Raw genomic sequence first — 55,071 nt, forward strand, 5'->3', positions numbered from 1 at the left:
CAGCGGGCAGGCGGGGGCTGATCGCGAAGACTTCCACTCTGAGGCAAACAGGCGACCTCCCGTATAAAGCTGGGTGCTACTCGGTCCTTGGCTGCGAAGTCCAATTGACCGAATGCCGTCCAGGCCGCTGCGGAAGGATAGCCACGAGCAAGACAATTGCAGCGAGAATGACTACGGAAGCAAAAGGACGACTTAGGGCGAGCCCGCCATGGCTGATTGGCTTGTCCAGAAAATCTCCAACAGTGGCCCCCAGAGGACGCGTGAGAATGAAGGCTGCCCAGAACAGAAACACCCGCGATACCTTGCTCCAGTAATACAGCGCCGCAAGCACCACAAGTCCCGCACTAAACAGTAGAGCGCCTCCATCGTATCCCAGTCCGGTGTCGTCGGCGATCCAGTCCCCGAGAGCAGTACCCAAGGTTTGCGAAAACGTAATCGTGATCCAATAGAATAGTTCGGTGTTTGGGGACGTTACCGTCTCCACACTCACTGAGCCCAAAGTCGCGTACCACGCAGCAAGGGAGCAAAGCACACAGGCCAGCAAGATGGATGAGCCTCCCACATAACCGATCCCCAAGGAGCGATCAAAAAAATCCGCCAGCGCGGTGCCGACGGTCGTGGAAGCAACAATGGCGAGCCAGTAGACCCAAGGATTGAACTTCGTCGTTGAAATCTGAGCAATGACTGCGGCAACGAAAATGGCCAGAAAGATTGCAATTCCGATCAGATATCCGCCGTTCTGGGCATTCTGATCTGCGTGGAGCCAGCTCATGGTCACCGCGTCACCACCAGTCTCACCCAGAGTGGTGGCAAGGATTTTGATCACCCAGAAGCCGAGCGTGACGGCAGGTACTTTGCTGAGAATGTCATTGGCGCTCTGAATGTCTTGTGCGCCCTGAAACCTCATTTAACGTACTCCTGCATACCCGTGTCGCCGGCCCCGGACGGCCAGCAAACGGAACGCTGCAAGTCCCTGAAAAGTTGCCGCGCAAAAGCCAAGCCGCTGGAGCGGCCGCTAAGGGTCAACAGGGCCCGGTCACGCTCAAACTCGGAGCTTCCGCTGTGCATCGGTAAGCCGACGTTTACATCCTAGTCGAGGCCCGCGCCGCGAGGTAGGTGCCTCGCATCCAAGTGCACCTGATCGACACATCGTTGCACCGGCCTCGGGTAGACTTCCTCTATCCAAGGCTCGTCGGCGAAGCAAACGTCCTCGATGTTCGACAACCGAAGGCAGATCCAGCTGGCTTTGACCGGACGCTTCGTGCTCGAACTTACCTCCACAAGGAGAATGCGCGCTCCTCACCGGCGGCGTGGCCCAGAGTGTACGGGCAGACGGTCTGGCGCTTGCCGCCATGGCTCACGTGAACCGGCCGGCGTGGATCGCTTGTCTGAGCGCCATGAAGACCTGGCTGTGGCCTTCGCTCAGGATCTGGAACGGTCGCGTGCGACCGCGGCGGGGTCGGTACGCGGCGAAGCCCGGGTTGAAGGTCGCTGCCTTGGGTGATTCCGATGCGCTCCATCATCGCAAAACTCGTCCGGTCGACGAAGGAAAAACCGTGAAGACTAAGGCGCTAGACCGCTAATCATGATCGACGGGACGGAGCTGGTGTTAATCGCCGCACGCTTAGCCCGTGGCGAGGCGCCAATGTAAGCCAGCCTCATGATGTTGGCCTAGGCGGGTCGCGCTGGCGGCCACCTCTCACCCGGTCTCCCGACCCGGCGATGCGTGCCGGTGCTCGCTCGCGATAACCCTCGCAGCCTTGTGCCACCGTTTGCAGATCCGATGGCGTCTCCTCGCAAGCTTCGAGGGCTCCCCATCGGCCCGGTGCTGAACGCAATTACTCGGAGTGTCTAGCTGCGGCGGGCGCGGTAAAGTTGGGACTGTCTCGACTGGGCTACTCACGACGCCACGGGATCCGGGCTCACTTACAATGGCTCTTCGTGCTGTGGTTCGCGCGCGCCGAACGAGTAGCCCCACGTAGCCCGAAAGCGCGTTTTCTGCAGAATGAAGCGGATTCACAGGGCTACAAAATCAAGCTAGGGTGCTGATTTGATTGGTGCCGGCTGAGGGGATTGAACCCCCGACCTTCGGTTTACAAAACCGCTGCTCTACCGCTGAGCTAAGCCGGCGACGCCTGGAGAAGCGGGGCAGGGCCGGCGTTTGCCGGGGCTGTCCGCCCGTGCGCGCCGCAATACCAGACTTGACCGGAAAGTGCCAGAACCCGCGATCCCCCGATCCAGACATGAATCAGGCGGCCCGAAGGCCGCCTGATCTATCGCGTTCGGTTCAAAGCGCCTTACTGGCAGATGTGGCGACGGCCGTCTTGGCCCTTGAACCAGGTGCCGGGCGTGCAGACGAAGCCGTTGCGCTGGGCGTAGGTGCGGGTGTCCCAGCCGCGGTTGTCCCAAGAATTATTCCACGAATTATCCCAGCCATTGTCGTAGGCGTAGGCGTCGTTCGTGGCACGGAACGGGGCGGTTGCGATCGCGCCCGCAGTCCCGATGGCCGCGCCGGCCACGCCAGCGGCTGCTCCGACCGCGCCGGCGGCGACGTCGGTCGGCCAGAAGCCGGTGCGGCTCCTGTTCCAGTCGTTATTCCAATCGCCGTTGTTGGTCTGGCGATAGGACACGCGACGATGCCGATAGCCGCTATCTGTGTACGGATTTCCCGGTCCGACGTTCTGGCAGTTGGCGTTGGGGAATTGCGCCGCGCAGCGGCCGGGATTGGTGATCACGGCCTGCGCCATGGCAGAGCCCGTCACCAGGGTCGCCGCAATCGCCGTGGCTCCGAGAAGTTTGATATTCATGATTGTTGGCTCCCATTTTGTTGACGGGGGCTAAACGCCGAAGACGCCGGACGTTCCGCTGAAACCGGCGGATTTTTGTCAGCCACAGTCAAACGGAAGTGAGCACGCCCCATGGTTCCGGACTGCTGGGTCCGGCGGCGTTAATGCTTCGCTAGTTCGCCTTGCAGCATTTGAGCGGCGCGTAATCCTTACACATTAGGCTTACCAGCAATTGGTGAGAGGGCCTTAACCCTCTCTGCGTCGCCATCGGGTAGGTTTGTCGCCGGATAAATGGGATTTCTTCATGCGCGTTGTAGCGCTTGCTGCCTTTCTGATCGGACTGCCCGCGACGGCGTTTGCCGGCGGCGGCTTCGATATCGTCGTTCCCGGTCGGCCGGGCGTGCCCATCATCATCAACAACATCGACGCGTCCTATGCCGTGGTCGAGGGGACCTGGGGCTTGGGGAAGAACGTCCAGGTGCAGCCCACCATCTATGGCGGGCGCTATGTCGCCGAGCGCCAGCCCACGGACGTCGGCCACTACTACCCGACGCTGGGCCTGCGGCCCGGCTACGGCCGGCTCGAGGTCGAGCCACCCGCGAACCGCAAATTGCCCAAGCCGCCCGAGAGCTATCACCAGAGCTGGGGCGCCCAATCGGCGCCGCTGCCGCCGCAGATGGACGTGCCCGTCAATCCGCCGCCGGTGATCCTCGCGCCTGAGATCAACGACTATCCGCGGCGTCCTCGGCCGCGGCCGCGTGCAGAGATACCCGGCAGGCCGCCGGGTTAAGAAACGAAAACAACAAACGAAAATCAACAGGAGAGAGTAATGCGTCAGATGATTTCGGGACTGGTCGCGGCGGCTGCCGTGATGTTCGCTGCCACCGCGCCCGCCGCGGCCTGCGGCTTCAATCCGTGCCAGCCGGTCGCGCCGGTCTATTCCGGCTGCAACACCGGTTGCGGCGGTTACGGGGCCGGCTACGGCTACGGCTACGGCTACGGCTACGGCTATGGCGCCTATGAGCGTCTCGCCGAGCCCACCACGCAATATTATCACGTCAATCAGGGCCCGACCTACACCGGCCCGGGCGCCTTCGCGCCGTATCCGACCTACCGTGAGGACGCGGTGGTTGCGCCCGCCAATTACGGCTACGGCCGTGGCTATGGCTATGGGCACGGCTATGGCTATCGCGCCGCCGCGGTCGAAGCGCCCGCCGCCTATCCCTACCGCCGCCCGTATTACCGTCCGTATCGCTACGGCTACGGCCCGCGCGCCGGCTATCTGCCGCGCACGCATTACGGCTACGGTCCGCGCTACGGCTACGCCCCGCGCCATGCGCCGTACTATGGCGGCCACCGCGTGCTGCGCCGCTATTACTGATCGCTTGATCGGTTGAGCCAACGAAACGCCCGTCCGCGATGCGGACGGGCGTTTTGTTTTGTTACCGCTTCATCAGCCCGAGCCGGCTGGCGCCGACATAGAGCGAGAGCACGGCGGCATTCGAGACGTTGAGGCTCTTGATCTCGCCGGGCATGTCGAGCCGCGCCACGACGCTGCAGGTTTCGCGTGTCAATTGCCGCAGGCCCTTGCCTTCCGCGCCCAGCACCAGCGCGAGCGGCTCGCGCAGGGTGACCTCGGAAAGATCGGCGCTGCCTTCACTGTCCAGCCCGACGGTCTGGAAGCCGAGCTCGTTCAGCGTGGTCAGTGCGCGGGCGAGGTTTTGCACCGTCACCATCGGGACCAGCTCCAGCGCGCCGGAGGCGGCCTTGGCCAGCACGCCGGTCGCTTCCGGACTGTGGCGCGCGGTGGTGACGATCGCCTTCACCGCAAACGCCGCCGCCGAGCGCAGGATCGCGCCGACATTGTGCGGGTCGGTGATCTGGTCGAGCACCAGCACGATGCCGTCCTGCTCCAAATCCTCGATGTCGGGCGAGGGCAGGGGGTCGGCCTCGGCGAGCAGGCCCTGGTGCACCGCGTCCGGCGACAGCAGCCGGTCGATCTCCTGGGGCCGGACGATCTCGGGCGTGACCGGGATCGCGATGTTCTCGTCCGCCAGACGCCTTGCGGCGTTCTCGGTCAGCGTCAGCTTGCGGATCTGCCGCTGGGGGTTGGCGAGCGCCATGGAGACGGTGTGCCAGCCATAGAGGATGACAGGACCGTCGGTGTCCGAATCGCGATCGCGCCGGGCCGGGCGCCCGGCGGATTTTCCGGGCCTGTTGAAGGGCTTAGACCCGCCGCGGGGGCCCCTCGGGTTGAATTTTCGATCCTTCATGGGCTCGCTTGTGTCACGGGTCCCGGAATATGGCAATTTGGGTGGCTTCGAGGTCGATTTTAGCTGTTCGCCTCGGTTGACTTTACCCCATCGCTTCGCCGATAACCGCGCCCGGTCGCGCCCCCATCCGGGCTGTCGCGGCCTTCACGTTCCATGGCCGTCTTCGGTCGCCGGCAAGGTCCGGCCCGATTGTGCTGCCATCGAGCGGGGGAGTGTCCCGAGTGGCAAAGGGAGCTGACTGTAAATCAGCCGCCTTATGGCTTCGCAGGTTCGAGTCCTGCCTCCCCCACCAGCCTTCGCTCGCTTCGCGAGCTACGGCTCGGCAAGCCGGCACCGATGGTCATGGCGCGAAGTGAGCGAAGGCTGTCGCGCCGTAGCCCGGAGGGCGCAGGCGGACTGGCGCAGCGCGCAAGTCACCTCATCATCTCCCGCACCATCGGCACCACCTTCCGCCCGTAGAGCTCAATGCTCTTCATCAGCTTGCCATGCGGCAGCGGGCCCGCCGAATATTTCAGCTGAAACCGCGATATGCCGAGTGTCTTTGCCGTCTTGGCGATCTTGCGCGCGACCGTCTCCGGCGAGCCGACATAGAGCGAGCCGTGCTCGGCCTCGTTCACGAACTCGTCGCGGCCCATCGGTGGCCAGCCGCGTTCCTTGCCGATGCGGTCGCGCATTGCCTTGTAGTCGGGCCACAGCTCCTCGCGCGCCTGTTCGTCGGTCTCGGCGACATAGCCTGGCGAGTGCACGCCGATCGGCTGTGCCGGGCGGCCGAACTCCCTGAACGCGCGATGGTAGAGATCGACGAAGGGCCCGAAGCGCGCGGGATCGCCGCCGATGATCGCGAGCATCAAGGGCAGGTCGTAATGCGCCGCGCGCACCACCGATTGCGGGCTGCCGCCGACACCGATCCAGGTCTTGAGCGTGCCGTTCTCGACCGGGGGATAGACCAGTTGATCCTTCAGCGGCGGACGCAGCTTGCCTTCCCAGGTCACCGGCTTCTGCGACAGCAGTGCCGCGAACAGGTCGAGCTTCTCCTCGAACAGCTCTTCGTACTTGCGCAAATCAAAGCCAAACAGCGGGAAGGATTCCGTGAACGAGCCGCGGCCGAGGATTACCTCGGCCCGCCCGTTCGAGAGTGCATCGAGCGTGGCAAAGCGCTGGAAGACGCGAATCGGATCGTCCGAGCTCAGCACCGTCACGGCCGAGCCGAGATGGATGCGGCTGGTCCGCGACGCGATGGCGGCCAGCACGGTCTCAGGGGAGGAGATCGCGAAGTCGGCGCGGTGATGTTCGCCGAGGCCGATGAAGTCGAGGCCGAGCTCGTCGGCGAGCACCGCCTCGTCGACGACGTTGCGGATCGCTTGCGCGTGCGGAACCATCGCGCCGGCGGCGTCCCTGGTGACGTCGCCAAAGGTGTCCAGTCCGAATTCGAGCGGTGCGGTCATTGATGCGGTCTCTGCGGGCGCGGCTTGCGCGCCTGTCACTGGGGGAGGGGATTGCTTTGGTTGGAGCTAAGCAGCGGGGACTGGTGCACAATGCTGCTTCGAGAAACCCATTGTTTCTCTTTTTTCATGGTGTCGGGGGCCCACCGCCCGCGGCTCAGTCGGACCTGGCGAACATCTCGACCAGGGTGTCGCGCAGCCAGCGCTGCGCCGGTACGGTGTCGTTGCGCTGGTGCCAGAACAGACTGACGATGCGTGGCGGCGCCTTGAGCGGAAGCGGCATGGCGTGCAGGAACGGCGCGTGCCGGGATTGCGAGCGCAAATCGCTCGGCAGCACGGCGATCAGGTCGGACTGGCGCACGATTTCGTAGGCGGCGCTGTAGTGATTGACGGTCGCGACCAGGTTGCGCGACAGCCCGCGCGAGGCGAGGAAGAGGTCGTAGGACGGCAATGTCTTGCCGGCGAGGCTCACATCGACATGCCCCGCGTTGAGGAAGCTGCGCGTGCTCAGCCGCTTCATCGCCGCGAGCGGATGGCCGCGCCGCATGAAGCAGGCGTAGTCGACGGTCCACAGCGAGCGCGAGCGGATGGCGGCCGGCTGCTGTGCTTCGTTGACATAGACGCTCAACACACAATCAACGCGATTGTCTTCGAGCTGGTCGGCGATCTCCACGACGGTGTTGGGGACGGTATGGATCCGCGCCTTCGGCGCGACCTTGCCGAAATGGTTCAGCAGGTTCGGCATCACCAGCGAGGCGACATAGTCCGACATCGACAGGCTGAACTCGGTCTGCGCACGGCGCGGATCGAACACCTGCTCGTCGAGCGCGCCCCGGACGGTTTCGAGCGCTTCGCCGATCGGCTCCCACAACACCACGGCGCGCTGGGTCGGACGGATGCCGGTGCCGGACCTGACGAACAGGGGATCGCCGAGCGCGTCCCGCAGTCGTGCGAGCGCGTTGCTGACCGCCGGCTGCGTCATCAGAAGCGCGTTAGCAGCGCGCGTGACGCTGCCCTCGGTCATCAGGGCCTCGAAGACTTTCAGCAGGTTGAGGTCGAGCGTTCGAAAGGACAGAACATTCACCACAGTGATGTACTAGATCATGATTATAAATTATGACGATAATATCTCCTTGTCTATGGTTCCCCCAGGGAATGAGCGGAGTGCCGGGCCGCCAGACAGAGGGGACTTTCATGTCGATGATCTCGGCGCGCATCGAGCGCCTTCCATTTGCGCGCTTCCACGGCATCTGCTGCTGATGGGCGGGCTCGGCTACATGTTCGACGCGATGGACGCAGCCGTGCTGGCGTTCATCCTGCCGGTGCTGCGCACGACCTGGAATCTGTCGAGCGTGCAGATCGGCGTGCTCGGCAGCAGCACCTATATCGGCTTCCTGTTCGGCGCGCTGCTGGCGGGCACGCTGGGTGACCTGATCGGCCGTCGCGCGGTGATGATGTCGGCGCTGGCGCTCTATTGCGTCGCCTCCATCGTCAGCGCGGCGGTGAACGACTGGTCGTCCTTCTTCGCCGCCCGCGTGGTCGCGGGCATGGGCACCGGCGCGGAGAGCGCAATCATTGCGCCCTATCTGGCGGAATTCGTCGCACGGCGTTACCGCGGCAGCTTTACCGGCGCGCTCGCCGGCTTCTTCTCCTTCGGTTTCGTCGCGGCGGCCTTGCTCGGCTATTTCATCGTGCCCGCCTATGAGAACGGCTGGCGCATCGTTCTGGTGATCACCGCCGTGCCGGTCGTCATGCTGTTGTGGTGGCGCAGGGCGTTGCCGGAATCGCCGCGCTGGCTGGAAAGCCAGGGCCGGGAGAAGGAAGCCGCAGCCGTGCTGGACAGGATCGAGGCCGGATTTGTGAGCCAAGGCCACATCCTGCCGCAACCGGTCGTCGAAATCACGGCGCCTGCCGTGACGGGTGGGACGCTGTTTGCCAATTTCGCCGCGCTCCTCGCCGGCCGCCAGGCGCGCATCACCATCATGACCTGGATCATGTGGCTTACGATCACGTTCAGCTATTATTCCTTCTTCGTCTGGATCCCCGGCCTTCTGGTCCAGAACGGCATGAGCATCACCAAGAGCTTCGCCTATTCGATCGCGATCTATTGCGCGCAGATTCCCGGCTATTTCAGCGCCGCGTACTTCAACGAGCGCATCGGCCGGCAGGCGACGATCGCCTCCTACATGGTGCTCGGCGGCGCCAGCGCGCTCGGACTTGCATTCGCGCAGAGCGACCAGCACATCATGGTCGCCGGAATTCTACTGTCCTTCTTCATGAACGGCACCTATGCCGGCGTCTATGCCTATACCGCCGAGGTCTTTCCGACGGCGGTGAGAACCACCGGCGCCGGGCTCGCCTCCGCGATCGGCCGCATCGGTGCGATCGTCTCGCCGATCCTGGTCGGCTACCTCTATCCCAACTTCGGCTTTGCCGGCGTGTTCGGCCTCACCACGAGCGTGCTGCTGTTAGGCGCGCTCACCGTGGTGCTGATGGGGGTGCCGACGCGCGGCCGTTCGCTGGAAGAGATCGCGGCGGGCGAAGTCGCATGAGGGAGACGAAACACCGATCCGATCCGCTGCTCTGCGCCGTGGCGGCCGCGCAGGGCAGGGCGGATCAGCCGGATGCCCTGTACTCGGCGCTGGACGACGCCTTGAAATCGGCGATCGGGCACAAGCTGTTCACGATCCTGACCTATGACGACGACACAAGGGAAGCAGCGCGGGTGTATTCCAATCTTCCCGGACCTTACCCGGCGGGCGGACGCAAACGCCTGGCGCCGGGGCCGTGGACCGAGGCCGTGCTCGACCGCGGCGAGGCGTATATCGGCCGGACCCGGGACGATCTGCGCGAGGTGTTCTCCGATCACGAGCTGATCGCTTCGCTCGGCTGCGAAAGCGTGCTCAACATGCCCGTGCGCTGGCGCGGGCGCACGCTCGGCTCGCTCAATCTGCTCCATGAGGCAGGCTGGTACGTCGAGGACGATAGCGCCGCGTGTCTTCCATTCGCCCAGCTCGCCTTGCCCGCGCTGCTCATCCAGTCCTGATAAGACAGGAAGTCGTCATGTCCCGTGTGCTCTTCAAGAATGCCGCTCTGCTCGATCCGCTTCAGCCGGACCTCCTGGAGGGACATCACGTGCTGGTCGAGGACAATCTGATCAAGGAGGTCTCCGATCGGCCGCTCCAGGTGGAAGCCGACCGCACCGTCGATCTGAAGGGCAAGACGCTGATGCCCGGCCTGATCGACCTGCATGTGCATGCGATCGCCGTGGAGCTCAATTTGGCGCAGCAGGGGCACATGTCCAACGTGCTGGTGACGCTACGTTCGACGCTGCTGCTGCGCGGCATGCTGCGGCGGGGCTTCACCACGGTGCGCGACGCCGGAGGCGCCGGCCATGCGCTGAAGCAGGCGATCGAGACCGGGCTCACCGACGGTCCGCGCCTGTTCGTCTCGGGGCGTGCGCTCAGCCAGACCGGCGGCCACGGCGACATGCGGGCCCGCTCGGACTACCTCGCCAGCGACGCACCGTGCCCCTGCTGCGTGCGTGTCGGCGCGCTGGCGCGCGTTGCCGATGGTGTCGACGGCGTGCGCAGGGCGGCGCGCGAAGAGCTCCAGATGGGCGCCGACCAGATCAAGATCATGGCCTCCGGCGGCGTCGCCTCACCGACCGACCCGGTTGGTGCCTTCGGCTACTCCGAGGACGAGATCCGCGCCATCGTCGAGGAGGCACGCGGGCGTCAGACCTATGTGCTCGCCCACGCCTACACCGCTGCCGCGATCGAACGCGCGGTGCGCTGCGGCGTGCGTACCATCGAGCACGGCAATCTGGTCGATGTTCCGACCGCGCAGCTGATGGCCGAGAAGGGCGCCTATGTGGTGCCGACGCTGGTCACCTACGAGGCGCTGGCCAACGAGGGCGCCCAGTATGGCCTGCCGCCCGAAAGCGTTGCCAAGATCGCCGATGTCCGCGACGCCGGGCTGCGTTCGCTCACGATCTATCGCGATGCCGGCGTGAAGATGGGGTTCGGCAGCGACCTGCTTGGGCCGTCGCAGCGTCTGCAGAGCGACGAATTCCGCATCCGCGCCGAAATTCTCGGGCCGCGCGCCGTCATTGCCAGCGCGACATTGGTCGGCGCCGAGGTGCTCGGCATGGAGGGTAAGCTCGGCCGCATCATGCCCGAAGCCATCGCGGACCTGCTGGTGGTCGACGGCAACCCGCTGCGCGACGTGGCCTGCCTGCTCGGCCAGGGCGAGCACATTCCGCTGGTGATCAAGGCAGGCAAGGTCCAGTTCGATCGGCTGGGCGCCTAGCGCCACATCCCGCGCATCCGCGCGCCGATGTCGACCTTTGGCCCTTGCGCGGTAGTGCGCGCTGAGCTTGCGCCGGCCTTCGGCCAGGCGGTCCGCTCGAACAGGTAGACGAGCTGCTCGGGGATGAAGCGGGTGCGCGAGGCGTAGACGTGGCGGTCGCCCTTGGCGGCCTGGCCGTGGGTGAAGAAGCGCTGCGGTACCACGAGGTGCAGATCGTCCTTGGCGCGCGTCATCGCGACATAAAGCAGGCGGCGTTCCTCCTCGAGCTCGGCGCTGGTGCCGGCGCCGAGATCCGACGGCATGCAGCCGTCGACGACGTTGAGCACGAATACCGATGTCCACTCCTGGCCCTTGGCGGAGTGGATGGTGGAGAGGATCAGATAATCCTCGTCGCGCAAGGGTGGCCCGGATTTGTCGCTGGTCGCATCCGGCGGGTCGAGCGTGAGCTCGGTCAGGAATTTCTCGCGCGAGGCATAGCCGCTCGCGATTTGCTCGAGCTGCATCAGATCGGCGCGACGGGTCTCGCAATCCTCGTGGAGGCGATCGAGATGCGGTTCGTACCACAGCCGCACGCGTTCGAGATCGGCCGGCCATTCCGAATAGCGCAAATTTTCGATCGTGCGGACGAAGTCGGTCCAGTCCGCGCCGGTGCGCGGGGGCACCGGGAGCCGGCCAAGCGCGGCGAGCGGATCGGTGCTCTCGGCCATCTGGTCGAGCACACGCTGCGCCGTCGCGGGTCCAATGCCCGGCAACAGATGCAAGATGCGGAAGCCGGCGACGCGGTCGCGCGGATTTTCGGTGAAGCGCAGCAGCGCCAGCACGTCCTTGACATGCGCGGCGTCGAGAAACTTGAGCCCGCCGAACTTGACGAAGGGAATGTTGCGGCGGGTGAGCTCGATCTCCAGCGGGCCCGAATGCGAGGACGTCCGGAACAGCACCGCCTGGTGCTTCAGGAGCGCGCCTTGCTCGCGGTTGGCCAGCACTTCCTCGACGATGTAACGGGCCTGGTCGGCCTCGTCATGCACGGTGACGAGCTGCGGCTTTTGCGCGGAAGTACGGTCGGTCCAGAGGTTCTTGGTGAAACGCTCGCGCGCCAGGCCGATGACGCCGTTGGCCGCCGCCAGCACGGGTTGCGTCGAGCGGTAATTGCGGTCGAGCGTGATCATCTCGGCGCGCGGCGAGAAGCTCTGCGGAAAATCCAGGATGTTGCGGACAGTGGCGGCGCGGAACGAATAGATCGACTGCGCGTCGTCGCCGACGACGGTGAGGCCGCGTCCGTCCGGCTTCAGCGCCAGCAGGATCGAGGATTGCAGGCGGTTGGTGTCCTGATACTCGTCGACCAATATGTGATCGAAGCGGCCGCCGATTTCTTCCGCGATCAGGGCATCGCTCATCATCTGCGACCAGTAGAGCAGCAGGTCGTCGTAATCGAGCACGTGCTGGGCCTGCTTGGCCTCGACATAGGCCGCGAACAGGCCCTTCAGCTCGGCCGCCCAGCCTGCGCACCAGGGATAGTGCGCCCCCAACACCTTCTCGATCTCCATCTCGGCATTGACGCAGCGCGAGTAGATCGACAGGCAGGTGCCTTTGGCGGGAAAGCGGCTCTCTGTTTTCGACAATCCGCGCTCGTGCCGGACCAGGTTCATCAGGTCGGCGGAATCTTCGCGGTCGTGGATGGTGAAGGCGGGATCGACACCGATCCGCTCGGCATATTCGCGCAGCAACCGTGCGCCGATGCCGTGGAACGTGCCGGCCCAGGTGAGCGCGTCGCGCATGATCGCGGCATTGTTCTCGCCGAGGACTTTCCGGGCGATGCGCTCGACCCGGCCGGACATCTCGGCCGCGGCGCGGCGCGAGAACGTCATCAAGAGGATGCGGCGCGGATCGCTGCCCGCGACGATCAAATGCGCGACGCGGTGGGCCAGCGTATTGGTCTTGCCGGAGCCTGCACCGGCGATGACGAGCAGGGGCGCGCCCACGGTCGCACCCTCGGCCACGCCATGCTCCACGGCGCGGCGTTGCTCCGCATTGAGCGTGTCCAGATATGTCGCCACGAATCGCCCCGGTGAAACAGCCAGAGTCGGCGATCCCGCTGCGAATCGCAATGCGTCTGGACGAGACCGATGTTAAGACCTAGGGACAAGACGGCCCAAGGTTCCATTCCGAAAAGCGTCTCCCGGTATGACCGAGCTCAAATCCGACCAGTTCGAGATGCGACGGCTGGAATCGCTCAGCAACACCATCTTTGGCGTCGCCATGACGCTGCTCGCCTACGACCTGCCCAAGGCCGCGGTGTTCACCAGCGCGCCCGACTGGAACGATCTCGCCCGGGTCTATTCCGGCAAGCTCGCGGGTCTTGCGCTCAGCTTCATCATCGCCGGCGTGTTCTGGATCAGCCATCACCGGCGACTGGCGCGCCAGCCCGTCGGCAGCCGCGGCGCGGTGATCCTCAATCTGTTCTTCCTGCTGTCGATCGTGCTGCTGCCGGTGACCAACGGCCTCTACACCAACTACCCCACGAGCAGTGCGGTCGCCGTGCTCTACGGCCTGCACCTGACCGCGATCGCTGGCCTCAATGCCTGGCTGTGGTGGAGGATCCTGGGCGGCTGGCGCCAGGAGATCATGGCTTCGCTGTTTCCGCTGCTGGTGTTTATCCCGGGCACGGTCGTTGCGGCGTTCGCGCCGCAAGTCGCGCCGTTCGTGTGGTTCATCGCCTTCGGCGGCCTGCTGATCCAGCGCTTCTATGTCGGGCCGACCGGGACGGACAAATAGGCCTGCCGCTCATTCGCCGGAGGGCGTCGTGCCGAACCCGTCGGCCGGCACGTAAAGCTTGACCGGGCGGATTTCGTAGACCGCTGACGGATTGACCTGGCGCAGCGTCCGCGCGGCCGCGATCGCCTCCTCGTCCGTGTCGTATTCGACCAGGTGGAAGCCCAGAAGCTGCTCCTTGGTCTCGGCAAACGGGCCGTCCAGCACGACGCCCGCGCCGGGGCCGCGCAAGGTGCGGGCCTTTCGGGTCTCATCCAGGCGGGCGGCCGGGCCAAAATGCCCGCTTGCCCGGAGGGGCGCCTGAACCTCGATCACTTTGGCCACGACCGCGGCGTCCTTCTCGGGCGTCCAGGACAAGATCTCGTCTTCCACGTGATAAGCCAGGATAGCGTAAAGCATCGTCACCTCGTTGATTTTCGCTGCGCGCGTCCGAAGGACGTATCACCACCGCCGCGGCCGACAATGGGGCTGCGGAAAATATTGCGTCGGGGTGCGGCGACGAAACCTTCCCGAAACCCGATTGCGGCCGAAAAATGTGAACGCCGCTCGAAATCGGCGCGACTGATTGCCACCAAGAACACTTCGGAGGCGGCCATGTCGACCATCAAGATCATCTGCGACGCGCGTCGGGCGGGAAAGTCGGACCCTGCGGATCTGCACGACCAGAGCGGCCACCACCGCTATTACGGCAGCTCGGCCGAGAGCGGCGGCGAGCGCATCGTCGAAAGCCGGCGCGGCAAGCGCCCGCCCGCAATGAGCGTTTGCGGCTTCTAAGCCCAACGCTTGCGAAACAGCCTGCAACCATGAATGTCGTGCAGATATCGATCGCCGCGATGCCGTTCCTGCTCTCACTCGCGAGCAGGTCCGGCAAGGCGATCGCGCCATGCCTGCTTGCGGGCATCTTCACCGTGCTTCTCGGCGACGAGCCGCCGCGGGCGGCCATGGCCTGGTGCGTCGGGCTGCTGATCGCGGCGGTTGCGGTGCGGGAGCGGCTTCGCACGAACTGACTGCGTATCACATCCCGCTCAGCACATGCTTGATCAGGGTTTCCCGCAACTGTGCGAGGTCGCCGCTCGCCTCCATCTGCGCGATCATCCTTCCGACCTTCGGCACGAGATCGCGATGCCGTTCATGCAGATGGTGGTAGATGCTGATGCGCTCGAGTGGTGGTGAGAGCGGACGGATCCTGGCCTGGAGATTGAGTTTCTTCACCGCAGCCAACCCGCTGAAGAGGTCGGTGACCATCACGTCGAAGCGGTCGGCATCGAGCATCTTGACCATGTTGTCGAGACTTGTGGTCGCCGTGACCCGGGTCATGCCGCGCGTGCCGGCTTCCGACGAGCCGACGCCGCGTACGATGCCGATGCTGTAGTCCCTGATCGAATTCCAGCCGGCGACGTCGAACTGCAGTTTCGTGGTGAAGACAGTGGGCTCGATGTAATTGATCGCAGGTGTCACCTGGATCAGCGTCGGATAGTCGCGAGACAACGTTCCGATCCGCTGGATCTCGCCGTCGACCTCGCCGGTACTCGACAGCGTGAGCGCGCGCTTGCCGGGGACATCCTCGAATTCGAGCTTGATGTTCAGCCGGGCATAGACCGCGCGGAGCATCTCGCCGCCGACATATTGATCGGGGATATCGGCGATGCGTGCCAGCCGGATGACCTCTTGCCCCTGCGACGGGCCTGCCGCGAGCAGCAACAGGCAGACCACGACTATCCGCCTCATGACGCATCTCCCTGGCCATGCCTTGGGCGTGCTCTGCTACCATCGGATTCCGGTGCCGCGCGATCTATCTCAGATGGCAGCTGCGCCGGTCCGCAACGTTGATAGCGCGTTCTCGTTGTGCGGGCGGCTCCGGACTTTCACCGATGTTATTCTAGCACGAGAGGTGGTAGTTTGCGTGAATCCTGTTGCTGGGCGCAAGATATGACCCTGTCGAGCTCAAGCCGCCCAAGGGCCGACAGGATCAAGGGCCGACAGGATCAAGGGCCGACAGGATCGCCACGTCTACGCGTGCTGAGGCAGGGCCTCAACCGTTCACCTTGCTCGCGGCTGCGATCGGTAAGCTGAGCAGGTGCCGCCATTCTCGAGGACATGGTGCATGGGCAACGCAGGTGACGATGAGACCAAGCGTGGCCGCGCCATTGCGCCGGCGGCTGCGAAGCAGGATTTGACCGGCATCGGCACCGCGCTCGCGCCTGCGATGTTCGCGGCGCTCCTGTCGCGGATCTTCAACTGGTCGCGCAGCGGCGTCGGGCCCCGGCTGCTGGCCGCCGTGCTGCTGTTCTCGTCGGTCGTGACGCTGACCCTGACCGCTCTCCAGCTCTATCTGGATTACAATCGTGAGGTCGGACTGATCGAGACGCGGCTGGACGAGATCGGCCGCAGCACCACGGGCAGCCTCGGAGAGAGCCTGTGGAATCTCGACCAGAACCAGCTCAAGCTGCAGCTCGATGGCATTCTACGGCTGCCCGACATCCGTGCGGCAGAGGTCCGCGAGATCGCCGATCGGCCCAATCCGATCCGCGTGGAAGTCGGCGAGCGAAACACCCGTTCGATCATGACCCGGGAGTTTCCGCTGAGCACGATGGCGCAGGGGACCTCGCGTACCATCGGCACGCTCCGGGTCGAGGCGACGCTGACCGACGTCTATCAGCAATTGTTGAACAGGGCCCTCGTCATTCTGGCAAGCCAGGCGGCAAAGACGTTCCTCGTCTCGTTGTTCATCATCTACATGTTTCATCTGCTGGTGACCCGGCATCTCGTCGCGATCGTCGAGTACGTCGGCAAGTACAGCCTCGGCCGGCCGCCGCCACCGCTGCGCCTGGAGCGCCGGCCGCCTTACGAGGCCGACGAGCTGGACAAGGTGGTCGTTGCTTTCAACGCCATGTGCGCCAACCTCGAACATGCCTATGGCGAGCTGCGCGAGGCCAATGGGAATCTCGAGCGTGACCTGAAGATCCGGCGGCATGCCGAGGAGAACGCCCGCGCGAGCGAGCAGCGCTTCCGTGACTATGCCGAGACCGCATCCGACTGGTTCTGGGAGACCGGTCCGGATCACGTGTTCACCTACATTTCAGAGCGGGCCGATGCTTTCGGCATGGACCACACGGCGCTGATCGGGAGGCGCCGTTCAGATGCCGCCTTCGACCGCGATGCCGAGCCGCAGAAATGGCGCGGTCACCTGGCGACGCTGGATCGCCACGAGCCGTTCCGGAAGTTCGAGTATCGCGGCCGCGATGCGGCTGGGCGCGCGCGCCATTTCAGCGTCAACGGCCAGCCGGTGTTCGGCGCCGACGGGCGCTTCATGGGGTATCGTGGGTCGGCCACCGATCTGACCGAGCAGCACGAGACGGAGGAGCGGCTTCGCCAGTCGCAGAAGATGGATGCGATCGGTCAGCTCACCGGCGGCGTTGCGCATGACTTCAACAACGTGCTCACAGTCATCATCGGCACCATCGAGATCATCCGGGAGGGGCTGGCGGACAAGCCCGACCTCGCCGCGATCGCCCAGCTCATCGACGATGCGGCGGCGCGAGGCGCGGAGATCACCTCGCAGCTCTTGACCTTTGCGCGTCGGCAGCCGCTGGAGCCGCGCGAGATCGACGTCAACGGCCTCGTGCTCGAGACGGCGAAGCTGTTGAAGCCGATCCTGGGCGGAAACATCGAGATCGTGACCCGCCTCGCGGACGACGCCTGGCCGGCGATGGCCGATCCGTCGCAGCTGTCGTCGGCGATCATCAATCTCGCGGTCAATGCGCGCGATGCGATGCCTGGCGGCGGCACGCTGACGCTTGAGACCGCGAACCGCGAATTCGATGGCGCGGATGGCGCTGGCGACGGTGACGCCGGGCGCGGCGCCTTCATCATGGTCGCGGTGGCCGACACCGGCCATGGCATCCCCGCCGACCTCCGCGACCGCGTGTTCGAGCCGTTCTTTACCACCAAAGGGGTCGGTCGCGGCACCGGGCTCGGCCTCAGCATGGTCTACGGCTTCGCCAAGCAGAGCGGCGGCAGCGTTGCGATCGAGAGTGAGGAAGGCCGCGGCACCGTGATTCGGCTGTTTCTGCCGCGCTCTGCGGGCGGAGCGCAGGCGAGGACCGGGCCACTGCAGGCGCCCGCGGCGGCACGCGGGCACGAGACGATTCTCGTCGTCGAGGACGATCCGCTGGTGCAGGGCTATGTCATTGCCCAGCTCGGCAGCCTCGGCTATCGCACCCTCGCAGCCGGCGACGGCGCAACCGCGCTTGCGCTGGTGCAGCAGGGCGCCCAATTCGATCTGCTGTTCACCGACATCATCATGCCCGGCGGCATGAACGGGCAGGAACTGGCGGAGGCCGTGCGCCGCCTCCGCCCGAGTATGAGGGTGCTCTATACGTCCGGCTATACCGACAACGCCCTCGACCACGAGGGGCATCTCGGTCCCGGCGTTGCCTTGCTGAGAAAGCCGTACCGGAAGGCGGACCTGTCATTGAGGATCCGCGAGGTGCTCGCCGGCGAGCCGCCCGCCTGAACAGCAGGCGCGTGACCTACGAAAAAGGCGCGGCGGGGAGGCCCCGTCGCGCCCGATTTCTTGCTCGCTGGTCCAGGGCTGAGAGCGCCCCGATGCCAAGCCTTTGTTCAAAGCTTAGCGGGCGATCCCAGCGAGGTGACAGCGCTTGGTAAGAGACACTGGATCACCTCCTTTCGTTGGTTGCGGAAGACATCAATATAGGCGGCAATTCCGGTGTTGTTAAGGGGAGGCGGGTCGGGAGGAACCAGCAGCTGTTCGCAAGACCGGGAAGGCGCTGGAAAGCAGTCGATTGGGCAGTTGATGGGCAGTTGAGACCGTCGCCCGGCCGTGTTAGGGAGCCCCTGTCGCGGGTGTAGCTCAATGGTAGAGCAGCAGCCTTCCAAGCTGAATACGAGGGTTCGATTCCCTTCACCCGCTCCAAGGCTTTCAATGCCAGCCCGAAAACAGGGGTCACGGTACGTACCTAAGACGTGGGTGACAGCCTCGTGCCGAATGGATTGTCGAGAGGTTGCAGGGTTTTCTGCTCCAGGTCGAAGTATCTCAGATCAGAATGCATGAAGCTGACGAGCCAAATGCCCTCGCTCAGCGCGAGGGTTCTTGCAGCTGCACTCGGAGGCGTGACTCGTGTGTCGAATACCGGGAGCGGTAAGTTGAAGGCCAAGGCGAGCGCTCCCCGGAAAAAGCGGCGAGCTGCCCAGCCCAACGCCTCTTGGCCGTAGTGTCCGGCGCCGAGCGAAGGCAACCACGCGCTCAATTGGTTCGGTCGCCGGACCTGGCCTTCTTGGGTGAAGCAACACCTCGCTCCCGGCGGGACTTCGCAGGAGCTTCAGGTTCGATCCCATTCTGCTGGTCGAACTTCCTGATCCACGATTGAATGTAGCCCGGATCGTCCGGACAAAGCTGTTCAAGCAAACGAAGGTTCTGCGCTCTGAATTCCACTAGGGTTTTCGGCAATTGTGCCTCCTCAAAACCCTGCCCATATCTAGGCTGCTGCATCGGGAAAAAGTGGTCAAGCCAAAAAGGGCGCTTGAAAAAATCGGTGCGTTGATGCAGCGCCGACAGCGAAAACCCCGCTGGGGGAAGCGGGGCTTTCTGGTAGGAGTGAAGCTTAGGGACGCTTCGACTGTATGACGCGCGATAGCGAAAAGGTTCAAAGCCTAAAAGGCGAACCACGCCAACACCGCAATGATCGGAATGATTGCCACGCCGAAAAGCACCAAGGGTGCAGGTTCATTGCCGGTCCTGTCGCTCAATGCTGATCTCCTTAAAATGTCTCGGGTTAGCGGCGTGCCAAGGGGCTTTTAGGGCTCAAACGTCACGTTTTCGGACTTGGCTGCGGCGCAGGTGTGGCTTGCGGAGAAGGTGCCGGATTGCTCAGTTGCTGAGGCGCTGCGGCCTCGCCGCCTGCGTGAGGAACGCAGGTACCGATGTTGCTGAGCAGCCGTTTGGCCTGGAGGTCGCGCACCTTTGAGTATTCGCGTCGTCGCTCGATATTGGCCGCGGCCCATCGGTCCCAAGCCTCGAAAGCGTCCGTATAGTGCTTTCGCATCTGCTCCTCGGCGGCAAGGCAATCGGCAAACTTGTCGAAAACCAGGTCGGTGTTGACCGGGGTCATGCCTCCTACCAAGACAACGAGCATCCATTTCATCTTGCCGATCGCCTTTCGCGCCGGGCGAATTCTCCGCTAACGCGCGGAATTCCGTCCACTGTGGTTAGATGGCCCGACGGCTGCGACCAGCTACAAAACCGTAGACGAAAAGCACGATGATGGCGCCTACCACTGCCCCCACTAGTCCTGCGCCTTCTCCTGGCCGGTACCAGCCGAGGGATTGGCCAAGATAGGTCGCAACGAATGCGCCCACTATTCCCAGGATCGCGGTCAGGATGAAACCCGAGGGCTCGTTGTCGCCGGGCATGATGAACTTCGCGATGACGCCTGCGATGAAACCGATGATGATCGTCCAAATGATGCTCATATCTTTTCTCGAGTCTTGAGGAGTGTTATCCCGCGGATTGCGCCGGAAGACGTCCGTCCGGCGTGTATTTGTCCACCGCTGCCGGGAGCTCGCGCGACAATCGGTCGAGGATCTCCTGCTGAGACAGGCCGGTCTGCTGCTCCAGTTTTTGAAGAACGTCCGGACCGATCGCCTGCTGGAGTTCGGGCGGGGTGACTTCGCGGTTTGGCCCCTGATTGATCCAGGATTGAGCCGCATCGCCTTGCCCGTTCTGCCTGAAGTGTTCGAGCAACTCGCCGATCCCGCCGTTCAGCAGCGAACCGACACCGCCGCCTCCCACAAGGCCGCCAAGATTGCCGAGCATGCCGCCCAGGGAATCCTTGGTACCCGACGGCTGACCGGAGGTAGCATTGCGAAACATGTCGGCGAGCTTGTCCCGATTTTGATAACCGGCGATTGCGAGCATACCCAAGAGGGCGGTCATCGATGGCATTCCGCGGCTCATTTCGGGCTCCTGAGTTCGATGATGGGCAATCGTGTGCAAGAAATGGCGCCCGCCTTGTACTGGCCGCCGCATCACTCATCGCCCACAACATATGCGGGGCTGGGAAGTTCCACGTTTTCCCAGAACCACGTTTCCTCGGAACGATGGGCTGTCAGTCATTGCCAGTCCCGAACAAAGTGATGCGTCTCGCTTGACCGACTTGGCGTTTCGGGTCGGCAGAGCGACTCTATTCCTGTTCGCTATCCTTCTCCTCGCGCTGCTTCCGGGCACGATCGACTGCGCCGCCCTGGGGCTGCCCGCTGACCTTCACGCCGGGGAGATGATCGACCTTGTTGTTGGCGGCGTCTTCGGCGCGCTGCAATTCGCGATCGATGATGTCGCGTGATCCTTCGGCCGGTTCCTTGTCGAATGGGCTCTTGGTATCGGTGCTCATGACTGTTCCTGCTTGTCGCCGCACGTTGATTGCTGATGCAAGCTCGGTTCGCGCCCATCGTTCCTGTCGAGCCGGCTGCTTTTGTGCAGGCTCTTTATTCCCTGTGGTCGTCGATTTCGGGGGCGACCTGTCCGTAGTTCAGCAGGGCCACGAGGGTCGTTCCGCCCAGAATATTGCCGAGAAGTGTCGGTACGAAGAAGTCCGAGCCATATTGTGAGAGCGACGCCCGGCCGCTCCGCACTAGGAAGGCGCATTCGACCGAGCCCGCGATGATGTGCGCGAACTCGCCGAGCGCGACCACATAGGTCATCACGATGATGATGTGTGCGCGCGATCCCTTGGTGGCCGGAAGAAGCCACGCCATCAAGGCGATCAGCCAGCCGGCAAAGATCGCCCGGACAAGGGTCGTCGTGAACGTGCCCTCGATGGTGTGCCGGCTGAGATCGACGAAGGCGTCCACGATGCGGGGTTCGAAGATGCTGGTGTGCGCGAGCACGGATCCGACCGCCCAGGTTCCCAAGATGTTGGAGGCGAGGACCAGGCCCCAAAGTTTGATCACACTCCCTAGCGTGCCGAGATCCCTGTTGTGCAACAGCGGCAGGATCGGTGTCAGCGTGTTCTCGGTGAAGAGCTGCTGCCGTCCCAGCACAACGACCAGGAAACCGACCGTGTAGCCGAGCGGGCCCACCAGGCGCCGGGTGGCCTCGTCGGAAATCAGCGCGTGAAACTCGCCCTGGACGATCAGGGACAATCCCATCGAAAGGCCGGCGGCGAGGCCGGACAGCACGATGGCCCACCACCGCCGCTCCAGTTCCTGCTCACCCTCGGCGCGGATCGTCTCGTGGATGAGTGCGGCGTTCGGCCGGCTTTGGGATTCGATCTGCTCCGTCTGGCGCCGCGAGACGCCGTCGAGCTTCGAGGCTGGATTGAAGGAGGCGCCGTCGCCAGGCTGGTCCACTCCGTGGTCTCCTGAAGGGCTGGTTCATCTCAATGCCTGGATCAAGGCCCGCACCGGCAAGGGGTTCCTCGTGAGTGCTTCGACGCCGCGGCGCTGTTGAGGCACGGCGGCGCTGAGGCCGACCATCAGGAACCTTCGCTGGAAGCGGGTGTTTTCCACCGGGGAGGGGTGGCGACCTGACAAGAGGCCAACCGTGCAAGACAATTTGCGTGTGCGCTCGACCGCGCAAATCGCAGGCCATCCGATTCATCCGATGCTGGTGCCGATCCCGATCGCGTGCTTCATCGGGGCGCTGCTGACCGACATCGCCTATGTCATCACTGCCGAGATCATGTGGGCGGATTTTTCCGCCTGGCTTCTGGTCGTCGGCGTCATCTTCGGCGTGCTGGCCGCCATCGCCGGCCTGACCGATTTTCTCGGCAACCGCCTGGTGCGGGCGCAGCCGCCGGCCTGGCCGCATCTGATCGGCAACGCGCTGGCGCTGGTCCTGGCGACCATCAATGCGTTGATCCACACGCGCGATGCCTGGACCTCGGTGTGGCCGACCGGGCTCCTTCTTTCAGCCATCACCGTATTGATCCTGCCGGTCACCGGCTGGCTCGGCTGGGCCATGGTGTACCGCCACGGCGTAGGAGTTGCGCGATGAACTCCGCAATCGCTCGGGTGCTGTTGTGTGCCTCGCTGCTGTGTCTGGCCGGCTGCAATGACGGCAGTGGCGATCCGAAGGCGCAAACCGGCGCGAACCCGACGCTTCCCGACATCCAGCAATATCTGCTGCCGCCGATGCACATCGCGCGCATCGTCGGCTGGAAAAAGGACGAGACCCCGGCCGTTGCGCAGGGCTTGCAGGCCAAGGCCTTCGCGACCGGCTTGCAGCACCCCCGATTTCTCTACGTGCTGCCCAACGGCGACGTACTGGTGGTGGAATCCAAGGCGCCGAAGGGCGCTCCGATCAAGCGGCCCAAGGAAATCGTGATGGGATACATCGAGTCCTGGGCGACATCCGGCGGCGACACCGGCGAGAGCAACCGCATCACGCTGCTGCGCGACAGCAACGGCGACGGCGTCCCGGACACGCAAAGCGTCTTCCTCGACCATCTCAACTCGCCGTTCGGCGTCGCGCTGGTCGGCAACGATCTCTACGTCGCCAACACCGATGCGATCGTCAAATATCCCTACACCGAAGGCGATACCAAGATCACCGCGCCGGGCACGGTGCTGACGCCGCTGCCGGGCGGACCGATCGACCATCACTGGACCAAGAGTCTGGTCGCGAGCCCAGACGGCTCAAAGCTCTATGCCGGCGTCGGCTCCAACAGCAACATCACCGAGAACGGCATGGAGGCCGAGCACAATCGCGCCGCCATCCTCGAGATCGACCGTGCCAGCGGCCGCTGGCGCATCTTCGCAAGCGGCTTGCGCAATCCCAACGGCCTCAGTTTCGAGCCGCAGACGGGGGCGCTGTGGACGGTGGTGAACGAGCGCGACGAACTCGGTCCCGATCTCGTGCCGGACTACATGACGTCGGTGAAGGACGGCGGCTTCTATGGCTGGCCCTACAGCTATTACGGCCAGCACGTCGATCCGCGCGTCAAGCCGGAGCGTCCCGACCTCGTTGCCAAGGCGATCGTGCCTGACTATGCGCTGAGTTCGCATGTGGCGCCGCTTGGAATGGCTTTCAACACCAGCGCGAGTTTGCCGGCGGCCTATCGCGGCGGCGCGTTCGTCGGCGAGCACGGTAGTTGGAACAGGCAGGTCTTGAACGGCTACAAGGTGGTGTTCGTGCCGTTCACGGACGGCAAGCCCAGCGGCCCGCCGCAGGACGTCGTCACTGGCTTCCTCAACAGCGACAACCAGGCGCGCGGGCGGCCCGTCGGCGTCGCCATCGACAAGACCGGCGCGCTGCTGGTCGCCGATGACAGCGGCAACACGGTGTGGCGCGTGTCGGCGGCGCACCCGCAGCTCACGCAGCGATAGATCTCGAGGAGTTAAAAGATGGGCCTTGCTCAATACACGATCGTGCCGGTGCAGGACGAATGGGGCGTGCTGCACGACGGCGACGTCAAGAACAGATACTCCACCAAGGAAGCGGCCTTCGAGTCGGCGGTTGCCGCAGCATCGTTGGCGCTTCGCGAGGGACACGAAGTTCATGTCAGCGTGCCCGGCCGCGAAGCCGGCGAAAACGCGCTGGGAATTTGATGGACACTCCGAGCGACACACTTCAGGAGCCTGCGATGACCAAGCCCCGTGAGCCGAACGGCATTGAGCCCTCCCGCTCCGAAGACGACATCCAGCGCGACCAGCTCGGGCCGCGCGGCGTGCCGAATGCGCCGGATCCGGCCAAGATGACACCTCAACGAGACAAGAAAACGCCGAAGCAGGTCGATCCCGGCCATACAGCCTGACGGCTGCCGGCGGCTGGCGCGGCTGTGCCATTCGGAACCGTCGTTCCCGGTCTTCGCATCCAGGGGGCAGACAAGCAGACAATAGGTCTTTCCGCCATCGTCGGACGCGATCTCGCGGCCGATCTCGGCATGAGCCTGCCGGCGGTGTTCGCCGGGACGTGGGCTCTCGCACAAATAACATCATGTTAGGTTTGTCGGATAACTGGGTAATTGTGTTAGCCCGGCGATAGCCTATCGTCGCCACCAAGCAGACACCTATCGGCAGTGACAAGCGCTCGCGAAACTCCGCAGAGCGGCCGGGGAGTGCTGCCCAATTTTGAGCGAAGCCCGTCAACGGGACGTCAGCAAAACCCAAGGGAGGAATCTTGAGATGACCGCGATCCATCAGATGAGTCAGTCCAGGAAAGCCGCTGCCAGCGGCTGGATCGGGTCGGCTCTCGAATATTATGACTTCTTCATCTACGCGACCGCCGCGTCACTGATCTTCCCGCAAATCTTCTTCCCGTCGGAGAATCCCACCGTCGCGATCGTCGCCTCGCTGGCGACCTATGGCGTCGGCTATGTGGCTCGTCCGATCGGTGCCTTCGTGCTCGGACACTGGGGCGACACCCATGGCCGCAAGACGGTTCTCATCGTCTGCATGTTCCTGATGGGCATCTCGACGATGGCCGTGGGTATCCTGCCGACCTATCAGCAGGTTGGCATTCTGGCGCCAATTCTGCTCGTCATTCTGCGCCTCGTGCAGGGATTTGCCGTTGCCGGCGAAATCTCAGGCGCAAGCTCGATGATCTTGGAGCACGCGCCGTTCGGTCGGCGGGGCTTCTATGCCAGCTTCGCCCTTCAGGGGGTGCAGGCCGGACAGATCCTCGCCGCGGCAATCTTCCTGCCCTTGGCGGCCTATATGCCGACCGAGGCCTTCAACAGCTGGGGCTGGCGGATTCCCTTCCTGCTCAGCTTCTTCGTCATCGTCGCGGGCTACATCATCCGTCGCGAAGTCGACGAGACCCCTGCCTTTGCCCGCGAGGGCGAACGGGGAGAAACGCCGCGCGCGCCCATCGTCCAGGCCATCAAGCTGAGCTGGCGCGACATGCTCAGGGTCATCTGCATGGCGCTGATGAATGTCATTCCTGTCGTTGCGACCATCTTCGGCGCGGCCTATGCGGTGCAGCCGGCCTACGGGATCGGTTTTGCCAAGGACGTCTATCTCTGGATCCCCGTGCTCGGAAACATGCTGGCGGTTTTCGTCATTCCCTTCGTCGGCAATCTCTCCGACAAGGTCGGCCGCAAGCCTCCGATCATCGTAGGCGCGCTTCTCTCCGGCTTGCTCGCCTTTTGCTATCTCTATGCCATCAGCATCAGGAATGTGCCGCTGGCAATCTTGGTGTCGCTGCTGATGTGGGGCGTAGTTTATCAGGGCTACAACGCGATCTTCCCGAGCTTTTACCCGGAGCTGTTTCCGACCCGCACCCGCGTCTCGGCGATGGCGATATCGCAGAACATCGGAACCACCATCACCGCATTGCTTCCCGCCCTGTTTGCGACCGTCGCGCCTCCCGGCTCGACAAACATCCCGTTAACGGTGGGGGCGATTGCCTTCGCTATCACGGTCATCGCCGCGTTGGCGGCCCTGACCGCGCGGGAAACCTATCGGATCAGGATCGACGATCTCGGCAATCCCAATGCCGTTCCGATGCCGCGGGCAGATTATGACCGCCAGCGGGCCGGCGATGCAGTGAGCGGGGCTGCCACGGTTCGGACCTGACGGTATGGTAGAGGCAACTGCCGCCGCGATCGACGATGTTCGCGGCGGCAGGGCCTCACTGCATAGTCAGGCTGCCGATTCGAATTTGGTGCGCGTGAGCGCAATCAATATGAGGTTGCAAGATGAACCCCGTCGTCGTCGCTGTCGCCATCACCGGCTCCGTTCCGCGCAAGAAGGACAATCCGGCGGTCCCGATCCTGCCGTCCGAACAGATCGAGTCGACGTACCAGGCCTTCGAAGCCGGTGCCACGCTCGCCCACATCCATGTTCGCAACGACGACGAGACGCCGTCCTCCGATCCCGAGCGTTTCGCCGTGGTGCAGGAGGGGATCAGGAAGCACTGTCCTGACATGATCGTTCAGTTCTCGACCGGCGGGCGGGGCCGCGATCCCTCGGCGCGCGGATCGTCGCTCTACCTGAAGCCCGACATGGCCTCGCTGTCCACGGGATCGGTGAACTTTCCGACCATCGTCTACGAGAACAGCGCCGCGCTGGTGGAGACTCTCGCCACCGGCATGAAGGCGAATGGCATCCGGCCGGAAATTGAGATCTTCGATCTGTCGCATCTGCACGGGGCCCGCCGCTTGATCGAGGCCGGGCTGATCGACGCGCGTCCGCACGTACAGTTCGTCATGGGCGTCAAGAACGCCATGCCCGCGGACGAGCATGTCCTCGACATTCTGCTGGGAGAGCTCAGGCGGCTGATCCCGAAGGCGACGTGGACGGCAGCCGGGATCGGACGCCACCAGGCCGAGGTCATGGGCTGGGCGCTGGCGCGGGGCTCCGATGCGGTCCGCACCGGACTCGAGGACAATATCAGGATCGACAAGGCGCGCCTCGCCGCCAGCAACGCCGAACTCGTGGCCGTCGCCGGTGAGGCTGTCGCGCGCCACGGCCGGCGCGTGGCGACTGCGGCCGAGGCGCGATCCCTGCTCGGGATCGCGGGGCAGGGAGCTCCTGCCGCCTCCTGACATGCTCCCGGCCGCCTGCTGCCATTCGACAGCCGGCGTTTCCGTGCGCCGAGTCTCCGGGTAAGACTGCCGTCACAGGCGTGATCTGCGCCTGGCGGGCAGGCGACGGTTGGAATGCGGTTTCTGAAATCTGACAGCAGGCTCATCGGGGTCCTGCTGGTGCTCGCGGTCTCCCAGCTTGTTGGGTGGGGTACGATAGGTCTTCCCGCCATCGTCGGACGTGATCTCGCGGCCGATCTCGGCATGAGCTTGCCGGCGGTGTTCGCCGGGACGTCCGTGCTCTATGTGTCGATGGGACTGTGCGCGCCCTGGCTCGCCAAGTCGTTTGCACGGCACGGTGCACGAAAGGTGATGATCTCAGGCACGGTCCTGACCGTGCCGGGCTTCATACTGCTGTCCCTCGCGCGCGAGCCGATGCTGTATTTCGCCGCCTGGATCGTCCTCGGCATCGCCGGCAGCGCCACGCTTTCGACCGGCGCCTATATCATGCTGAACGAGGTCGCCGGGCGGCAGGCCAAGAACGCGATCGGCGCGCTCATGCTGGTGACGGGCCTGTCGAGCAGCATCTTCTGGCCGACGACGTCGTTCCTCAGCGGTCTGCTCGGCTGGCGCGGGACGTGCCTGGTCTATGCGGCCATGATGGTCGTCATCAACCTTCCGCTCTACGCGTTCCTGGCCCCGCGCCGGAAAATCGCCGCGGGTCGTGGTGGTGAGTCGGTAAAGCCTTCGCAGCCGCCGGCGATTCCCAGGAGCACCTTCAGCCTCGTCGTTGCCGCGATCACGCTCAATGCCTTCGTCAATTTCGGCATCGGCGCCATCATGATCGAGTTGCTCCGGGCGGAGGGGCTTCCCCCGGCGCACGCGCTCGCGTTCGGCTCGATGCTGGGCGTGATCCAGGTCAGCGCCCGCGGGCTCGATTTTCTCGGCGGAGGGCGGTGGGATGGAATCACGACCGGCCTGGTCGCCGGCACGGCGCTGCCGATCGCCATGCTGCTGCTGATGACGAGCGAGGGCGCGACTTGGGCGGTTGCGGCCTTCATCCTGCTCTACGGCGCCGGCAGCGGCGCGATGGCGGTGGCGCGGGCAACGATCCCGCTCGTGTTCTACGATCAGACCGAGTTCGCCAAGGCGATGTCGATGATCGCGCTGCCGCTCAATCTCGCATCCGCGGTCTCGCCGCCGCTCCTTGTCGGCCTGCTCACCCAGTTCGGCAGCCGCGGCGCGCTCGGTCTCACCTTCGTCTGCTCCTGCGCCACGGTGCTGATCCTGGTCCTGCTCGGCCGGCGGCGGCCGCATGTGGCTGCAGCGGCCGCGACCTGAGAATATTCGCGTTGCGGAAATTCGCCGCGGTGACCTGGGCCGGGCGGGCGGGCGGATAGCTGTATGCCGCCAGCGCAGTGCTCGGACCGCCGAAATAGTGTATCCGCAGGGAGCGCGTCCCGCGATCTCGCCGCCGCGCCAATATTCAGTTCCCGGAGGAATTCGACATGTCGGCCCTGCCGCTCTCAGGCATCAAGATCCTTGACCTCACCCGCGTGCTTGCCGGGCCCTTGTCGGCCCAGATGCTGGGCGATTTGGGCGCGGAGGTGATCAAGATCGAGCGGCCGGGCACCGGTGACGACGCGCGCGCCTTCGGCCCGCCTTATCTGACCGACCCTGATGGCAAAGCCAACAACAACAACTCGTTTTACCTCTGCGCCAACCGCAACAAGAAGTCGGTCACGGTCAACATCGCCAAGCCCGAAGGACAGGCGATCATCCGCGAGCTCGCCAAGGACGTCGACGTCTTCATGGAGAACTACAAGGTCGGCGATCTCAAGCGCTACGGCCTCGACTACGAGACCATCAAGGCGATCAATCCCGGGATTATCTATTGCTCGGTGACCGGCTTCGGCCAGACCGGCCCTTATGCGCCGCGCGCCGGCTATGACGCCATCCTGCAGGCAATGGGCGGCCTGATGAGCGTCACCGGCCATATCGACGGCGAGCCCGGCGAGGGGCCGATGAAGGTCGGCCCCTCGATCGTCGACTACATGACCGGCATGAACACCTCGATCGGGATTCTCTCGGCGCTCTATCATCGCGACGCCAATGATGGCGTGGGACAGCACATCGACGTCTGCCTGTTCGACACCGTCATCGCGTCGTTGTCGCACTGGCTGCAGATCTATCTCGTCAACGGCAAGACGCCGCCCCGCCGCGGCACCTGGGGCAATGGCGGCATGCCGGCCGGCGTGTTCCGCTGCACCGACGGCGAGCTGATGCTGGTGGTCGGCAATGACGGCCAGTTCCAGCGCACCTGCGCCGTGCTCGGCGAGCCCGAGCTCGCGAACGACAAGCGCTTCGTCAAGAACAACGACCGCGTCGTGCATGGCAAGGAGATCATGGCAATCTTCGCCGGCCTGTTCCTGAAGCAGCCGGTGGCCTATTGGCTGGACAAGCTGGAGGAGGCCGGCGTGCCCTCGGGCCCGATCAACAATTTCGAGCAGGTGTTTTCCGATCCGCATGTCCAGTCGCGCGGCATGCGGGTGAAGGTCGATCATCCCTTCCAGCCCGATCTCTCGCTGATCCGCAACGCGCTGACGCTCTCGGAAACCCCGATCAAGGACTACCGTGCCCCGCCGCTGCTCGGTGAGCACACCCAGGAGGTGCTCGCCGGCAAGCTCGGCTATGATGCCGGCAAGATCGAGACGCTGAAGCAGCAGGGCATCATCTAGCGATTTCTTACCCTCGCTCCTTGTGGGAGAGGGTGGCTCGCCGCATAGCGGCGAGACGGGTGAGGTTCTGTCCGCGCGCGCCGTTGTGAGTTGAGTTCGTGGAGAGAACCCCTAATCCGGCTTTGCGCCACCTTCTCCCGCAAAGGGAGAAGGAAGAGGTCCGGTGCTCGTGGCGCGTTTTACGAAAAGGGACAGTACGCATGACCCCGACCAAGACCATCATCACCTGCGCGATCACGGGCAATCTGACAAAGCCCGAGCAATCGCCGCATCTGCCGATCACGCCCGAGCAGATCGCGACGTCGGCGCTGGAAGCGGCCGAAGCCGGCGCCGCGATTGCCCATATCCACGTCCGCGATCCCGCGACGGGGCGGCCTTCGATGGAGATCGATCTCTATCGCGATGTGGTGGATCGCATTCGCGCCCGCAACACGTCTCTCGTCATCAACCTCACGACCGGTCCCGGCGGGCGCTTCGTGCCTTCGGTCGAAGACCCTCGCGTCGCCGCTGCAGGCACCACGCTGCTCCAGCCCGAAAAGCGCGTCGAGCATATCGAGCTGCTCAAGCCCGACATCTGCACGCTCGATCTCAACACCATGAACTCGGGTGGCGAGGTGGTGATCAACACTCCGCGCAACGTCCGCATCATGGCCGAGCGGATGAAGGCCGCCGGCGTGCTGCCGGAGATCGAGCTGTTCGATTCCGGCGACTGCCATCTGGCCCGCGATCTCCTTGCCGACGGCACGCTGAAAGGACCGGGCCTGTTTTCGCTCGTGCTCGGCGTTAAATACGGCTTCTCCGCAACGCCCGAGACGATGTTCTATGCCCGCAGCCTGCTGCCGCCGGGCGCGATCTGGTCCGGCTTCGGTATCGGCCGCGCTGAATTCCCGATGGTGGCGCAAGCCTATTTGCTCGGCGGCCACGTCCGCGTCGGCATGGAGGACAATCTTTATATGTCAAAGGGCGTGCTGGCGAAGACTAATGCCGAGCTGGTCGCGCGTGCCGCCGGCATCCTCAAGAGCCTGGGTGCGAGCGTCGCGACCGCCAACGAGGCCCGCGCGATGCTCGGGCTTGCCTGAGGCTTGCGGGCCATCCCCAGATAATCCCGGTCCGTACTCACACAGGCTTCCGCTCCGCGCGCGACTCAGATTCGATCCTTCCACTCAGTCCGGGAGGGAACGCATGTCCTACACGATCGGGTTTCAGGCCAAGAACCAGAAGGCAATTCTGGCGACCGAGGCGGCAACGGCCAACCAGGCCGTCGCGATCGTTGCCGCGTTGCGGCAAAGCGCCGACGAAATAAAGTTCATCCGCTCGCCGCAGGAAGGCGACATGGGCATCGAGATGCTGCTGCTGCTCGCCAAGGAAGAGGCCGAGGAGATGCCGCAGCACGCCTAGGCGGGCTCGGCGACATACTTCGGTCGAAAGCGAAGCATGACGGCTGCGCTATGATGTAGCAAGCCGTCATCTCGCTTGAACCGAAGGTGGCCGCCCATGAAACCCGCAATGAAACGCGAAGCGCTCCGCGTCGAACCGATCTCGACATTCCTTGACCGCCGAAACGCCCCGGTCTCGCCGGTCACGCGCGCCGGCAACATGATCTTCGTCGCAGGGCTGCCGCCGTTCGACCCCGACACGGGCGAGATCGCGGACGTGCCGATCGAACGGCAGAGCGAACTCGTCATGGAGCAGATGAAGCTGTGCCTTGAGACGGCAGGCGCGAGCCTCGACAACGTCATGAAGTGCAACGTCTACTGCACTTCGACAAAACACTTCGCCGCGTTCAACGCCGTCTATGCGCGCTATTTCCCGCACGATCCGCCGGCGCGGATCTTCGTCTGCACGCCGGAATGGTTCGGCCCCTTCGACGTCGAGATCGACTGCATCGCGATGATGTGAGGTTAGCGCGCCGCTACCTTTGGCGGCGCCTTCGCCTCTGTCCGTCCCGCCGTCAGCGCCATCGTCGCCACGCTGACGACGCGCGCGACCACGTCCTCGACGTCGTCGAGATCGCATTTGCCTTCCGATAATTTCGTCAGCCGCTCGCTCTCGCGGATGGTGTGGTGCGCCATGGCGAGCGCGAAATTCAGGCCCCAGTAGATATCAACGTCGCTGCGATCGGGCAGGGACCTTCGCATCGCGCCGGCGAATTTCCGCAAATGGTCGATCTCGCGGTTCTTGATGCGGCGGATCGGCGGCACGGATTCGATCGAGGCGCGGATCATGAAGCGCGCCGCGCTCGAGCGTTGGTTCTCGGGACCGAGGCAGCCGCGCAGCGTCGGACCGACCAGCGCATGCAGGATCACCTCGATCGGCGCGCGGCCGTCGCCTTGTTCTTCCGCCGCCTTCAATTCGCGCAAGCGCTCGCGGTTGGTGGCGATCGAGCGTGTCACGAACAGCTCCGCGATCAACTCGTCCTTCGAGCCGAAATGATAGTTCACCGCCGCGAGGTTGACATTGGCCTCCGCGACGATGTCGCGCAGCGTAACGTCGCCGAACCCCCGATCGGCGTAGAGCCGTTCGGCGGCGGCGAGAATGGCAGTCCGGGTATGATCGCTGGCCATGGGAGCCCCTCGGGGAGGGAGTTGCAATTCAAACAGTTGTATGAAACTATCGTTTGAAGGCCGGGAAAGTCAATCCGCAATCAGGAGTCGTTCGCAAAAGTGCGAATGGGTTCCGGAGCGTCCGCAAGCCGCGCATTCGCACTTGCGGGTCGCACAATGCGGGTGGACAGTCCGGCGCAAAACAAGTTCGCCAAAACAAATTCGCCAAAACGAGTTGGCAAAGACGAGGAGCGTCCCATGGATTTCGATCTGTCGCCGAAGCAGAAGGAATGGCTCGACCGCGTGCAGTCCTTCATGGCCAAGCACGTGCGACCGGCCGTGCCGGTCTATGATGAGCAGGATCGCACGGGCGAACGCTGGAAGGTGATCCCGGTGCTCGAGGATCTCAAGAAGAAGGCGAAGGCCGAAGGCCTCTGGAACATGTTCATGCCGCCCAACGAGCATGAGGATGACGAATTCCGCGGCGCGGGACTGACCAATCTCGAATACGCGCTGCTCTCCGAGCAGATGGGCCACATTTCCTGGGCTTCGGAAGTCTTCAACTGTTCCGCGCCCGACACCGGCAACATGGAAGTGTTCATGCGCTACGGCTCCAAGGAGCAGAAGCGCAAATGGTTGCGTCCGCTGATGGACGGCGAGATCCGCTCCGCCTTCCTGATGACGGAGCCGGCGGTGGCCTCGTCCGATGCCACCAACATCGAGACCAGCATCGTGAAGGACGGCGATCACTACGTCATCAACGGCCGCAAATGGTGGTCGTCCGGCGTCGGCGATCCCCGCTGCAAGATCGCGATCCTGATGGGCAAGACCGATTTCAAGGCGGCCAAGCACCAGCAGCAGTCGCAGATCCTGGTTCCGCTCGACACCCCCGGCATCAAGGTCGAGAAGATGCTGCCGGTGTTCGGCTTCGACGATGCGCCGCATGGCCACGCCCAGGTGCTGCTCGAGAATGTGCGGGTGCCGAAGGAAAACATCCTGCTCGGCGAAGGCCGCGGCTTCGAGATCGCGCAGGGCCGTCTCGGTCCCGGCCGTATCCATCACTGCATGCGCACCATCGGCAAGGCCGAGGAGGCGCTGGAGAAAATGGTGAAGCGGCTTACCTCGCGCACTGCCTTCGGCAAGCGCATCGTCGAGCATTCGGTGTGGGAGCAGCGCATCGGCGAGGCCCGCACCAATATCGAGATGACGCGGCTGTTGTGCCTCAAGGCCGCCGACATGATGGACAAGGTCGGCAACAAGACCGCGCAGGCCGAGATCGCCATGATCAAGGTCGCAGCCCCCAACATGGCGCTGAAGATCATCGACGAGGCGATCCAGGCCTTCGGCGGTGCAGGCGTCTCGGACGAAGCCGGCCTTGCCAAGGACTACGCCCACATCCGCACGCTCCGTCTCGCCGACGGCCCGGACGAGGTGCACAATCGCGCCATTGCCAGGCTCGAGGTTCGGAAGTATGCAAACTCTTCCAGTCATTAAGCGGGAGAGCATGCTGGCGCTCCCGATTTGAAGAAACGACAGGGCATGATCCGTGATCGGATGACCGCTTGACGCAAGTGCGCTGGGAGTTACCGATTAGGATCATGTTCGGACTGAAGAGGGAGCGTCATCGTGGCTGACGGCGTCAGGAAAGACGAAGAATTCTCGGGCACCAAGCCCGTCGAGGAGCGTCATCGTATCGACGAGATGCGGCTCGAAGCCTGGATGCGCGACAACGTCGAAGGCTATGAGGGACCGCTGGTCGTCCTCCAGTTCAAGGGTGGCCAGTCCAACCCGACCTATCGGCTGGACACGCCGAACCGCTCCTATGTGATGCGCAGAAAACCGTTCGGCAAATTGCTGCCGTCGGCGCATGCGGTCGATCGCGAATATCGGGTGATCGCGGCGCTGGGAAAGCAGGGCTTTCCAGTCGCGAAGGCCTACGCGCTGTGCCAGGACGACAGCATCATCGGTTCGGCGTTTTACATCATGTCGATGGAAGACGGCCGGGTGTTCTGGGATCCGACGCTGCCGAGCCAGACGCCGGAAGACCGTCGAAAGATCTTCACCAGCAAGATCGAGACCCTGGCCAAGCTCCATATGTTCGATCCCGTCGCGATCGGTCTTGGCGACTTCGGCAAGCCAGGCAATTATTTCGCGCGCCAGATCGACCGCTGGACCAAGCAGTACCGCGCGTCCGAGACCCAGACCATTCCGGAGTTCGAGAAGGTCGCCGAATGGCTGCCGAAGACCGTGCCGGAGCAGGCGCGCGTCTCGATCGTCCACGGCGACTATCGCCTCGACAACATGATTTTCCATGCGACGGAACCGCGCGTGCAGGCCGTGCTCGATTGGGAATTGTCGACGCTCGGCGATCCCATGGCCGACTTCACCTATCTGCTGATGCAGTGGGTGATGCCTGGCCTGGACGGTGCCGACCTCAAGGCGCTCAACATCCCGAGCGTGGAGGAAGCCGCGCAGATCTATTGCAACGTGACCAAGATGACGGTGCCTGACCTCAACTGGTATTTTGCTTACAACCTGTTCCGCCTCGCCGGCATCACGCAAGGCATCGCCGGCCGCGTCCGCGATGGCACCGCGGCGAATGCCAAGGCGCTGGAGTCAGCCAAGCGCACCGTACCGCTGTCGAAAGCGTCTTGGGAGTATGCGCAGAAGGCCGGCGCGGTTTAAGGACTCCGAAGGCGCTGCCGGCGGCCGCGCCTTTGCTTGCGTTCCTCTCGTGTCCCGGACACGGGACAGAATGACGAGAGAGATACCCGCATGATCGACCACACGACGCTCATCACCTACATCCTCATCGTCCTCGGCTTCGTCTTCATTCCCGGTCCGGCGACGCTCCTCACCATGGCGCGCGCCGCGAGCTCGGGAACCAGGGTCGGCATCGCGACGGGCGCGGGAATTGCGGCTGGCGACGTGGTCCACACCACCATGGCAATCGTCGGCCTCTCTGCGATCATTGCAACGTCGGCGCTGTTGTTCAGCGTCGTCAAATACGCGGGCGCAGGCTTCCTGATCTATCTCGGCGTTCGCGCCATGCTCGACAAGGCGCCGATCGAGGTGAATGGCGGTGCGCCCGCGATCAGCGCAGCGCGGGCCTTCCGGCAGGCCGTGCTGACCGAAGTGCTCAATCCCAAGACCGCGCTGTTCTTCCTCGCGTTCCTGCCGCAGTTCGTCCGTCCAGAACACGGCTCGACGACGCTACAGCTCGCGCTCTTCGGCGCTGTGTTCGTGTTGCTCGGCCTCCTCAGTACGGTGGTGTTCGCCGTCGGCGCCGGCCGCCTCGGCAATTTGCTACGCCGCCATCCGGCCGTCGTGAAATGGCAGGGCAAGGTGGCCGGGACGATCTACTGCGCCGTCGGTGTGCGGCTGGCCTTGCAGGAGCGATGAGGCGCACCGCTCACGTGGGATACGCGGTGCCCCACATACTCCCGTCATTGCGAGGAGCTCTTGCGACGAAGCAATCCAGACTGCCCCCGCGGAACCATTCTGGATTGCTTCGCTTCGCTCGCAATGACGAGGAGAAGCCTTACCCCTTCACGCAATGCGCGATCAGCTTCTCCACGAAGCCGGCGCATTTCTCCAGCTCCGCCATTTCCACGAACTCGTCCGGCGTGTGCGCCTGCGCGATCGAGCCGGGGCCAATCACGACGGACGGGATATCGGCCATGCTGGCGAACAGGCTTGCCTCGGTGCCGAACGCGACCTTGGCGTGGTCGTTGCGCCCCGCGAGGCTCTTGGCCAGCGTGACGATTGTCGCATCGGCCGCCGTGTCGAGCGCAGGGTAGTCGAGGATCTCTTCGAAATCGATGCCGCAGTCCGGATGCTGCTTCTTCATCGCTGGCTCGATCTTCGCCTTGGCCCAGGCGACGATCGCATCCGTCACCTCGCGCGACTCCGTAGTGCCGATGCCGCGGCATTCGAAATCCACCGTACAAGTATCAGGGACGATGTTCAGCGCGGCGCCGCCATGGACGATGCTGGTGAGCAGCGTCGAGTGCGGAACGTCGTAGAGGCTGTCGGCCGCTCGCACGGCTGCGAGCGCCACGGCGCGGCGACGGATTTCGACGATCAGCTCGGCGGCGTATTCGATGGCGTTGACACCCTCGGGCGCGATCGAGGAGTGGCGGGCGAGCCCCTTGAACGTCGCGCGCACGCCGTGCTTGCCCTTGTGGCCGATGATGACCTTCATCTCGGTCGGCTCGCCGATGAAGGCGCCGAGTGGCTTGATCCGTTTCTTCGCGACCTCGCGCAGCATCGGCCGCACGCCGACGCAGCCGATCTCCTCGTCATAGGAGATCGCCAGATGGATCGGTGTCGCGAGCTTCGCTTCCAGCATCTCTGGCACCATGGCGAGGCACACCGCGACGAATCCCTTCATGTCGGTGGTGCCGCGGCCATAGAGCCTGCCGTCGCGCTCGATCAGCTTGAACGGATCGTGGCTCCAGTCCTGGCCGACCACGGGCACCACGTCGGTATGACCCGACAGCACCAGGCCCGGGCAGTCCTCGGGTCCAATGGTGACCCATAGCGAGGCTTTCTGTCCGGTCTCGTCGACGATGCGCTCACCCTTGACGTCGAGCGTGGCGAGATAGCTCTCGATATGCGCGATCAGGGGCAGGTTGGAGCGATCGCTGATCGTGTCGAAGCCGACGAGGTCGGCGAGCAGCTTGCGAATACGGTCGGGTCTTGAGCTTGGCATTTTCACGTTCTTGTCAGGGGAATGGAAGCTGAAGTGCTTGCACGAACCATACCAATGTTGCGGGTGGTAGGGCAAACCAGCACAAATCCGAGCCTGCAACGCCTTGCGTTGCCGTCGAGCAAAACACGCGAGCCGTGGCCCATCGCGCGGCGGCGAAACTTTTCCGAAATTCGGAAGCGGCGTATGCCGTCTGGGTGAGACGACCAAAGCAAAGCTCGGGCGAACAAGCCGCGAGGATGCGAAGGTGCATCTGCGATCGAGAATGTGAATGGAAGCGTGACGCTGCCATCCAAAGACTCCGTCATTGCGAGCGCAGCGAAGCAATCCAGTCTGCCGCCGCGGAAAGATTCTGGATTGCTTCGCTGCGCTCGCAACGACGGTGCTGAAGCAGTTGCGCTAAACCGGTTTCCCCGTATACGGCATCGACGCCGTGAGGCCACCGTCCACCGGGAAGGCCTGGCCATTGACATACGACGCCTCGTCGCTGGCCAGAAACAGTCCCATCGCGGCGAGCTCGTGCGGCTGGCCGGGGCGCTTGAGCGGATTGAGCTGGCCGATCTTGTCGGCGGTGCCGCGCTCCTTGGCGCGGTCGAAGATCGGTTTGGTCATGCCGGTCTCGATCAGGCCCGGGCACACTGCGTTGATGCGCACACCGGTGCCGGTGAGCGAATACGCCGTGGTCTGCACCAGGGAGATGACGCCGGCCTTGCTCGCGGCATAGGGGTGACCGCTGGCGCCGGCCTTGAGGCCCGCGACGGATGCGGTCAGCACGATCGCACCGGACTGCTGCTTCACCATGTGCGGCATCGCATGCTTCACCGCGAGAAACGGCCCGATCAGATTGATGCGCAAAACCTCCTGCCATTGCTCGACGGTCTGCTCGCCGAGCGGGACGAGTCCGCCGGAGACGCCGGCATTGGCCCAGATCACGTCGAGCCGGCCGTGCATCTTCACCGCCTTGTCGATCACGGCAATGACGTCCTTTTCGGAGCCGGCATCCGCCACCATCGCTTCCGCGACACCGCCGGCCTTCTTTACCTCGTCGACCGTCTCCTTCACCGCCTCGCTGCGATCGACCGCGATCAGCCTGGCGCCTTCCCTGGTGAACAGCAGCGCAGCCGCGCGGCCGATGCCGCTGCCGGCACCGGTGATGATGACGGATTTGCCTTGCAGACGGCCCATGCGGTTTCTCCCTTTGGTTGGCACGCGACGCTTGCCGCGCGACGGAATTTCAAACAAGATTTCAAACGGTAAAGTGTCTTGAGACACGTTCACTACTGACGTACAGCGACATCAAACGGGATGGAAGGGTTTCGATGGCAGGTGCAGACAAGCCCAAAGTGGTCACGACACGCTGGTGGTGGGTCCGTCACGCGCCCGTGCGCAATGACGGCGGCAACATCTACGGTCAGTCCGATCTCGCCTGCGACACCAGCGATACCTACGTCTTCAATGCTGTTGCCAAGGTGCTGCCACGCAAGGCGGTCTGGTATTCGAGCAATCTGATGCGCACGCATCAGACTGCCGAAGCGATCTGGGCAGCGGGCTTCCCGAGGCCTGCATCGATGAAATGGGAAGCGGACCTCGCCGAACAAAATCTCGGCCGCTGGCAGGGCATGAACCGCGCCGAGTTCATCGCCAGCCGTCCCGTCGGCTCGAGCTGGTTTGCCGATATCAACGAGCCTGCGCCCGGCGGCGAAAGCTTCATGGATCTCTACAACCGTGCCCGCCGCACCATCGAGCGGATCAACAATGAGGCCGCCGGGCAGGACGTGATCGCGGTTGCACATGGTGGCACCATCAAGGCGGCGCTGGGCTTGGCGCTCGACAATCAGCCGGAGCGGGGGCTCGCGTTCGATATCGACAATTGCTCGGTGACGCGGCTCGACTATTTCGCAAGCCCCGAGCGCAGCGTCTGGCGGCTGCCGATGGTGAACCAGCAGCCGTGGATCGCGGACGACGCGCATGCGGCGATGCATCAACCCGCGGGACCGGAAGTCAAGAAGCTCGCCTGAGCAATTGCCCGGTCGCGCGGATGCGGCGTAAGCTTCAAGCAATCAAAACGTACTCTGGGAGAGACACATGACCTTGTTCGACATGAAGGGGAAAGTCGCCGTCATCACCGGCTCGACGCGCGGCATCGGGCTTGCGATCGCCGAGCGCATGGCCGAGCACGGCGCCAAGGTGGTGATCTCCTCGCGCAAGGCCGACGTTTGCGACCAGGTCGCGAAGGGCATCAACGACAAGTTCGGCAAGGGCACGGCGGTTGCGATCGCCGCCAACATCTCCTCGAAGGAAAACCTGCAAAACCTCATCGACGAGAGCAACCGCGCCTTCGGCAAGATCGACGTGCTGGTCTGCAACGCCGCGTCGAACCCGTATTACGGCCCGCTCGCCGGCATCTCCGACGATCAGTTCAGGAAGATCCTGGACAACAACATCGTCGCCAACAACTGGCTGATCTCGATGGTGGTGCCGCAGATGATCGAGCGCAAGGACGGCTCGATCATCATCGTCTCCTCGATCGGCGGCCTGAAAGGCTCGACCATCCTCGGCGCCTACGCGATCTCGAAAGCCGCAGACATGCAGCTCGCGCGCAATTTGGCCTGCGAATATGGCCCGCACAACATCCGCGTGAACTGCATCGCGCCGGGCCTGATCAAGACCGATTTCGCGAAAGCGTTGTGGGACAATCCGGAGAATTTGAAAGCCTCGACCGCGCGCTCGCCGCTGCTGCGCATCGGCGTCCCCGACGAGATCGCGGGCGCCGCGGTGTTCCTGGGCTCGCGGGCCGGCGACTTCATGACCGGCCAGACCATGGTGATCGACGGCGGCGCGACGATCAGCTGAGGCCCCAGTAGCTGTCATCGCCCGCGAAGGCGGGCGATCCAGTACTCCGCGGCCTTCGTTGCAGAGCTCGCTCCCACGAGATCCGCCGCGGCGTACTGGATGCCCCGGTCAAGCCGGGGCATGACAGCGAAAATGTGGATGCAGCGCCGCGCATAGCGGCGCCGTCTCAATCCACCGCCGCGTACACCAGATCCCGCACCAGCGTTCGCGTAAAATCGCGCTGTCCCGGGCCCTGGCTCATGAACACGACGAACAGATCCTCCTTCGGATCGATCCAGAAGAACGTCCCCGCAATGCCGCTCCAGAAAAACTGGCCGACGCTGCCGGGGAAGGGCGCGATGCCGGCATCGCGGCGCACCGCGAAGCCGAGGCCGAAACCATGGCCGGGTGACAGCAGAGTGCCGTTGGTCACGACGTGAGGTCCGAGATGATCGGAGGCCATCAGCTCCAGCGTCTTGCGGCCGATGATCCTGTTGCCGTCGAGCGTGCCGCCATTGCGCAGCATCAGCGCGAAGCGGGCATAGTCCATGGTGGTCGAGACGAGGCCGCCGCCGCCGGACTCCATGATTGGCTGCTCGAGCATGTTGAACAGCGCGACCTTGTCGCCGGTCCAGGGATCGGCTGCGAACGGCTCGGCGAGCCGGCCGGCATTGGCCTCCGCTGTCGCAAAGCCGGTCTCGGCCATCTGCAAGGGCGTAAGAATGCGCTCAGCGAGGTACGCGCCGAGCGACTTGCCGCTGACAACCTCGATGATGCGACCGAGGATGTCGGTGGAGCGGCTGTAGTTGAACTCGTCGCCGGGATGGCAGACCAGGGGGAAGCTCGCCACCAAGGCGGCGTGCTCGGCATTGGTGATCTTGCGGCTGCGCACCCGCGAGTCCTGGTAGATTTTGTGCACGGGGCCGTCGCCCTGGTGCTCGTAGGTCAGGCCAGAGGTGTGGCGGAGCAGGTCCTGCACCGTCATCGGGCGCTTTGGCGGAACCAGTTCCAGCTTGCCGCCGCTGACCACGCCGACCTTTTGGTTGGCGAACTCCGGGATGAATTTCGCGACGGGGTCGGCAAGGAGCAGGTGGCCGTCCTCGACCAGCGTCATGATGCCGACCGACACGATCGGCTTGGTCATCGAGAAGATACGGAAGATCGAATCATGCGCCATCGGCGCTGCGCCTGTCGGGCTCTGTCTGCCGAGCGCCTCGAACCAGCCGACCTGACCGTGCCGTGCCACCAGCACGGTGACGCCGGGCACGGTTCCCTTGTCGATCTCGCGCTTGAAGGCGTCCGACATGGCCTGGAGGCGCGGGCGCGACAGCCCGAGCGTCTCGGGGCGGGATTCCGGCAGAGGCGGGGTCTTCGGCGGGGTCGAGGGGCGAGGGGCTGTCGCGGACGCTTGGGCAGTCGCAAAGGCTTGGGCAGTCATGGGCACTCCCGGTGCTTATTATTGTTCGGAGCGGACTGTGGCCCAGAAGGCGCGGCACAAACAAGCGAAGCCAGCGCGCTTCACCCTTGCAATCCGGCCTTGCAATCCGGCCGCCCCCTGTGCTTCAAAGCGGCCTGATCCGGGCGGCAACGCAGGGTCCGTAGGAGTGTAGCTCAATTGGTAGAGCACCGGTCTCCAAAACCGGGGGTCGCAGGTTCGAGCCCTGCCACTCCTGCCAGCGAAATCAAACACTTAGCTGGAACGTGGGCGATCAGCCATCGCCCGGATATTGCCGCCGGACGGCGTGAAACCTAGCGACCGACCCGCGCTTTCCAGATCGCCTCCGCAAGGGCGATGTCGGCCACGGAATCCTCGCCGGACGCCAACGGCGTCCTCTGTTCCACGATATCGGCGACGAATGCATCGGCCTGACGCCGAAACGCCCAGCTCGTGTCGCGCGGCAATTGCGTGCGTTGTCCTTGCTGATCGAGGATGACCTCCGCCTCCTGCTCGGCAAAAGGCGGGGGCAATTCGATGGTCAGCGTGCCCCGCTCGAATTCGATGCTCAGCCCCTCGCGCCAGACGCCTTCGGATTCATTCGCGAGTTGCAGCGCGCAGGCGACGCCGTCGAAGTCGAGTGTCACGGTCGCCGCGCCCGAGGTCTCGACGGTGCTTTCCGCAACTGTCGGTGACGATCCGAGCACGTAGCGCGCGAGATTGATGATATGGCTGAACACGTTCAGAAAATTGTCGTAGCCGGGTCGCATCGCGCCCGGCATCCAGTCGGGGCCGTCCTGCCAGAGCTCGAGCCCGTCCGGCCGCACTTCGCCGGTCATGACGAAATTGTCCTGCGACCGGCCCGTGCTGCCACCGAAGCACCAGCCTCGCGCGCCAACAATCCGTCCAAGCGATTGATCCGCTCGCAGGCGCGCCAACTCGGCAATCGCGCGCGCCACCCCGGCATCATGACGCTTCATGTAGCCGATGCTGTAGACGAGGTTGTGCCGCCGCGCCGCCTCGGTCAGTGAAACGGCCTGAGCCGTGGTGTAGGCCATCGGCTTTTCCGAGAGCACATGGCGACCGCTGTTCAATGCATCCAGCACGATCGGGCCGGTGGCGCGACGCTTCGTCACGACGACGACGGCCGACACCTCGCTATCCGCCAGCAATTCCCGGTGCGTACCGTAAACCCGGGCGATGTCGAATTTCTGCGCCGCTGCGGCGGCGAGATCAGGCCGCAGATCCGCAATCGCGACAACGCGGCAGGTGGGGTTGGCGGCGAAATTGGCGAGGTGGCACATCTGACCGACCATGCCCGTTCCGACGATGCCAATGCCTGGCCTCACTTGCTAGGACCCCTCGAAGCGTTTCCGGAGAACGAGGAAATGCGCCGGCTGTCCCCAGGTGTTGATGAACGCCTGGTCGGATTGGGTGAGGGCTATGACTGTGGACGCATCCCGTCGCCCGATCGCGCCAAAGATACGGTGGAAACTGTCGAGGGTCGCAATGATGGCGTCGATGTCGGACGCATCGTCGGCGAGAACATCTGTCGCCGGAATCGTCTCGCGCAGTGACGCGAGGCTCGCGATCGCACGGGGCAGGCTGTCGCCGAAGGGATCGTCGATCATCGCATCGACATCGGCAACCAATGTCTCGATCGAAGCCGAGATCGCGTCGACCGCTTCGGTTTTGCCGGCCAGATAGAGCTTCCGGCCGCCGAGAAAGCTCAGACGACTGCGGCCGAGGTGGCGCGTCGCGCGCCGCAGCTTCTCGTCATCGGGCAGGACCTTCTTGTGCCAGTAGACATCCAGGCTGTCGCGATAGGCGGGCCAAGCCGAATGGATATCGAATCCCTGCTCGTGCGCCGCCGTGCACAAGGCGCCCGCGTCGAGGAAGTAGCGGTGCCGGACGAACGGATTTTCGAGCACGTCCATCAGCCAGGATTCGAAGCTGCGCGTGTGCGGAATGCTGCTCCATTTTGCATCGAACAGCAGCTTCGCCGTTTCGAGTCCGGGACGGCCCGTCAGTGCCTTGCCGGCCGCATGAATCGCCTTGAGCGCGAGCTCGAAGAAGCCGCCGTAGCGCTCGTAGTAGGAAACGACGGCGTAACCGTCCGGATTGAGCAGCTGGTGAAAGATGCCGAGCCAATTTTCGGTCGGCTGCACTGTGTAGATGAATCCCTCGGCATCGATGATGTCGAAACGGCGATCGCTGTGAAATCCTTCGACGTCGAACGATAGGAGTTCGCGGAGACGTTGGGCCTGGTTGAAATGCGCGAAATAAGCCTGGATTTTCGCGTGCGCATGCCGGTTCGGCTCGGCGAGCGTCATGTTTGCGCCCCAGCCGGCAAACACCAGCGCGTTCTCGCCGGAATCGGGGCCGAATTCGAGCACGTCTGCGTCGCGGAACAACCGCGGCGGCAGCACCAGCTTGTCGGAAAACAACTCACGCCGCAGGCCGGCATAGGCTTCGAGTTCGGCGGCGGATTTGAAATTGCCGAACGTCGGCAGGACGTCCTGACGTTCGTAATAGTTGAAGAGCTTGTCCTCAGCCATGCCGCGACCCTGCGGCGGCCTCGAGGCGATCGAGCTCGCTCCAGATGTCCGATGGCGCGAAGATCGAAACGATGTGGAGCGGACGCTTCACGTTTTCGCGCAGCCGGCTGCCGACCTTGTCTTCATTCTCCTGGTTCACGGCCAGAAGACAGACGAGCGGTTCCGACTTGCCGGCGAGGTCCTCCGGCGGGCGGATCGGAATCCCGGTGCCGGGCAGGAACAAGCCCTGGCGCTCCTTCTGGTCGTCGACCGAGAGGTCGACGAGATCCGCGAGTTCATGGGCATTGGTGAAGGTGCAGGCGCGGCAGCCCGCGCCGTAGATGGCGATCTCGGCGCCGTTGGCGCGGGCCTTGGCGAGGATCGGGCGAAGACGCGCGCCGTACTCCCTTGCGCGCTGGCCGAACCTCTCGCCGACGCCAGACGGCGCGGGCGGGGCCGTAACGTCGCGCGTCGTACGTCGCGCTGCGATCGCGAGGCTGCCGCCGCTGAAATTGTACTTCTTCACCGAGACCGCTTCGAAGCCGTGGCGCGCCAGCAGCGCGAGCAGCGTCGGCTCGGTGAAGTAGCTGACGTGCTCCTCCCACAGGACCGAGAGGTCGCCCGCGGTCGAGCCGGGCGCGAAATCAGGCACGTCGATGAACAGCAGACCGTCGTCGCGCAGCGCGATTTTCACGCAGTCAAAAAAATTCTCGAAATCGACGATGTGTTCGAGCACCTGTCGTGAGACGACGAGGTCGAACTTGCCGGCCTCCGCGACCGCGTCGTGACACAGCGCCGGGCTGATCATGTCGGCATAGACCTTGATGCTGCGCTCGCGGGCGATCTTGCCCGACACCGGGTTGGGCTCGACGCCCACCAAAATCTTCGCACCGCGTTCGCGAAGCCTGTCCATGAACAGGCCGTCATTGCATCCGATCTCGAACACGGATTGGTGGGCCGAGAATTTGGCGATGGTATCGAGTTCGTCGACCTGGTGCGGCTCCGGCTTCCAGCTGCTGAAATTGTAGTTGAACTGCCGGTACAGAATGTCGGGATCGATTGGCTTGACGATCTGGGGCAGGCCGCATTCGCCACAAGCCAGCACCTCGAACGGATACCGCTCCTCCTGTTCGTCGCGGCTGTGCCGAAGCCGATGCGCAATCGGCATCTGTCCGAGGTCGATGACCGGGCGCAAATGGGTCGAGTGGCAGAGGCGGCAATGATCAGTCATCGAATAGGAACCTCTGCTGGATTGGCTCGTGAAGCATGGCGATGGGCCAGATGCTCCGCGGCGAGCGCACCGGTCCTAGTGACATAGACCTGCACTTCCGCGGCATCGCCGCCATCCGGTGCCCAGTCGGGAAATGCCGTGCGGGAGGGATCGAACGGACCGGCGGTGGTTTCGTGAAACACCAGCCACTCCGAGGTGATCAGGATCGAGTGAAAAACCTGCTCGGGCATCCGGTAATAGCAAAGCACGCCCCGGCCGTACGGCGCCATCTCGAGCACGTCGCGAATGCGGCCGTCGTCCTCGAAGATCACGACCTGCGCAGTGCCATCGATCAGGTGAAACGATTCAGGTTTGCCAAAATGCTTGTGAGGCCGCACATAGGCCTCGCGGTGATGCACGATCAGCATCTCGTGCAGGCCGGACGAAGGATCGGGATGCGTGCACAGCCGGCTGCGCAGACGCGGATTGCCTGCGGCGATGCGCTTCAGCTCCGCGATCGTGGCGTCGTCCGCCGTGACGATGGCGTCGTCCGAATAATACACTTCGGGATTTTGCGCCCGCAACGAGGCCGGCCGGCGCAGGCCCGTTGCTTCATTCGAAGAAGATGAACCCATGGTCGCCCCGGTAGCCGCATTTGTCGTAGATCCAGGCCCACGTCTCCGGACCATGGAAACTCAGGCAGGTGAGCTGCCAGTAGAGCAGGTTCGCCTTCTCGCGCTCGTTGCGGAACGATTCCACCATCAGATATTTCGAGGCGCCGCGCCCCACGCGCTCGATCTCCGACACTGCTCGGAAGACGTCCTCGAGCGGAAGATTGTGGAGCACGCCGAGCGACACCACGAGATCGAAGCTGTGGTCGGAGTAGGGGAGCTCGACGGCGCTGCCGACCTTCAATTGCGGCCGCACCTCCTCCTTGGCGTTGGCGATGCCATAGTCGGAGATGTCGATGCCGGCAATGGTGAGGTCGGGGACCAGCTGGGTGAATTCGTAGAGCAGATAGCCCTTGCCGCAGCCGACATCGAGCACGCTCATCCCGGGCTTGATGCCATAGCGGTCGATCAGGGTCTGGGCGAGCGGGCGCCAGCGTCCGTCGTAGCGGTAGCCGCCGTAGCCATAACGGCGGTCGCCGTCCCAATAGTCGTGTCCCCATTGCCGCGCGACAGTGGCGGATTCCGCCTTGTCGTGCTCGACGACCCGTTGAACGTAGTTCCGCTTGGTCGATGCGTGCATCGGCTGGAGCAGGTTGATCTCGGCCATTGTCCTCAACCGGTCCGCAGCATCGTCACAGGATGGTCGCGAATTTGTTGACGAGCAGGATGTCCTCGACGGCCTGGATGTTGTCGCGCGAGGACAGCGTGATCTCCTCGACGGCCGCGTGCAGATCGCAGCCCTCGCTCAGCACCCGGTCATAGATCTCCCGCCGCCGTGCCTCGTCGGGCGGCAGCATGAAGATGCTGTAGAGAATCAGGCCGCGCAACCGCGGCAGCTCGTCCAGGATGTCCTCAAGCACCATGTAGCTGCCGGGCATGGTGTGCTCGGCGGCGCTGAGCAGATAATGCAGATTCTTCCGTCGCGCATAGTCGCGGATCACGATGTTCTGGACGTGCTGCGGGGTACGGCTGCCGTTCAATGGCCGGGCGCCGATATAGCCGCGATGGCCGGCTCGCTCAGCCATGGAAGCCTCCCGGGAGCTTGTATTGCATGCCGACACGTGTCGCCGGGCGCAACAGGATCGGTTCGAAGAATTCGCCGAATCGCTTGTCCGCGTAGGGCGACATGATGCTCTTGAAACGGCAGTTCATGCTCCAGCGCGAGCCGGCTTCCTCGTTGATGCGATTGCCGTGCATCAGGGTCTGGTTGAACAGCATCACGTGACCGTAGGGAATCTCGATGAAAGTCGCGTGCGGCTTGATGGTCTGGTAGAGTTCCTCGGCGCTGCGCAGGCTGGCCATCCGGTCCTGCATGTTGCCGTTCAGGGATGGCGGCAGCAGATACATCGATTTGGTGCGGTGGACGTCGACCAGCGGTACCCACACCACGACCTCGAACGGCGAGTCGCCCGACCAGACGTCGGAATGGGTGGCGAGCAGCGACGAATCGTCTCCCGGTAGCTGGATGCTGAGATTGACGCGGCGCTGCATGCAGAGCTCGTTGCCGACGATGGTCTCGATCGTCGAGCGCGCCAGACGGAAATAGGTCGGCCGGAACCAGGGCTCGGCGTTGAGACCGTTAAATACGTGCAGCCGCAGGCCGTTGAGGTCATCTACGCTCACCCGCGTGTGGATGGTGTCGAGCATCGCGTAGGGGTCGTTGCCGTGTGGCAGCTTCAGATAATCCGCCGCGAGCTCGGCGGCGCGCCGTTGGATCCGATCGAGCCCGGCGCGATCGTCGGCCGGCGTGGTGACGAAGCCATCGTCGATGAAGCGTTGCGCCAATGCCTGCTCATCGGCCTCGAGGAAAGCCGTGTCCGTCATGCAAAATACTCCCGGGCCGTCGCGCAAATATAGCTGATGTCCGAGGTCGAGAGGAACTGGTTGATGGGAAGCGTGAGGATCTGATCCGCCTGCCGCTCGGTGACCGGGAACGCGCCGCGACCGTGGCCAAGATGCGCCGCCGCTTCCTGGAGGTGGATCGGTACCGGATAGTGGATCGCGGTCTCGATACCCTTGTCGGCAAGATATTTCTGGAGGTCGTCGCGACGGTCCGTCTGCACGACGAAGGTGTGGAAGGTGTTGAACTCGATGTTGCGGCAAACCGGAATGAACAGGGGAAGGCCGGCGAGCTCGGCGCGGTATTGCGCGGCGTTGCGGCGCCGGCGTTCGATGACAGAGGGCAGGTGACGCAAGCGAATCCGGAGCACCTCGGCCTGGACCGTGTCGAGGCGTGACACGATGCCCCATTCCTGAACGTCACTGCGATTGATCAGACCGTGATTGCGCAGGCGGCGAATTCTCGCGGCAAGCTCGGCGTCGGCGGTGACGACGAAGCCGGCGTCGCCCGCGGCATTGAGGTTCTTCAGCGGGTGGGCGGAGAAGCAGCCGAACGTTCCGATGGTCCCGCTCATCCGCCCGTCATAAGTCGAGCCGACGGCCTGTGCGCTGTCCTCGATCACGGCGAGAGCGTGCTTGGCCGCAATCGCCATCAGCGGGTTCATGTCGGCCATACGCCCGGTCAGGTGCACCGGCATGATTGCCTTGGTCCGCGGAGTGACGGCGGCCTCGACCGCGGCCGGATCGATATTCTGGTCCGGCAGCACGTCCGCAAATACTGGCGTGGCGCCGACTGCGATGATGGCGGCGGTCGACGCCACGAACGAATTCGGCGGGGTGATCACCTCGTCCCCGGGGCCGATGTTGAGCGCCCGCAACGACAGGATCAGCGCATCGGTGCCGGAATTCAGCGCCACCACATGCGGCGAGCCGAGATAGGTGGCGAGCTCCTCTTCGAGCTTCGCAACGGCCGCGCCGCCGATGAAATCGCCGCGCCGGAACACGCCCTCGACCGCCTGCATGATCTCAACGCGCTCTTCCTCGAATTGCGCGGGAAGATTGACGTAACCGATGCTCCGGCGGCCGGTGTCAGCGTCCATGGCAGAACTTCCGAACGATCTCGATGACGCGGTCCTGTTGCGCCCGCGTCAGATGCTGGTCGACGGGGAAGCTGATGACTTCCTGGGCGTGGCGGTCGGTGACCGGGAAGGTGCCCGGCGCGTAGCCGAGGTGCTTGAGGCCTTCCTGCTGATACAGCGGGATGGGATAGTGGATCTTCGCTTCGATGCCGTTGTCCAGGCAGTATTTGTAGAGCTCGTCGCGGCGCTCGGCGAACACCATGTAGAGATGGTAGACGTGCTTGACGTTGGGCCGGCGCGGCGGAATCCGCAGGCCGGGCAGACCGGCAAGGCCCGCATCGTAATAGGCCGCGTTCTCGATCCGACGGCGCGTGATCTCGCTGGTCTGGCCGATCAGCCAGTTGCCGACGACCGCCTGGAGGGAATCGAGCCGCGAATTGCAGCCGAGAATCGCGATCTCGTCGCGATTCTTCATGCCGTGGTTGCGGATCAGGCGAAGCCGCTCGTTCATCCCGTCGTCATTGGTGACGGCGACGCCGGCATCGCCCCAGACGTTGAGGTTCTTGAGCGGATGCAGCGAGAAGCCGGCCGCGATACCGTGTGTGCCGGACCGTTTTCCCGCGAACTCCGACAGGATGCCCTGGCAGGAATCCTCGACGACGGGGATGTTGTGACGCTGGGCGATCGCCATCAGCTTGCCCATGTCGGTGACCTCGCCGGTCAACTGAACCGGCATGATCGCCTTGGTCTTTTCGGTGATCGCGGCTTCGACGTAGTCGACGTTCATGCAGAAGGAGTCGTCGCAGTCGACCAGCACCGGCGTCGCGCCGGTCTCGGCGATGGCGCCGACGGTGGCGATGAAGGTGTTGGCGGCCGTGATGACCTCGTCGCCATGGCCGACGCCGAGCGCCTTGAGCGGCAACTTGAGCGCATCGGTGCCCGATCCGACGCCGATGGCGTGACGCACGCCGATCAGCTCGGAAAAGCGCCGTTCGAATTCAGCGACCGGCTTGCCCAGGGTGAAGTCACCGGTCGCCACCAGTCGGCCGATCTCGGCCAGGATCGGTGCCGGGTCGGAGAATTGCTCGAGCAGATAGGAATATCGAACGTCGTGCATGGGGCCCGTCAGGTGGAATGAAGTTGAGGAGAGGAGGTGTGCGAAGCGGGGAGCGCGCGCGCGACCGAGGTCGCAACGGCGTCGGCGGAAAGTCCGTGCTTCTTCAGCAGCGAGTCCTGCGATCCGTAATTGTGCATGAACCGGTCCGGCAGCGACAACCGCAGCATCGCGGGCAGGCCAGAGCCGAGCTTGTCGATCAGCGCCTCCGCGACCGCGCTGCCGAGGCCGCCGGAGGGCACGTGCTCCTCCAGCGTCGCTACCAGCCTGGTGCCCCGGATCGCTTGCAGCAGCGCCTCGGTGTCGAGCGGCTTGACGGTGTGCATGTGCAGGATGCCGGCGCGAATGCCTTGCGCTGCCAGCAGGTCGGCCGCAGCGAGTGCGCGCTGGAGCATGATGCCTGTCGTGACCATGACGACGTCGCCGGGCGGGCGCATCAGGATGGCCTTGCCGATCTCAAAGCCGTGCTCGGCCTTCGAGACCACGGGGTCGCCACCTTTGCCGAGCCGGATGTAGATCGGCCCGGTCCAGTCGAGCGTTTGCTCCATCAGCCGCGCCGCCTCGTCGGCATCGCACGGGCAGACCACCGTCATGTTCGGCAGCGCCCGCATGATGGCGATGTCCTCGATCGCCTGGTGGGTGGGGCCGAGCGGCGCGTAAACCAGCCCGCCGCCATTGGCGATCAGCCGCACTGGCAGATTGTGCAGGCACAGATCGACCGCGACTTGCTCGTAGCAGCGGCGGGTGAGGAATGTGGCGATGGTGTTGACATAGGGCACGAAGCCTTCCATCGCGAGGCCGGCGGACATGCCGATGATGTGTGCTTCCGAAATGCCTTCGATCAGGTGGCGCTTGGGAAACTCCTTGCTCATCGCGCGCAAGGTACCTGCGCCGGGATCGGAGCCGATGTAGAGCACACGCTCGTCGCGTGCGGCGAGCTTGTGGACCATGTTCATCGCGGTGTTGCGCATGAGGACCCGATCAAAAATCCCCGACGGCGACGCGGATGGCGTCGAGCTCGCTGTCGGTGAGCTTGTTCTTGTGATGCCAATCGGCGTTGGATTCCGCGGCCGGCAGACCCTTGCCCTTGACGGTATGGCAAATGATCGCGGTGGGTTTTCCCGGAACGGCTGGGACCTGCTTCAGGACTGTGCGCAGGGCGCCGACGTCGTGGCCGTTGAGCTCCTGGACGGCAAAGCCGAAGCTGCGCCACTTGTCCGCGAGCGGCTCCAGCGGCAGGACGTAATCGGTGGGCCCGTAACTCTGCAGCTTGTTGTAGTCGATCAGCGCGATCAGATTGTCGAGCCCGTGCTTGGCCGCGCCCATGGCGGCTTCCCACACTGATCCCTCGTTGATCTCGCCGTCTCCGAGCAGGACGAAGGTGCGGTAGGTGCGCTCGCGCATGCGCGCGGCGAGCGCGAGGCCGACACCGATCGACAGGCCGTGTCCGAGCGCGCCCGTCGAGGCCTCGACCCCCGGCACCATTCCGTATTCGGGATGTCCGCCCAAAATGCTGTCGGGGCCGCAGAAACCGTCCAGCTCCGACAAAGGAAAGAAGCCGCGATCGGCCAGCAGCGCATAGAGCGCCAGACACCCGTGTCCCTTGCTGAGGATCGCGCGGTCGCGGGCCGGATCGCGCGGGTTGTTCGGATCGATCCGCAGCACGTCATCGTAGAGTACGCGGACCATCTCGATCAGCGACAATGCCGGACCGACATGTCCGCGTCCCGCGGAGCGGACAGAACCGAGCACCAGTCGGCGCAGATAAAGGCTACGCTCGTCCAGCGTGCAGGTGAGGGCGGCTTCAGCGTGGGGCGAGATCTGGGTCACTTCGGTAAATCGGTTGGGCGAATCGTCTGGTGAAGCCGGCGGGCTTTGTCGAGCTGACCGGCGAGGCGGATCCTAACATCGCCACCTTGCGCAGCCATTGCGCGCCGGGAGCGGCTGTCCGGCAAATAGGCGTTCAGGACAATCAGGCACCAGATTCCCTTGAACACAGGATACAGTACGTCACGTCGGATCGCAAACGCGTCATCGCTCGCCTCGAAGGCGCGCGACAGCCGTTCGATCAAGCGATTCGCGCTCGCTTCCGGCAGGTCGCTGCCGGGGTGAATGGCGGTGTCGGACACGAGCTTGACCGGATCGTCCCAGCCGAAATATTCGAAGTCGATGAATCGCAAGCGCCCGTCTTCGGCGCGCAACGCGTTGTGCAGTCCGAAATCGGACGGACTTAGCGCGCGATGGGTGGGCGCAAGGTCCGCTGCGGGATCCCGACCCAGTTCCGCGTAGCGCCGGCGGAGCTGCCGAATCGCGACGTCAATGCTGGGAACCAGGCTGCCTTCGAGGAACGCACGCAGGTCGGAATGATTATCCGAGGCTCGCCTCAATGCGTCCAGACGCTGTTCGTACTGGGCGATGGCCGCCTCCGGCGAAAAGATGCTGGCTGAGGCGTTGCGCAAAATCTGCGCGCCTTCGACTTTGCGCAGCTTCTGTAGCTCTATGAGGAAATCCGCGAGTTGATCGGCGTCGTCGCCCTGGGGACGCAGCGCCGCGGCCTCGCCGTCGAACCATTGGTACAGCGCGCAGAATGCATCTGCGTCCTTCGCGACTGGCTGCGGTGTCGACGGGATGCCGTGGCGCGCCAGGAACGAGAGTGCATCATACTCCTGTCCCAGGCGATCGCGTCCGTCGGACGGATAATGCTTGAGGGCGAGGGGCGGTCCATCCGCCATCTCCAGCCGAAACACCCTGTTGTTGCCGCCGGATCGTGCCGGCTGGGCGGACGCAACACGCGCACCGGCCAGGCGGCTGCCGATCGCCATCGCATCCGGCGCGTTGATGTCGGTCTCGCTCATGCCGCAAACACCTCGCGGCGGATATCGGCCCATGTCGCGATCGGCTTGCATTGTTCGGGGTGGGGCGGCTGCGACTGCGTGAACAGGATCGATCGCATGGCCTTCGGAAAATGCGGTTGCTCGAAGACGTCGGCGAGGTCATCGATGAAGACGTCGAGCTTCAGGCTCACGAGCCTCTCGATCTTGGCGGGCAGTGTGTCCTCGAAATAGATATCGCCGATAGCCAGCGCCGCATCCGCAGCGTCGACTAGGCCCGCCCCCCGCAGCCAGCTGCGCGCGGCGTCACGCAGGTCAGTGCGGTCGGGGTCCTGATGACCGAATCGGGTCTTGTGGCTGACGATGCAGACCTTCGAGCCGGCCTGCTTGCACGCCGCCAGGAATTCCCGCACTCCCGGATAGATTTCGGCGCCGCCAATTCTCTTGCCGTAGACGAAGCCTTGCAGTCCTTGCCAGGCGAGCTCGCCGCCGGGGCGGGACCGGAGATGATCCCGCAGGTCGGTCTTAAGCCCCTCCCACCCTTCCGGCACCAGCCCACGCTCACGTGCGACGGCGGCAAAGACCTTGTCGTAGCAGATGATCGTGTTGTCGAAATCGATGCCGATCCGCACGCCGCTCACTTCAGGCTGATGTTCTGCATCATCTTGATGTTGAAGTACCGGGGGTCGTTGAGCGAGTTCGGCAGGCGGCCGCCCTTGAAGGCGTTGACGAGGCCGGACACGGCCTGCTCGATCGTGTGGGTCGGCGCAAAGCCGAGCTCGCGGCGGATCTTCTCCGACGAGACGTGGTAGGAGCGGAGATCGTCGGTCGGCTCGACGACGACGTCGACATTGCTGCCGACCACCGACTTGACGATGTCGGCGATCTTCATCAGCGAGTGGTTTTCGTAACCGATATTGTAGGTCTTGCCGTCGATCTTTGCGTCATCCTGCTGGAGCAGGAACAGATAGGCCGCTGACATGTCCTCGATGTGCAAATTAGGCCGGCGCTGCGTTCCGCCGAACACGCGGATGCGGCCGGTGTTGACCGCGAGATTTGTCAGGATGTTGACGACGACGTCGAGCCGTTGCCGCGGTGCGTAGCCGCAGACGGTGGCGGGACGAACCGTGCAGGTGACGAACCCGGACGCGGCCTCGTCGGCAAGGTCGGTCTCGCACATCGCCTTGAACTTCGAGTAGTCCGTGAGCGGCTCGCAGGACAGGTCCTCCGTCACCTCGGCTTCGTCCTTGATGCCGTAGACGCTGGACGAGGAGGCGTAGATGAAGCGCTTGATGCCCGCCTTCTTGGCGGCGCGCACCATCGGCCGGAAGCAGTCGTAATTGATGGACTTGCCGAGCCCCGGGTCCAGCTCGAACGACGGGTCGTTGGAGATGCAGGCGAGGTGAATCACGGCGTTGTTGCCGCGCAGGGCCTCGTTGATCGCGGCTTCATCACGGATGTCGCCCTTGATCAGGCGCAAATCGGGATTGCTGCGGACGGCATCGAACACGTCCTCGCCATACATGAACAGGTCGAGCACGGTGACCTTGTGGCCCGCAGCGAGCAACTGGGGAACCAGCACGCTACCGACATAGCCGGCACCACCGGTGACCATCACATTCCATTTTCGACCAATCACTGTCGTTCTCCAGTATCTGCCGTCGCGCTACTTCAGCAACGCGGTGACGAACTTGACCAGCGGCACCTTTTCGACCGAGCTGCGGTGGCCAACGATCCCGACCTTGATTGCGCCGGCCGCGTTGCCGATGAAGGCGACGTCCTCGATATTGCCGCCGGCGGCGACCAGCGGCGCGGTGATCGTCAGGAAGGCGTCCCCCGCGCCGACGGTGTCGACGACGGTCTTGGTGAAGGCGGGGACGCGCGTGACGCCGGTTTTCGACGAGAAAGGGTAACAGCCGAAGGAGCCGTGCGTGATGATCATGTTGTCGCAGTCGATCTTGCCGTGCAGGCCGACCTCGATCACGGACGCGATGTCGCTGAACTTGTCGGTTGCAGCCAGACGCGCCTCCGGCGCGTCGATGCAGATGTAGTCGGCCCGCGGATACCTCGTGATCAGGTTGTAGCCGTGATTGCCGCTGTTGCTCTGGGCATTGACCGCCAGGAACTTGGAGTTGGCGATCAGGGTGTCGATCGTGCTCGACGCGATCATGCCGTGACCGAAATCAGTGGCGATCACCACATCCGCGCTACGCACACGCTCCGTCGTGATACGGTCGATTTCCTTCCGATCGGCCTCGTCGAGGGGCGTGTCGTCCATGGTGTAGACTTCGAAGAGCTTGTGCAGATATCCCAGCTCGACGTAGCGCGATTTGCGGGTCGTCGGACGGCCCTGAAGGCGGATCGGCGTCAGCGTGACGTTTGGGCGGACATGCGCCCGAATGAACTCCTCAGGGTAGTCGTTGCCACCCAGTGTCGTGACGACCTCCACCGACTTGCAGAAGCTCG

At 64.0% G+C, this 55,071-nt stretch carries 58 protein-coding genes and 4 tRNA genes (1 of these 62 only partly in view); 28 read left to right on the forward strand and 34 right to left on the reverse strand.

Translation table 11 applies throughout. The features are described from left to right. Positions 1-76: 76 nt before the first annotated feature. From IVB48_RS00695 to IVB48_RS00705, 3 genes are all read right to left on the reverse strand, one after another. Positions 77-907 carry a hypothetical protein gene (locus IVB48_RS00695; protein WP_247396506.1) on the reverse strand — a complete coding sequence of 277 codons (831 nt, stop codon included), beginning with the start codon at positions 905-907 and terminating at the stop codon, positions 77-79. 1,148 nt (positions 908-2,055) lie between these two features. Further along, positions 2,056-2,130, reverse strand: a tRNA-Thr gene (locus IVB48_RS00700). Between the two features lie 167 nt (positions 2,131-2,297). Beyond that, positions 2,298-2,807, reverse strand: a complete 510-nt coding sequence (locus IVB48_RS00705) for a hypothetical protein (protein ID WP_035961364.1) — start codon at positions 2,805-2,807, stop codon at positions 2,298-2,300. 283 nt (positions 2,808-3,090) lie between these two features. Here IVB48_RS00705 and IVB48_RS00710 point away from each other — a divergent pair, with 283 nt between their 5' ends. Next, complete coding sequence (locus IVB48_RS00710) at positions 3,091-3,576, forward strand: hypothetical protein (RefSeq protein WP_027567569.1); 486 nt, start codon at positions 3,091-3,093, stop codon at positions 3,574-3,576. 39 nt (positions 3,577-3,615) lie between these two features. After that, entirely contained in the window at positions 3,616-4,167 is a 552-nt protein-coding gene (locus IVB48_RS00715) for a hypothetical protein (RefSeq protein WP_247396507.1), read from the forward strand. A 61-nt stretch (positions 4,168-4,228) separates the two neighbouring features. Here the strand turns inward: IVB48_RS00715 and rlmB are convergent, their stop codons facing one another. Then, complete coding sequence (gene rlmB / locus IVB48_RS00720) at positions 4,229-5,059, reverse strand: 23S rRNA (guanosine(2251)-2'-O)-methyltransferase RlmB (RefSeq protein ID WP_027567567.1); 831 nt, start codon at positions 5,057-5,059, stop codon at positions 4,229-4,231. A gap of 206 nt (positions 5,060-5,265) precedes the next feature. Here rlmB and IVB48_RS00725 point away from each other — a divergent pair. Continuing rightward, a tRNA-Tyr gene (locus IVB48_RS00725) sits at positions 5,266-5,351 on the forward strand. A gap of 121 nt (positions 5,352-5,472) precedes the next feature. Here IVB48_RS00725 and IVB48_RS00730 read toward each other — a convergent pair. Both IVB48_RS00730 and IVB48_RS00735 read right to left on the reverse strand, forming a co-directional pair. Next, positions 5,473-6,504, reverse strand: a complete 1,032-nt coding sequence (locus IVB48_RS00730) for an LLM class flavin-dependent oxidoreductase (protein WP_247396510.1) — start codon at positions 6,502-6,504, stop codon at positions 5,473-5,475. Between the two features lie 154 nt (positions 6,505-6,658). Beyond that, positions 6,659-7,585, reverse strand: coding sequence for a LysR family transcriptional regulator (locus IVB48_RS00735; RefSeq protein WP_247396513.1), 927 nt, complete (start codon positions 7,583-7,585; stop codon positions 6,659-6,661). A gap of 175 nt (positions 7,586-7,760) precedes the next feature. Here IVB48_RS00735 and IVB48_RS00740 point away from each other — a divergent pair, with 175 nt between their 5' ends. From IVB48_RS00740 to IVB48_RS00750, 3 genes are read left to right on the forward strand one after another with little or no spacing between them, the layout of a single operon-like run. Further along, positions 7,761-9,053, forward strand: a complete 1,293-nt coding sequence (locus IVB48_RS00740) for an MFS transporter (protein ID WP_247396516.1) — start codon at positions 7,761-7,763, stop codon at positions 9,051-9,053. Beyond that, positions 9,050-9,547, forward strand: coding sequence for a GAF domain-containing protein (locus IVB48_RS00745; protein ID WP_247396519.1), 498 nt, complete (start codon positions 9,050-9,052; stop codon positions 9,545-9,547). Before IVB48_RS00740 ends, IVB48_RS00745 begins: the two co-directional genes overlap by 4 nt. Positions 9,548-9,564: 17 nt before the next feature. Next, complete coding sequence (locus IVB48_RS00750) at positions 9,565-10,812, forward strand: amidohydrolase family protein (protein ID WP_247396522.1); 1,248 nt, start codon at positions 9,565-9,567, stop codon at positions 10,810-10,812. On the opposite strand, the gene IVB48_RS00755 is transcribed toward IVB48_RS00750, so the two are convergent. After that, complete coding sequence (locus tag IVB48_RS00755; protein ID WP_247396525.1) at positions 10,809-12,866, reverse strand: ATP-dependent helicase; 2,058 nt, start codon at positions 12,864-12,866, stop codon at positions 10,809-10,811. The two genes, IVB48_RS00750 and IVB48_RS00755, sit on opposite strands and share 4 nt — an antisense overlap. A 127-nt stretch (positions 12,867-12,993) precedes the next feature. Between IVB48_RS00755 and IVB48_RS00760 the strand changes: the two genes are divergently transcribed. After that, positions 12,994-13,584, forward strand: coding sequence for a TMEM175 family protein (locus IVB48_RS00760; RefSeq protein ID WP_247287077.1), 591 nt, complete (start codon positions 12,994-12,996; stop codon positions 13,582-13,584). 9 nt (positions 13,585-13,593) lie between these two features. On the opposite strand, the gene IVB48_RS00765 is transcribed toward IVB48_RS00760, so the two are convergent. Together IVB48_RS00765 and IVB48_RS00770 are read right to left on the reverse strand one after the other, a co-directional pair. Then, on the reverse strand, positions 13,594-13,980 hold the full coding sequence (locus tag IVB48_RS00765) for a YciI family protein (RefSeq protein WP_247287075.1): 387 nt from the start codon (positions 13,978-13,980) through the stop codon (positions 13,594-13,596). Between the two features lie 2 nt (positions 13,981-13,982). Further along, entirely contained in the window at positions 13,983-14,186 is a 204-nt protein-coding gene (locus IVB48_RS00770) for a hypothetical protein (protein WP_247396528.1), read from the reverse strand. Here IVB48_RS00770 and IVB48_RS00775 point away from each other — a divergent pair. Continuing rightward, positions 14,176-14,355 (forward strand): hypothetical protein, encoded by a 180-nt coding sequence (locus IVB48_RS00775; RefSeq protein ID WP_247396531.1) that lies wholly within the window; start codon positions 14,176-14,178, stop codon positions 14,353-14,355. The two genes, IVB48_RS00770 and IVB48_RS00775, sit on opposite strands and share 11 nt — an antisense overlap. Before the next feature lie 29 nt (positions 14,356-14,384). Beyond that, on the forward strand, positions 14,385-14,588 hold the full coding sequence (locus IVB48_RS00780) for a hypothetical protein (RefSeq protein WP_247396533.1): 204 nt from the start codon (positions 14,385-14,387) through the stop codon (positions 14,586-14,588). Between the two features lie 7 nt (positions 14,589-14,595). On the opposite strand, the gene IVB48_RS00785 is transcribed toward IVB48_RS00780, so the two are convergent. Beyond that, positions 14,596-15,309, reverse strand: a complete 714-nt coding sequence (locus tag IVB48_RS00785) for a transporter substrate-binding domain-containing protein (protein ID WP_247396536.1) — start codon at positions 15,307-15,309, stop codon at positions 14,596-14,598. A 376-nt stretch (positions 15,310-15,685) separates the two neighbouring features. Between IVB48_RS00785 and IVB48_RS00790 the strand changes: the two genes are divergently transcribed. Continuing rightward, positions 15,686-18,097: an ATP-binding protein gene (locus IVB48_RS00790; protein WP_247396539.1), complete on the forward strand. Its 2,412-nt coding sequence runs from the start codon at positions 15,686-15,688 to the stop codon at positions 18,095-18,097. A gap of 346 nt (positions 18,098-18,443) precedes the next feature. Next, a tRNA-Gly gene (locus IVB48_RS00795) sits at positions 18,444-18,517 on the forward strand. 895 nt (positions 18,518-19,412) lie between these two features. On the opposite strand, the gene IVB48_RS00800 is transcribed toward IVB48_RS00795, so the two are convergent. The 5 genes from IVB48_RS00800 to IVB48_RS00820 all read right to left on the reverse strand — a co-directional run bounded on the left by IVB48_RS00800 (position 19,413) and on the right by IVB48_RS00820 (position 21,948). Continuing rightward, on the reverse strand, positions 19,413-19,745 hold the full coding sequence (locus IVB48_RS00800; protein WP_247287070.1) for a hypothetical protein: 333 nt from the start codon (positions 19,743-19,745) through the stop codon (positions 19,413-19,415). A gap of 64 nt (positions 19,746-19,809) precedes the next feature. Next, on the reverse strand, positions 19,810-20,073 hold the full coding sequence (locus IVB48_RS00805) for a GlsB/YeaQ/YmgE family stress response membrane protein (protein ID WP_247396544.1): 264 nt from the start codon (positions 20,071-20,073) through the stop codon (positions 19,810-19,812). 25 nt (positions 20,074-20,098) lie between these two features. Further along, positions 20,099-20,557 (reverse strand): YidB family protein, encoded by a 459-nt coding sequence (locus IVB48_RS00810; protein WP_247362783.1) that lies wholly within the window; start codon positions 20,555-20,557, stop codon positions 20,099-20,101. Positions 20,558-20,783: 226 nt separating this feature from the next. Beyond that, positions 20,784-20,990, reverse strand: coding sequence for a hypothetical protein (locus IVB48_RS00815; RefSeq protein WP_247362055.1), 207 nt, complete (start codon positions 20,988-20,990; stop codon positions 20,784-20,786). A gap of 94 nt (positions 20,991-21,084) precedes the next feature. Further along, entirely contained in the window at positions 21,085-21,948 is an 864-nt protein-coding gene (locus tag IVB48_RS00820) for a formate/nitrite transporter family protein (protein WP_247396546.1), read from the reverse strand. Positions 21,949-22,141: 193 nt separating this feature from the next. Between IVB48_RS00820 and IVB48_RS00825 the strand changes: the two genes are divergently transcribed. From IVB48_RS00825 to IVB48_RS00875, 11 genes are all read left to right on the forward strand, one after another. Then, positions 22,142-22,594: a DUF2231 domain-containing protein gene (locus IVB48_RS00825; protein ID WP_027567532.1), complete on the forward strand. Its 453-nt coding sequence runs from the start codon at positions 22,142-22,144 to the stop codon at positions 22,592-22,594. After that, a complete protein-coding gene (locus IVB48_RS00830) occupies positions 22,591-23,925 on the forward strand; it encodes a sorbosone dehydrogenase family protein (protein WP_247396548.1) in 1,335 nt (444 codons plus the stop codon). The genes IVB48_RS00825 and IVB48_RS00830 overlap by 4 nt, the downstream gene beginning before the upstream one ends. An 18-nt stretch (positions 23,926-23,943) precedes the next feature. Further along, positions 23,944-24,147: a hypothetical protein gene (locus tag IVB48_RS00835; protein WP_007611681.1), complete on the forward strand. Its 204-nt coding sequence runs from the start codon at positions 23,944-23,946 to the stop codon at positions 24,145-24,147. Positions 24,148-24,182: 35 nt separating this feature from the next. After that, positions 24,183-24,353, forward strand: coding sequence for a hypothetical protein (locus IVB48_RS00840; RefSeq protein ID WP_007611679.1), 171 nt, complete (start codon positions 24,183-24,185; stop codon positions 24,351-24,353). 370 nt (positions 24,354-24,723) lie between these two features. Continuing rightward, positions 24,724-26,115, forward strand: a complete 1,392-nt coding sequence (locus IVB48_RS00845; RefSeq protein ID WP_247396550.1) for an MFS transporter — start codon at positions 24,724-24,726, stop codon at positions 26,113-26,115. A 122-nt stretch (positions 26,116-26,237) separates the two neighbouring features. Next, on the forward strand, positions 26,238-27,086 hold the full coding sequence (locus IVB48_RS00850; protein ID WP_247396552.1) for a 3-keto-5-aminohexanoate cleavage protein: 849 nt from the start codon (positions 26,238-26,240) through the stop codon (positions 27,084-27,086). A gap of 114 nt (positions 27,087-27,200) precedes the next feature. Continuing rightward, positions 27,201-28,406 (forward strand): MFS transporter, encoded by a 1,206-nt coding sequence (locus tag IVB48_RS00855; protein ID WP_247396554.1) that lies wholly within the window; start codon positions 27,201-27,203, stop codon positions 28,404-28,406. A gap of 167 nt (positions 28,407-28,573) precedes the next feature. After that, positions 28,574-29,803, forward strand: coding sequence for a CaiB/BaiF CoA-transferase family protein (locus tag IVB48_RS00860; protein ID WP_247362038.1), 1,230 nt, complete (start codon positions 28,574-28,576; stop codon positions 29,801-29,803). Between the two features lie 200 nt (positions 29,804-30,003). Beyond that, positions 30,004-30,882 (forward strand): 3-keto-5-aminohexanoate cleavage protein, encoded by an 879-nt coding sequence (locus IVB48_RS00865; protein ID WP_247396556.1) that lies wholly within the window; start codon positions 30,004-30,006, stop codon positions 30,880-30,882. 103 nt (positions 30,883-30,985) lie between these two features. Beyond that, positions 30,986-31,201, forward strand: coding sequence for a hypothetical protein (locus tag IVB48_RS00870; RefSeq protein ID WP_007602925.1), 216 nt, complete (start codon positions 30,986-30,988; stop codon positions 31,199-31,201). 108 nt (positions 31,202-31,309) lie between these two features. Further along, the gene (locus tag IVB48_RS00875) at positions 31,310-31,702 is read left to right on the forward strand and encodes a RidA family protein (protein ID WP_247362779.1); all 393 of its coding nucleotides are present in this window, start codon (positions 31,310-31,312) and stop codon (positions 31,700-31,702) included. A gap of 2 nt (positions 31,703-31,704) precedes the next feature. Here IVB48_RS00875 and IVB48_RS00880 read toward each other — a convergent pair whose 3' ends face one another. Then, positions 31,705-32,367 (reverse strand): TetR/AcrR family transcriptional regulator, encoded by a 663-nt coding sequence (locus IVB48_RS00880; RefSeq protein ID WP_027567521.1) that lies wholly within the window; start codon positions 32,365-32,367, stop codon positions 31,705-31,707. 237 nt (positions 32,368-32,604) lie between these two features. Between IVB48_RS00880 and IVB48_RS00885 the strand changes: the two genes are divergently transcribed. From IVB48_RS00885 to IVB48_RS00895, 3 genes are all read left to right on the forward strand, one after another. Then, on the forward strand, positions 32,605-33,840 hold the full coding sequence (locus IVB48_RS00885) for an acyl-CoA dehydrogenase family protein (protein ID WP_247396558.1): 1,236 nt from the start codon (positions 32,605-32,607) through the stop codon (positions 33,838-33,840). A gap of 132 nt (positions 33,841-33,972) precedes the next feature. Continuing rightward, positions 33,973-35,031 (forward strand): phosphotransferase family protein, encoded by a 1,059-nt coding sequence (locus tag IVB48_RS00890; RefSeq protein WP_247396559.1) that lies wholly within the window; start codon positions 33,973-33,975, stop codon positions 35,029-35,031. Positions 35,032-35,121: 90 nt separating this feature from the next. Further along, a complete protein-coding gene (locus IVB48_RS00895) occupies positions 35,122-35,748 on the forward strand; it encodes a LysE family translocator (RefSeq protein WP_247396562.1) in 627 nt (208 codons plus the stop codon). 139 nt (positions 35,749-35,887) lie between these two features. Here IVB48_RS00895 and argE read toward each other — a convergent pair whose 3' ends face one another. After that, the gene (gene argE, locus IVB48_RS00900; protein ID WP_247396564.1) at positions 35,888-37,060 is read right to left on the reverse strand and encodes an acetylornithine deacetylase; all 1,173 of its coding nucleotides are present in this window, start codon (positions 37,058-37,060) and stop codon (positions 35,888-35,890) included. 396 nt (positions 37,061-37,456) lie between these two features. Beyond that, positions 37,457-38,242, reverse strand: coding sequence for an SDR family oxidoreductase (locus IVB48_RS00905; RefSeq protein ID WP_247396567.1), 786 nt, complete (start codon positions 38,240-38,242; stop codon positions 37,457-37,459). Positions 38,243-38,376: 134 nt separating this feature from the next. Between IVB48_RS00905 and IVB48_RS00910 the strand changes: the two genes are divergently transcribed. Further along, positions 38,377-39,075: a histidine phosphatase family protein gene (locus IVB48_RS00910; RefSeq protein WP_027567517.1), complete on the forward strand. Its 699-nt coding sequence runs from the start codon at positions 38,377-38,379 to the stop codon at positions 39,073-39,075. Between the two features lie 67 nt (positions 39,076-39,142). Then, the gene (locus IVB48_RS00915) at positions 39,143-39,910 is read left to right on the forward strand and encodes an SDR family oxidoreductase (protein WP_027567516.1); all 768 of its coding nucleotides are present in this window, start codon (positions 39,143-39,145) and stop codon (positions 39,908-39,910) included. 166 nt (positions 39,911-40,076) lie between these two features. Here the strand turns inward: IVB48_RS00915 and IVB48_RS00920 are convergent, their stop codons facing one another. Further along, positions 40,077-41,327, reverse strand: coding sequence for a serine hydrolase domain-containing protein (locus tag IVB48_RS00920; RefSeq protein ID WP_247396570.1), 1,251 nt, complete (start codon positions 41,325-41,327; stop codon positions 40,077-40,079). A gap of 162 nt (positions 41,328-41,489) precedes the next feature. On the opposite strand from IVB48_RS00920, the gene IVB48_RS00925 reads away from it, so the two are divergent. After that, a tRNA-Trp gene (locus tag IVB48_RS00925) sits at positions 41,490-41,565 on the forward strand. Between the two features lie 73 nt (positions 41,566-41,638). Here IVB48_RS00925 and IVB48_RS00930 read toward each other — a convergent pair. The 15 genes in view from IVB48_RS00930 to IVB48_RS01000 are tightly spaced (at most 27 nt apart) and all read right to left on the reverse strand, a layout consistent with a single transcriptional unit that may run on beyond the window. Further along, the gene (locus tag IVB48_RS00930) at positions 41,639-42,673 is read right to left on the reverse strand and encodes a Gfo/Idh/MocA family oxidoreductase (RefSeq protein WP_247396572.1); all 1,035 of its coding nucleotides are present in this window, start codon (positions 42,671-42,673) and stop codon (positions 41,639-41,641) included. Positions 42,674-42,676: 3 nt separating this feature from the next. Continuing rightward, positions 42,677-43,882 carry a class I SAM-dependent methyltransferase gene (locus IVB48_RS00935; RefSeq protein ID WP_247396575.1) on the reverse strand — a complete coding sequence of 402 codons (1,206 nt, stop codon included), beginning with the start codon at positions 43,880-43,882 and terminating at the stop codon, positions 42,677-42,679. Next, entirely contained in the window at positions 43,875-45,092 is a 1,218-nt protein-coding gene (locus tag IVB48_RS00940) for a class I SAM-dependent methyltransferase (protein ID WP_247396578.1), read from the reverse strand. The genes IVB48_RS00935 and IVB48_RS00940 overlap by 8 nt, the downstream gene beginning before the upstream one ends. Beyond that, positions 45,089-45,706 carry a WbuC family cupin fold metalloprotein gene (locus IVB48_RS00945; RefSeq protein ID WP_247396579.1) on the reverse strand — a complete coding sequence of 206 codons (618 nt, stop codon included), beginning with the start codon at positions 45,704-45,706 and terminating at the stop codon, positions 45,089-45,091. Before IVB48_RS00945 ends, IVB48_RS00940 begins: the two co-directional genes overlap by 4 nt. After that, positions 45,684-46,349 (reverse strand): class I SAM-dependent methyltransferase, encoded by a 666-nt coding sequence (locus tag IVB48_RS00950; protein ID WP_247396581.1) that lies wholly within the window; start codon positions 46,347-46,349, stop codon positions 45,684-45,686. Before IVB48_RS00950 ends, IVB48_RS00945 begins: the two co-directional genes overlap by 23 nt. Positions 46,350-46,374: 25 nt before the next feature. Next, positions 46,375-46,767, reverse strand: a complete 393-nt coding sequence (locus IVB48_RS00955; protein ID WP_247396583.1) for an LIC12192 family sporadic carbohydrate cluster protein — start codon at positions 46,765-46,767, stop codon at positions 46,375-46,377. Further along, the gene (locus IVB48_RS00960) at positions 46,760-47,566 is read right to left on the reverse strand and encodes a sporadic carbohydrate cluster 2OG-Fe(II) oxygenase (protein WP_027567508.1); all 807 of its coding nucleotides are present in this window, start codon (positions 47,564-47,566) and stop codon (positions 46,760-46,762) included. Before IVB48_RS00960 ends, IVB48_RS00955 begins: the two co-directional genes overlap by 8 nt. Continuing rightward, on the reverse strand, positions 47,563-48,681 hold the full coding sequence (locus tag IVB48_RS00965) for a DegT/DnrJ/EryC1/StrS family aminotransferase (protein WP_247396585.1): 1,119 nt from the start codon (positions 48,679-48,681) through the stop codon (positions 47,563-47,565). Before IVB48_RS00965 ends, IVB48_RS00960 begins: the two co-directional genes overlap by 4 nt. Then, the gene (locus IVB48_RS00970; protein WP_247396587.1) at positions 48,671-49,777 is read right to left on the reverse strand and encodes a DegT/DnrJ/EryC1/StrS family aminotransferase; all 1,107 of its coding nucleotides are present in this window, start codon (positions 49,775-49,777) and stop codon (positions 48,671-48,673) included. Before IVB48_RS00970 ends, IVB48_RS00965 begins: the two co-directional genes overlap by 11 nt. Before the next feature lie 8 nt (positions 49,778-49,785). Then, positions 49,786-50,745, reverse strand: coding sequence for a transketolase C-terminal domain-containing protein (locus IVB48_RS00975; protein WP_247396603.1), 960 nt, complete (start codon positions 50,743-50,745; stop codon positions 49,786-49,788). A gap of 10 nt (positions 50,746-50,755) precedes the next feature. Beyond that, entirely contained in the window at positions 50,756-51,604 is an 849-nt protein-coding gene (locus tag IVB48_RS00980) for a transketolase (protein ID WP_247396606.1), read from the reverse strand. Further along, positions 51,601-52,629, reverse strand: a complete 1,029-nt coding sequence (locus tag IVB48_RS00985; protein WP_247396608.1) for an aminoglycoside phosphotransferase family protein — start codon at positions 52,627-52,629, stop codon at positions 51,601-51,603. Before IVB48_RS00985 ends, IVB48_RS00980 begins: the two co-directional genes overlap by 4 nt. Continuing rightward, positions 52,626-53,237, reverse strand: a complete 612-nt coding sequence (locus IVB48_RS00990) for a hypothetical protein (RefSeq protein WP_247396610.1) — start codon at positions 53,235-53,237, stop codon at positions 52,626-52,628. Before IVB48_RS00990 ends, IVB48_RS00985 begins: the two co-directional genes overlap by 4 nt. Positions 53,238-53,242: 5 nt before the next feature. Next, positions 53,243-54,244, reverse strand: coding sequence for an SDR family oxidoreductase (locus IVB48_RS00995; protein ID WP_247396612.1), 1,002 nt, complete (start codon positions 54,242-54,244; stop codon positions 53,243-53,245). Positions 54,245-54,271: 27 nt separating this feature from the next. Next, positions 54,272-55,071: the 3' portion of a PfkB family carbohydrate kinase gene (locus IVB48_RS01000; protein ID WP_247361936.1), read on the reverse strand. Its footprint extends 772 nt past the window's final position; only the last 800 of its 1,572 coding nucleotides appear in the window; its start codon lies beyond the right edge, outside the window; the stop codon is at positions 54,272-54,274.

The organism is Bradyrhizobium sp. 76, assembly GCF_023073025.1.
GTDB lineage: Bacteria > Pseudomonadota > Alphaproteobacteria > Rhizobiales > Xanthobacteraceae > Bradyrhizobium.

Excerpts from the sequence above, each read along its gene's own strand:
- IVB48_RS00695 (WP_247396506.1), bottom strand. The coding sequence starts at position 907 with ATGAGGTTTCAGGGCGCACAAGACATTCAGAGCGCCAATGACATTCTC.
- IVB48_RS00705 (WP_035961364.1), bottom strand. The coding sequence starts at position 2,807 with ATGAATATCAAACTTCTCGGAGCCACGGCGATTGCGGCGACCCTGGTG.
- IVB48_RS00710 (WP_027567569.1), top strand. The coding sequence starts at position 3,091 with ATGCGCGTTGTAGCGCTTGCTGCCTTTCTGATCGGACTGCCCGCGACG.
- IVB48_RS00715 (WP_247396507.1), top strand. The coding sequence starts at position 3,616 with ATGCGTCAGATGATTTCGGGACTGGTCGCGGCGGCTGCCGTGATGTTC.
- rlmB (WP_027567567.1), bottom strand. The coding sequence starts at position 5,059 with ATGAAGGATCGAAAATTCAACCCGAGGGGCCCCCGCGGCGGGTCTAAG.
- IVB48_RS00730 (WP_247396510.1), bottom strand. The coding sequence starts at position 6,504 with ATGACCGCACCGCTCGAATTCGGACTGGACACCTTTGGCGACGTCACC.
- IVB48_RS00740 (WP_247396516.1), top strand. The coding sequence starts at position 7,761 with ATGGGCGGGCTCGGCTACATGTTCGACGCGATGGACGCAGCCGTGCTG.
- IVB48_RS00745 (WP_247396519.1), top strand. The coding sequence starts at position 9,050 with ATGAGGGAGACGAAACACCGATCCGATCCGCTGCTCTGCGCCGTGGCG.
- IVB48_RS00750 (WP_247396522.1), top strand. The coding sequence starts at position 9,565 with ATGTCCCGTGTGCTCTTCAAGAATGCCGCTCTGCTCGATCCGCTTCAG.
- IVB48_RS00760 (WP_247287077.1), top strand. The coding sequence starts at position 12,994 with ATGACCGAGCTCAAATCCGACCAGTTCGAGATGCGACGGCTGGAATCG.
- IVB48_RS00765 (WP_247287075.1), bottom strand. The coding sequence starts at position 13,980 with ATGCTTTACGCTATCCTGGCTTATCACGTGGAAGACGAGATCTTGTCC.
- IVB48_RS00775 (WP_247396531.1), top strand. The coding sequence starts at position 14,176 with ATGTCGACCATCAAGATCATCTGCGACGCGCGTCGGGCGGGAAAGTCG.
- IVB48_RS00770 (WP_247396528.1), bottom strand. The coding sequence starts at position 14,186 with ATGGTCGACATGGCCGCCTCCGAAGTGTTCTTGGTGGCAATCAGTCGC.
- IVB48_RS00780 (WP_247396533.1), top strand. The coding sequence starts at position 14,385 with ATGAATGTCGTGCAGATATCGATCGCCGCGATGCCGTTCCTGCTCTCA.
- IVB48_RS00785 (WP_247396536.1), bottom strand. The coding sequence starts at position 15,309 with ATGAGGCGGATAGTCGTGGTCTGCCTGTTGCTGCTCGCGGCAGGCCCG.
- IVB48_RS00790 (WP_247396539.1), top strand. The coding sequence starts at position 15,686 with ATGGGCAACGCAGGTGACGATGAGACCAAGCGTGGCCGCGCCATTGCG.
- IVB48_RS00800 (WP_247287070.1), bottom strand. The coding sequence starts at position 19,745 with ATGAAATGGATGCTCGTTGTCTTGGTAGGAGGCATGACCCCGGTCAAC.
- IVB48_RS00805 (WP_247396544.1), bottom strand. The coding sequence starts at position 20,073 with ATGAGCATCATTTGGACGATCATCATCGGTTTCATCGCAGGCGTCATC.
- IVB48_RS00810 (WP_247362783.1), bottom strand. The coding sequence starts at position 20,557 with ATGAGCCGCGGAATGCCATCGATGACCGCCCTCTTGGGTATGCTCGCA.
- IVB48_RS00815 (WP_247362055.1), bottom strand. The coding sequence starts at position 20,990 with ATGAGCACCGATACCAAGAGCCCATTCGACAAGGAACCGGCCGAAGGA.
- IVB48_RS00830 (WP_247396548.1), top strand. The coding sequence starts at position 22,591 with ATGAACTCCGCAATCGCTCGGGTGCTGTTGTGTGCCTCGCTGCTGTGT.
- IVB48_RS00835 (WP_007611681.1), top strand. The coding sequence starts at position 23,944 with ATGGGCCTTGCTCAATACACGATCGTGCCGGTGCAGGACGAATGGGGC.
- IVB48_RS00840 (WP_007611679.1), top strand. The coding sequence starts at position 24,183 with ATGACCAAGCCCCGTGAGCCGAACGGCATTGAGCCCTCCCGCTCCGAA.
- IVB48_RS00845 (WP_247396550.1), top strand. The coding sequence starts at position 24,724 with ATGACCGCGATCCATCAGATGAGTCAGTCCAGGAAAGCCGCTGCCAGC.
- IVB48_RS00850 (WP_247396552.1), top strand. The coding sequence starts at position 26,238 with ATGAACCCCGTCGTCGTCGCTGTCGCCATCACCGGCTCCGTTCCGCGC.
- IVB48_RS00855 (WP_247396554.1), top strand. The coding sequence starts at position 27,201 with ATGCGGTTTCTGAAATCTGACAGCAGGCTCATCGGGGTCCTGCTGGTG.
- IVB48_RS00860 (WP_247362038.1), top strand. The coding sequence starts at position 28,574 with ATGTCGGCCCTGCCGCTCTCAGGCATCAAGATCCTTGACCTCACCCGC.
- IVB48_RS00865 (WP_247396556.1), top strand. The coding sequence starts at position 30,004 with ATGACCCCGACCAAGACCATCATCACCTGCGCGATCACGGGCAATCTG.
- IVB48_RS00870 (WP_007602925.1), top strand. The coding sequence starts at position 30,986 with ATGTCCTACACGATCGGGTTTCAGGCCAAGAACCAGAAGGCAATTCTG.
- IVB48_RS00875 (WP_247362779.1), top strand. The coding sequence starts at position 31,310 with ATGAAACGCGAAGCGCTCCGCGTCGAACCGATCTCGACATTCCTTGAC.
- IVB48_RS00880 (WP_027567521.1), bottom strand. The coding sequence starts at position 32,367 with ATGGCCAGCGATCATACCCGGACTGCCATTCTCGCCGCCGCCGAACGG.
- IVB48_RS00885 (WP_247396558.1), top strand. The coding sequence starts at position 32,605 with ATGGATTTCGATCTGTCGCCGAAGCAGAAGGAATGGCTCGACCGCGTG.
- IVB48_RS00895 (WP_247396562.1), top strand. The coding sequence starts at position 35,122 with ATGATCGACCACACGACGCTCATCACCTACATCCTCATCGTCCTCGGC.
- argE (WP_247396564.1), bottom strand. The coding sequence starts at position 37,060 with ATGCCAAGCTCAAGACCCGACCGTATTCGCAAGCTGCTCGCCGACCTC.
- IVB48_RS00905 (WP_247396567.1), bottom strand. The coding sequence starts at position 38,242 with ATGGGCCGTCTGCAAGGCAAATCCGTCATCATCACCGGTGCCGGCAGC.
- IVB48_RS00910 (WP_027567517.1), top strand. The coding sequence starts at position 38,377 with ATGGCAGGTGCAGACAAGCCCAAAGTGGTCACGACACGCTGGTGGTGG.
- IVB48_RS00915 (WP_027567516.1), top strand. The coding sequence starts at position 39,143 with ATGACCTTGTTCGACATGAAGGGGAAAGTCGCCGTCATCACCGGCTCG.
- IVB48_RS00920 (WP_247396570.1), bottom strand. The coding sequence starts at position 41,327 with ATGACTGCCCAAGCCTTTGCGACTGCCCAAGCGTCCGCGACAGCCCCT.
- IVB48_RS00935 (WP_247396575.1), bottom strand. The coding sequence starts at position 43,882 with ATGGCTGAGGACAAGCTCTTCAACTATTACGAACGTCAGGACGTCCTG.
- IVB48_RS00940 (WP_247396578.1), bottom strand. The coding sequence starts at position 45,092 with ATGACTGATCATTGCCGCCTCTGCCACTCGACCCATTTGCGCCCGGTC.
- IVB48_RS00945 (WP_247396579.1), bottom strand. The coding sequence starts at position 45,706 with ATGGGTTCATCTTCTTCGAATGAAGCAACGGGCCTGCGCCGGCCGGCC.
- IVB48_RS00950 (WP_247396581.1), bottom strand. The coding sequence starts at position 46,349 with ATGGCCGAGATCAACCTGCTCCAGCCGATGCACGCATCGACCAAGCGG.
- IVB48_RS00955 (WP_247396583.1), bottom strand. The coding sequence starts at position 46,767 with ATGGCTGAGCGAGCCGGCCATCGCGGCTATATCGGCGCCCGGCCATTG.
- IVB48_RS00960 (WP_027567508.1), bottom strand. The coding sequence starts at position 47,566 with ATGACGGACACGGCTTTCCTCGAGGCCGATGAGCAGGCATTGGCGCAA.
- IVB48_RS00965 (WP_247396585.1), bottom strand. The coding sequence starts at position 48,681 with ATGGACGCTGACACCGGCCGCCGGAGCATCGGTTACGTCAATCTTCCC.
- IVB48_RS00970 (WP_247396587.1), bottom strand. The coding sequence starts at position 49,777 with ATGCACGACGTTCGATATTCCTATCTGCTCGAGCAATTCTCCGACCCG.
- IVB48_RS00975 (WP_247396603.1), bottom strand. The coding sequence starts at position 50,745 with ATGCGCAACACCGCGATGAACATGGTCCACAAGCTCGCCGCACGCGAC.
- IVB48_RS00985 (WP_247396608.1), bottom strand. The coding sequence starts at position 52,629 with ATGAGCGAGACCGACATCAACGCGCCGGATGCGATGGCGATCGGCAGC.